The 57,671-nt window shown below is 67.5% G+C and carries 48 protein-coding genes and 1 riboswitch (1 of these 49 running past the window's edge); of the genes, 26 read left to right on the forward strand and 22 right to left on the reverse strand.

The window, feature by feature from the left end:
- The 4 genes from G432_RS16690 to metH form a co-directional block, all read left to right on the forward strand.
- On the forward strand, positions 1-284 hold the end of the coding sequence (locus G432_RS16690; protein ID WP_015459995.1) for an ArsR/SmtB family transcription factor. 679 nt of this gene lie to the left of the window's left edge; the window shows 284 of its 963 coding nt (coding positions 680-963); its start codon lies beyond the left edge, outside the window; it ends in the stop codon at positions 282-284.
- Positions 281-1,222 (forward strand): methylenetetrahydrofolate reductase, encoded by a 942-nt coding sequence (metF, locus tag G432_RS16695; RefSeq protein ID WP_015459996.1) that lies wholly within the window; start codon positions 281-283, stop codon positions 1,220-1,222. The genes G432_RS16690 and metF overlap by 4 nt, the downstream gene beginning before the upstream one ends.
- A 133-nt stretch (positions 1,223-1,355) precedes the next feature.
- A complete protein-coding gene (locus G432_RS16700; RefSeq protein ID WP_015459997.1) occupies positions 1,356-2,414 on the forward strand; it encodes a homocysteine S-methyltransferase family protein in 1,059 nt (352 codons plus the stop codon).
- A gap of 168 nt (positions 2,415-2,582) precedes the next feature.
- The gene (metH, locus tag G432_RS16705) at positions 2,583-5,162 is read left to right on the forward strand and encodes a methionine synthase (RefSeq protein WP_015459998.1); all 2,580 of its coding nucleotides are present in this window, start codon (positions 2,583-2,585) and stop codon (positions 5,160-5,162) included.
- Positions 5,163-5,174: 12 nt separating this feature from the next.
- Here the strand turns inward: metH and crcB are convergent, their stop codons facing one another.
- Together crcB and G432_RS16715 are read right to left on the reverse strand one after the other, a co-directional pair.
- On the reverse strand, positions 5,175-5,546 hold the full coding sequence (gene crcB, locus G432_RS16710) for a fluoride efflux transporter CrcB (protein ID WP_015459999.1): 372 nt from the start codon (positions 5,544-5,546) through the stop codon (positions 5,175-5,177).
- A 23-nt stretch (positions 5,547-5,569) separates the two neighbouring features.
- Positions 5,570-5,643: riboswitch (Fluoride riboswitch) on the reverse strand.
- Between the two features lie 39 nt (positions 5,644-5,682).
- Positions 5,683-6,579, reverse strand: coding sequence for a diacylglycerol kinase family protein (locus G432_RS16715; protein ID WP_015460000.1), 897 nt, complete (start codon positions 6,577-6,579; stop codon positions 5,683-5,685).
- A 126-nt stretch (positions 6,580-6,705) separates the two neighbouring features.
- Here G432_RS16715 and G432_RS16720 point away from each other — a divergent pair, with 126 nt between their 5' ends.
- A complete protein-coding gene (locus tag G432_RS16720; RefSeq protein ID WP_107394949.1) occupies positions 6,706-7,305 on the forward strand; it encodes a hypothetical protein in 600 nt (199 codons plus the stop codon).
- Between the two features lie 46 nt (positions 7,306-7,351).
- Here G432_RS16720 and G432_RS16725 read toward each other — a convergent pair whose 3' ends face one another.
- Both G432_RS16725 and G432_RS16730 read right to left on the reverse strand, forming a co-directional pair.
- Complete coding sequence (locus G432_RS16725; protein ID WP_015460002.1) at positions 7,352-8,251, reverse strand: SDR family oxidoreductase; 900 nt, start codon at positions 8,249-8,251, stop codon at positions 7,352-7,354.
- Positions 8,252-8,301: 50 nt separating this feature from the next.
- Positions 8,302-9,042, reverse strand: coding sequence for an SDR family oxidoreductase (locus G432_RS16730; RefSeq protein ID WP_015460003.1), 741 nt, complete (start codon positions 9,040-9,042; stop codon positions 8,302-8,304).
- Between the two features lie 126 nt (positions 9,043-9,168).
- Here G432_RS16730 and G432_RS16735 point away from each other — a divergent pair, with 126 nt between their 5' ends.
- A complete protein-coding gene (locus G432_RS16735) occupies positions 9,169-10,062 on the forward strand; it encodes a LysR family transcriptional regulator (RefSeq protein WP_015460004.1) in 894 nt (297 codons plus the stop codon).
- Between the two features lie 55 nt (positions 10,063-10,117).
- Positions 10,118-11,320, forward strand: coding sequence for an MFS transporter (locus G432_RS16740; RefSeq protein ID WP_015460005.1), 1,203 nt, complete (start codon positions 10,118-10,120; stop codon positions 11,318-11,320).
- An 11-nt stretch (positions 11,321-11,331) separates the two neighbouring features.
- Here the strand turns inward: G432_RS16740 and G432_RS16745 are convergent, their stop codons facing one another.
- The 3 genes from G432_RS16745 to G432_RS16755 form a co-directional block, all read right to left on the reverse strand.
- Positions 11,332-11,961, reverse strand: coding sequence for an NAD(P)H-dependent oxidoreductase (locus tag G432_RS16745; protein ID WP_015460006.1), 630 nt, complete (start codon positions 11,959-11,961; stop codon positions 11,332-11,334).
- Positions 11,962-12,045: 84 nt separating this feature from the next.
- A complete protein-coding gene (locus G432_RS16750; protein WP_015460007.1) occupies positions 12,046-13,263 on the reverse strand; it encodes an MFS transporter in 1,218 nt (405 codons plus the stop codon).
- An 8-nt stretch (positions 13,264-13,271) separates the two neighbouring features.
- The gene (locus G432_RS16755; protein ID WP_236626805.1) at positions 13,272-14,294 is read right to left on the reverse strand and encodes a LacI family DNA-binding transcriptional regulator; all 1,023 of its coding nucleotides are present in this window, start codon (positions 14,292-14,294) and stop codon (positions 13,272-13,274) included.
- A 389-nt stretch (positions 14,295-14,683) separates the two neighbouring features.
- Here G432_RS16755 and G432_RS16760 point away from each other — a divergent pair, with 389 nt between their 5' ends.
- From G432_RS16760 to G432_RS16795, 8 genes are all read left to right on the forward strand, one after another.
- Positions 14,684-17,152, forward strand: coding sequence for a TonB-dependent receptor (locus G432_RS16760; RefSeq protein ID WP_015460009.1), 2,469 nt, complete (start codon positions 14,684-14,686; stop codon positions 17,150-17,152).
- Positions 17,153-17,255: 103 nt separating this feature from the next.
- Positions 17,256-18,794 carry a tryptophan halogenase family protein gene (locus tag G432_RS16765; RefSeq protein ID WP_015460010.1) on the forward strand — a complete coding sequence of 513 codons (1,539 nt, stop codon included), beginning with the start codon at positions 17,256-17,258 and terminating at the stop codon, positions 18,792-18,794.
- Between the two features lie 15 nt (positions 18,795-18,809).
- Positions 18,810-21,071: a beta-glucosidase family protein gene (locus tag G432_RS16770; RefSeq protein WP_015460011.1), complete on the forward strand. Its 2,262-nt coding sequence runs from the start codon at positions 18,810-18,812 to the stop codon at positions 21,069-21,071.
- Between the two features lie 43 nt (positions 21,072-21,114).
- Positions 21,115-22,431, forward strand: a complete 1,317-nt coding sequence (locus G432_RS16775) for a sugar MFS transporter (protein ID WP_015460012.1) — start codon at positions 21,115-21,117, stop codon at positions 22,429-22,431.
- A 76-nt stretch (positions 22,432-22,507) separates the two neighbouring features.
- Complete coding sequence (locus tag G432_RS16780; protein WP_015460013.1) at positions 22,508-25,000, forward strand: glycoside hydrolase family 3 protein; 2,493 nt, start codon at positions 22,508-22,510, stop codon at positions 24,998-25,000.
- A gap of 7 nt (positions 25,001-25,007) precedes the next feature.
- Positions 25,008-26,462: a glucose-6-phosphate dehydrogenase gene (gene zwf / locus G432_RS16785; RefSeq protein ID WP_015460014.1), complete on the forward strand. Its 1,455-nt coding sequence runs from the start codon at positions 25,008-25,010 to the stop codon at positions 26,460-26,462.
- Positions 26,455-28,278 (forward strand): phosphogluconate dehydratase, encoded by a 1,824-nt coding sequence (edd, locus tag G432_RS16790; RefSeq protein WP_015460015.1) that lies wholly within the window; start codon positions 26,455-26,457, stop codon positions 28,276-28,278. The genes zwf and edd overlap by 8 nt, the downstream gene beginning before the upstream one ends.
- Before the next feature lie 2 nt (positions 28,279-28,280).
- Positions 28,281-29,249 (forward strand): glucokinase, encoded by a 969-nt coding sequence (locus tag G432_RS16795; RefSeq protein WP_041864970.1) that lies wholly within the window; start codon positions 28,281-28,283, stop codon positions 29,247-29,249.
- A 33-nt stretch (positions 29,250-29,282) separates the two neighbouring features.
- Here G432_RS16795 and G432_RS16800 read toward each other — a convergent pair whose 3' ends face one another.
- The 10 genes from G432_RS16800 to G432_RS16845 form a co-directional block, all read right to left on the reverse strand.
- Complete coding sequence (locus G432_RS16800) at positions 29,283-31,478, reverse strand: TonB-dependent receptor (RefSeq protein ID WP_015460017.1); 2,196 nt, start codon at positions 31,476-31,478, stop codon at positions 29,283-29,285.
- A 37-nt stretch (positions 31,479-31,515) separates the two neighbouring features.
- Positions 31,516-32,115, reverse strand: a complete 600-nt coding sequence (locus G432_RS16805) for a TetR/AcrR family transcriptional regulator (RefSeq protein ID WP_015460018.1) — start codon at positions 32,113-32,115, stop codon at positions 31,516-31,518.
- 145 nt (positions 32,116-32,260) lie between these two features.
- The gene (locus tag G432_RS16810) at positions 32,261-33,010 is read right to left on the reverse strand and encodes a tyrosine-protein phosphatase (RefSeq protein ID WP_015460019.1); all 750 of its coding nucleotides are present in this window, start codon (positions 33,008-33,010) and stop codon (positions 32,261-32,263) included.
- The gene (locus G432_RS16815; RefSeq protein ID WP_015460020.1) at positions 33,007-34,311 is read right to left on the reverse strand and encodes a phosphotransferase family protein; all 1,305 of its coding nucleotides are present in this window, start codon (positions 34,309-34,311) and stop codon (positions 33,007-33,009) included. The genes G432_RS16810 and G432_RS16815 overlap by 4 nt, the downstream gene beginning before the upstream one ends.
- Positions 34,308-35,255, reverse strand: coding sequence for a DUF7065 domain-containing protein (locus tag G432_RS16820; RefSeq protein WP_015460021.1), 948 nt, complete (start codon positions 35,253-35,255; stop codon positions 34,308-34,310). Before G432_RS16820 ends, G432_RS16815 begins: the two co-directional genes overlap by 4 nt.
- Before the next feature lie 251 nt (positions 35,256-35,506).
- Complete coding sequence (locus tag G432_RS16825) at positions 35,507-36,289, reverse strand: hypothetical protein (protein ID WP_041864971.1); 783 nt, start codon at positions 36,287-36,289, stop codon at positions 35,507-35,509.
- 64 nt (positions 36,290-36,353) lie between these two features.
- Positions 36,354-37,364, reverse strand: coding sequence for an aldo/keto reductase (locus G432_RS16830; protein ID WP_015460023.1), 1,011 nt, complete (start codon positions 37,362-37,364; stop codon positions 36,354-36,356).
- A gap of 16 nt (positions 37,365-37,380) precedes the next feature.
- A complete protein-coding gene (locus G432_RS16835; RefSeq protein ID WP_015460024.1) occupies positions 37,381-38,424 on the reverse strand; it encodes a DUF481 domain-containing protein in 1,044 nt (347 codons plus the stop codon).
- A gap of 39 nt (positions 38,425-38,463) precedes the next feature.
- A complete protein-coding gene (locus G432_RS16840; RefSeq protein WP_051128853.1) occupies positions 38,464-38,895 on the reverse strand; it encodes an RNA pyrophosphohydrolase in 432 nt (143 codons plus the stop codon).
- Between the two features lie 38 nt (positions 38,896-38,933).
- Positions 38,934-39,914, reverse strand: coding sequence for an alpha/beta hydrolase (locus G432_RS16845; RefSeq protein WP_015460026.1), 981 nt, complete (start codon positions 39,912-39,914; stop codon positions 38,934-38,936).
- Positions 39,915-40,382: 468 nt separating this feature from the next.
- On the opposite strand from G432_RS16845, the gene G432_RS16850 reads away from it, so the two are divergent.
- The 8 genes from G432_RS16850 (at position 40,383) to G432_RS16885 (ending at position 48,935) form a co-directional block, all read left to right on the forward strand.
- Positions 40,383-42,257 (forward strand): 2-oxoacid:acceptor oxidoreductase subunit alpha, encoded by a 1,875-nt coding sequence (locus tag G432_RS16850; RefSeq protein ID WP_015460027.1) that lies wholly within the window; start codon positions 40,383-40,385, stop codon positions 42,255-42,257.
- A complete protein-coding gene (locus tag G432_RS16855; protein ID WP_015460028.1) occupies positions 42,254-43,288 on the forward strand; it encodes a 2-oxoacid:ferredoxin oxidoreductase subunit beta in 1,035 nt (344 codons plus the stop codon). The genes G432_RS16850 and G432_RS16855 overlap by 4 nt, the downstream gene beginning before the upstream one ends.
- Positions 43,289-43,432: 144 nt before the next feature.
- Positions 43,433-44,092 (forward strand): hydrolase, encoded by a 660-nt coding sequence (locus G432_RS16860; RefSeq protein WP_015460029.1) that lies wholly within the window; start codon positions 43,433-43,435, stop codon positions 44,090-44,092.
- A 64-nt stretch (positions 44,093-44,156) separates the two neighbouring features.
- Positions 44,157-44,441, forward strand: coding sequence for a XapX domain-containing protein (locus G432_RS16865; protein WP_015460030.1), 285 nt, complete (start codon positions 44,157-44,159; stop codon positions 44,439-44,441).
- Positions 44,442-44,468: 27 nt separating this feature from the next.
- Positions 44,469-44,984, forward strand: a complete 516-nt coding sequence (locus tag G432_RS16870) for a hypothetical protein (protein ID WP_015460031.1) — start codon at positions 44,469-44,471, stop codon at positions 44,982-44,984.
- Positions 44,985-45,094: 110 nt separating this feature from the next.
- A complete protein-coding gene (locus G432_RS16875) occupies positions 45,095-46,942 on the forward strand; it encodes an amidohydrolase (protein ID WP_015460032.1) in 1,848 nt (615 codons plus the stop codon).
- The gene (locus G432_RS16880; RefSeq protein WP_015460033.1) at positions 46,942-47,361 is read left to right on the forward strand and encodes a DoxX family protein; all 420 of its coding nucleotides are present in this window, start codon (positions 46,942-46,944) and stop codon (positions 47,359-47,361) included. The genes G432_RS16875 and G432_RS16880 overlap by 1 nt, the downstream gene beginning before the upstream one ends.
- Entirely contained in the window at positions 47,358-48,935 is a 1,578-nt protein-coding gene (locus tag G432_RS16885) for an MFS transporter (RefSeq protein WP_015460034.1), read from the forward strand. Before G432_RS16880 ends, G432_RS16885 begins: the two co-directional genes overlap by 4 nt.
- A gap of 149 nt (positions 48,936-49,084) precedes the next feature.
- Here G432_RS16885 and G432_RS16890 read toward each other — a convergent pair whose 3' ends face one another.
- The 3 genes from G432_RS16890 to G432_RS16900 form a co-directional block, all read right to left on the reverse strand.
- The gene (locus G432_RS16890; RefSeq protein WP_015460035.1) at positions 49,085-51,007 is read right to left on the reverse strand and encodes a M61 family metallopeptidase; all 1,923 of its coding nucleotides are present in this window, start codon (positions 51,005-51,007) and stop codon (positions 49,085-49,087) included.
- A gap of 31 nt (positions 51,008-51,038) precedes the next feature.
- Positions 51,039-53,099: an amidohydrolase family protein gene (locus G432_RS16895; RefSeq protein WP_041865514.1), complete on the reverse strand. Its 2,061-nt coding sequence runs from the start codon at positions 53,097-53,099 to the stop codon at positions 51,039-51,041.
- A 78-nt stretch (positions 53,100-53,177) separates the two neighbouring features.
- Positions 53,178-53,810 (reverse strand): murein L,D-transpeptidase catalytic domain family protein, encoded by a 633-nt coding sequence (locus tag G432_RS16900; protein WP_015460037.1) that lies wholly within the window; start codon positions 53,808-53,810, stop codon positions 53,178-53,180.
- Between the two features lie 80 nt (positions 53,811-53,890).
- Between G432_RS16900 and G432_RS16905 the strand changes: the two genes are divergently transcribed.
- From G432_RS16905 to G432_RS16915, 3 genes are all read left to right on the forward strand, one after another.
- Positions 53,891-54,211, forward strand: coding sequence for a YnfA family protein (locus tag G432_RS16905; RefSeq protein ID WP_015460038.1), 321 nt, complete (start codon positions 53,891-53,893; stop codon positions 54,209-54,211).
- Positions 54,212-54,299: 88 nt separating this feature from the next.
- The gene (locus G432_RS16910; protein ID WP_015460039.1) at positions 54,300-55,313 is read left to right on the forward strand and encodes a L,D-transpeptidase; all 1,014 of its coding nucleotides are present in this window, start codon (positions 54,300-54,302) and stop codon (positions 55,311-55,313) included.
- Between the two features lie 65 nt (positions 55,314-55,378).
- Positions 55,379-55,873 carry a hypothetical protein gene (locus tag G432_RS16915; RefSeq protein WP_015460040.1) on the forward strand — a complete coding sequence of 165 codons (495 nt, stop codon included), beginning with the start codon at positions 55,379-55,381 and terminating at the stop codon, positions 55,871-55,873.
- Positions 55,874-55,912: 39 nt separating this feature from the next.
- Here the strand turns inward: G432_RS16915 and G432_RS16920 are convergent, their stop codons facing one another.
- Positions 55,913-57,034 carry an NADH:flavin oxidoreductase/NADH oxidase gene (locus tag G432_RS16920; RefSeq protein WP_015460041.1) on the reverse strand — a complete coding sequence of 374 codons (1,122 nt, stop codon included), beginning with the start codon at positions 57,032-57,034 and terminating at the stop codon, positions 55,913-55,915.
- A gap of 190 nt (positions 57,035-57,224) precedes the next feature.
- Positions 57,225-57,638 (reverse strand): nucleoside diphosphate kinase regulator, encoded by a 414-nt coding sequence (rnk, locus tag G432_RS16925; RefSeq protein WP_015460042.1) that lies wholly within the window; start codon positions 57,636-57,638, stop codon positions 57,225-57,227.
- Between the last annotated feature and the right edge of the window lie 33 nt (positions 57,639-57,671).

Genomic DNA, 57,671 nt, shown 5'->3' on the forward strand with positions numbered 1-57,671 from the left:
ATTATGCCCACCAGCCGGCATCCGCGATCGCCGAGGCGGCGCGGCTGCTGGCGGATGGCGGGCGGCTGCTGATCGTCGATTTCGACCGGCACGAGAAGGAGGAGCTGCGCACCCGCGACGCGCATGTCCGCCTGGGTTTCGACGACGAGCAGATGGCGGGCTGGTTCGCGGCTGCCGGGCTGGACGTCGAGGCGGTCGAGCGGCTCGACGGCGGCGAGCTGACGGTGAAATTGTGGCTGGGGCGGCGTCGCCCGGCCGACGCACGAGAGGATATTGCGGCATGAGCGTTTCGATCGCCCAGATGGAGGAGGCCCGCCGCGCGCTGGATGCGCCGCTGTTCGCCGACCTCGCCGGCGATTGCCAGGTGAGCTTCGAATTCTTCCCGCCCAAGACGGAGAAGATGGAGGAGACGCTGTGGAACGCGATCGAGACGCTGGCGCCGCTGGGGCCGCGCTTCGTTTCCGTCACCTATGGCGCGGGCGGATCGACGCGCGAGCGGACGCACGCCACCGTCGCCCGGATCGCGCGGGAAACGGCGATCCCGGCGGCCGCGCACCTCACCTGCGTCGATGCCAGCCGCGACGAGATACTCGATGTCGCCCGCGAATATTGGGCGGCCGGCGTGCGGCACATCGTGGCGCTGCGCGGCGATCCCCCGCGCGAGGGCGAGAAGTTCCAGGCGCATCCCGACGGTTTCGAGAATGCGGCCGCGCTGGTCGCGGGGCTGAAATCGGTCGCGCCGTTCGAGATATCGGTCGCGGCCTATCCCGAATGCCATCCCGATTCGGCGGACGTGGCGGCCGATCTCGACAACCTGAAGCGCAAGATCGATGCCGGCGCCAACCGCGCGATCAGCCAGTTCTTCTTTTCGGCCGATGCCTTCTTCCGCTTCCGGGACGCGGTGGAGGCCGCCGGCATCGATGCGGAGATCGTGCCGGGCATCCTGCCGGTGTCCAACGTCGCCCAGACGCGCAAGTTCGCCGGCATGTGCGGCGCCGCCATCCCCGCCTGGATGGACCGCCTGTTCGAGGGGCTGGACGACCGCCCGGCCGCCCGCCAGCTCGTCGCCGCCACGATCGCGGCCGAGATGTGCCGCAAGCTTTATGCGGGCGGCGTGCGGCATTTCCATTTCTACACGCTCAATCGCGCGGAGCTGAGCTACGCGATCTGCCATCTGCTCGGGCTCCGGCCCAATCCGGCGGCGGCGGAGAAGGCGGCGTGAACCTGCGGATTTCCCGTTCATGCTGAGGAGGGGCCGGGCTTGTCGAGGCTCGTTTCGGAACGTCCTTCGAGATGCCGTTTCGCCAGGCTCAATGGCTCCTCGGAATGAGCGGTTTGGAGTTGAGAATATGAACATGCTGACCCCATCCGAAGCCGCCCGCCGCTTCCGCGCGGAGGCCGCCGACCGCATCCTGCTGACGGACGGCGCATTCGGCACGATGATCCAGGGCTATCGCCTGACCGAGGAGGATTATCGCGGCGGGCTCGACCTCGGCTTCGACCAGAAGGGCAATAACGACATCCTGGCGATCACGCGGCCGCACGTGATCGCCGAGATCACCGAAGCCTATCTGGATGCCGGATCGGACATGGTTTCCACCAACACCTTCAACGCCAACCGGATCAGCCAGGCCGATTATGGCGCGGAGCATCTGGTGCGCGACATGAACCTCGCCGCCGCGCAGATCGCCCGCGACGCGGCGAAGGCGGCCGAGGCGAAGGATGGTCGCCCGCGCTTCGTGGCCGGTGCGCTGGGGCCGACCAACAAGACGCTGTCGCTGTCGCCCGACGTGAACGATCCCGGCTATCGCGCGATCGAGTTCGACGAGCTGAAGCAGGTCTATCGCGAGCAGATCGACGCGCTGCTGGACGGCGGCGTCGATTTCATCCTGATCGAGACGATTTTCGACACGCTGAACGCCAAGGCCGGCATCATGGCGGGGATCGAGGCGGCCGAGGCGCGGGGCGCGGAGGTTCCGCTGATGATCAGCTTCACCGTCACCGACATGTCCGGCCGCAACCTTTCCGGCCATTCGATCGAAAGCTTCTGGGCCAGCGTGCGCCATGCCCGGCCGCTCACCATCGGGCTGAACTGCTCGTTCGGCGCGCCGCAGCTCCGCCCGCATGTGTCGGCGCTTGCTGGCATCGCCGATACGCTGGTGATGGTCTATCCCAATGCCGGCCTGCCCAACGATCTGGGGCAGTATGACGAGGAGCCGGAGACCACCGGCGGCTTCATCCGCGATTGGGCGGAAAACGGGCTGATGAACGTCGTCGGCGGCTGCTGCGGCACCACCCCCGCCCATATCGCGGCGATGCGCCACGCGGTGCAGGGCGCGGCTCCCCGCGCGATCGCAAGTCCCCCGGTCCGCACCGTGCTGGCCGGGCTGGAGACGATGGTGATCGCTGCATAGCCTTGTCCACGCCGTCTGCTGAGCCTGGATCAGCACCCATTTTTCACCGGCGTCGCCTTCGCCCGTCGCGCGGTGGACCCTGAAACAGGTTCAGGGTGACGAAGAAGAGAGAAGATAGTGGCAACCGCACCAGACCTTCCCGACGACGCTCCCACGCCGGCCCGCGCCATGTTCGTCAATATCGGCGAGCGCACCAACGTCACCGGATCGGCGGCGTTCAAGAAGCTCGTCATGGCCGGCGACTATGTGAAGGCCGTGGAGGTCGCGCGCCAGCAGGTGGAGAACGGCGCGCAGATCATCGACGTCAACATGGACGAGGGGCTGCTGGATGCGGAGGTGGCGATGACCACCTTCCTCAAGCTGATCGCGGCCGAGCCAGACATCGCCCGCGTGCCGATCATGATCGACAGCTCCAAGTGGAGCGTGATCGAGGCCGGGCTGAAATGCGTATCCGGCAAGCCGATCGTCAATTCGATCAGCATGAAGGAGGGCGAGGCCCAGTTCCTGGAACATGCCCGCAAGGTGCGGGCCTATGGCGCGGCCGTCGTCGTCATGGCGTTCGACGAGGTGGGGCAGGCGGATACGAAGGACCGCAAGGTCGAAATCTGCGAGCGCGCCTACAAGCTGCTGGTGGGAGACGGCTTCCCGCCCGAGGACATCATCTTCGATCCCAACATCTTCGCGGTGGCGACGGGGATCGAGGAGCATAATAATTATGCCGTCGATTTCATCGAGGCGGCGCGCGAGATCAGGAAGCGCTGCCCGCACGCGCATATCTCCGGCGGCCTTTCCAACCTCAGCTTCTCCTTCCGCGGCAACGAGCCCGTGCGCCGGGCGATGCATTCCATCTTCCTCTACCACGCCATTCCGGCGGGGATGGACATGGGCATCGTCAATGCCGGCCAGCTCGACGTCTATGACACGATCGATCCCGAACTGCGCGAGGCGTGCGAGGATGTGATCCTCAACCGCAACCCGGATGCGACCGAGCGGCTCATCACCATCGCCGAACGCTTCAAGGGCAAGGATGCGGCGGCGGAGAAGGCGGCCGAGGAATGGCGCGGCTGGGATGTCGTCAAGCGGCTGGAACATGCGCTGGTCAAGGGCATCGACGCCTATGTCGTCGACGACACCGAAGAGGCGCGGCAGATGTTCGCCCGGCCGATCGAGGTGATCGAAGGCCCGCTGATGGACGGCATGAACGTGGTCGGCGACCTGTTCGGATCGGGCAAGATGTTCCTGCCGCAGGTGGTGAAGTCCGCCCGCGTGATGAAGAAGGCGGTGGCGCACCTGCTGCCCTTCATCGAGGCGGAGAAGGTGGCGGGCCAGCGTTCCAAGGGCCGCATCGTGATGGCGACGGTGAAGGGCGACGTCCACGATATCGGCAAGAACATCGTCGGCGTCGTGCTCCAGTGCAACGGCTATGAGGTGATCGATCTCGGCGTGATGGTGCCGTGGATGGATATATTGAAGGCCGCCAACGAGAATGACGCCGACATCATCGGCCTCTCCGGCCTCATCACCCCCTCGCTGGACGAGATGGTCACGGTGGCGAGCGAGATGCAGCGCGCCGGCATGGAGATGCCGCTGCTGATCGGTGGCGCCACCACCTCGAAGGTCCACACCGCGCTCCGCATCGCGCCGGCCTATCAGGGGCCGGTGGTGCATGTGCTGGATGCCAGCCGCGCGGTGGGCGTGGCCTCGACCCTCATGTCCGACACCCAGCGCGACGCCTTCGTGGAAAAGACGGCGGCGGATTACGAAGCCGTCCGCAAGGCGCGCGAGGGCAAGGGGCAGAGCGAGCTGATCCCGATCGCCGCCGCCCGCGCCAACGCCTTCCCCACCGATTTCGCGCAGAAGCCGGCGTCGCCGAGGCAGCCGGGGCGCCATGTCTTCGCCGATTGGCCGCTGGAGGATCTGCGCGACTATATCGACTGGACGCCCTTCTTCCGCGCGTGGGAGCTGGCCGGCAACTATCCGGCGATCCTGGAGGACAAGGTGGTCGGCGAAAGCGCGCGCAGCCTCTTCGCCGACGCGAACGCGATGCTGGACCAGATCATCGCGGAGAAATGGCTGACGGCGAAGGGCGTCGCCGCCCTGTGGCCGTGCCGGCGCGAAGGCGACGACGTCGTGATCGAAACCGAGGGCGGCGATGTGCGCATGCCCTTCCTCCGCCAGCAGATCGCCAAGCGCGAGGGCCGCGCGAACATGTGCCTGGCCGATTTCATCGATCCCGCCGGCGACTGGATCGGCGGCTTCGCGGTGACGGCGGGCATCGGCATCGACGCGCATCTCGTCCGCTTCAAGGCGGAGCATGACGATTATCGCGACATCCTGCTGAAGGCGCTGGCCGATCGCCTGGCGGAAGCCTTTGCCGAGCGGCTGCACGCCCATGTCCGCACCGTGCTCTGGGGCTATGCCGAGGGCGAGCAACTGACCAACGAGGCGCTGATCCGCGAACAATATCGCGGCATCCGCCCCGCGCCCGGCTATCCGGCCTGCCCGGATCACAGCCAGAAGCCGATCCTGTTCGATCTGCTTCAGGCCGGCGACGCGACCGGCATCACGCTGACCGAAAGCTTCGCGATGCTGCCGACGGCGGCGGTTTCCGGCTTCTATTTCGGCCATCCCGAAAGCCAGTATTTCGGGGTGGCGCGGGTGGGCCGCGATCAGCTTGAGGAATATGCGGTGCGGCGCGGCGTCGATCTGGAAACCGCGGAACGCTGGCTCAGGCCCAATCTGGATTGACCCGGCCCGCCTTCATCGCCGCGCGATCAGCAGGGCCGCGGCCATGAAGGCGAAGGACAGGATCAGGCTGGCGGCGACATAGCCCAGCGCCGCCGCCGGCCGCCCGCGTTCCCACAATGTCACCACGTCCAGCGAGAAGGTGGACCAGGTGGTGAAGCCGCCGAGCACGCCGGTGGCGAGGAACAGCCGCCATTCGGGATGGCCCCAGCTCCGCGCCGCGAACAGGCCGGCGACGGCGCCCATCAGCGTCGATCCCAGCACGTTGATCGTCAGCGTTCCCCAGGGAAAGCCCGGCCCCAGCAGGCGCAGCGATGCCAGCCCGACCAGATGGCGCAACGCCCCGCCCAGGCCTGATCCGATGAAGACGAGAAATACCGAACGCATGATTCCTCCTTGCCGCAGGGCGGCCGCAGGTAGGAATCATCAGCCCTCAATGGCGGTTCGGCGCGAGGCCCGGCAGGAATCCATTGCCGTTGCCGACGATATGGCGGGGGTGGGGCAGCGCGTCAATGGCAGCCCGTCACCCAGCCGGCGCGGCCACCTCGATCGCGCCCTTCGCCACGCGCGCCGTCACCGGCGTTTTCGCCAGCACCTCGCCGTCGATCGAGATGGAGAGCGGCGGATCGGTCGCCACGCGCAGCGCGCGGCCATGGAATTCGCGGGTGGTCTGCCGGCGCTGGGGCAGGCGGAGCAGGCTGGTGAGCCAGCTCCAGCCGAGATAGGGCAGCGCCTTGCCGACGACCGCCTGGACGACGATTTCGCCGCTGTCCACCTCCGCGTCGTCCACCAGTTCGGTGCCGCCATGGAAGCCGCCATTGGCGATGCGCACCTCCAGCGCGTCGATCGTCTCGGCCGTATCGCCTTCGCCCACCGTCAGCCGGAACGTCTTGAACCGGAACAGCACCAGCATCGCCCAGCTGAGGTAGCCGACACGGCCGGCCCAGGCCTTGAAGCCGTGGGGCACGCTTTCGGCGATCAGCGGCGAAAGCCCGATCGCGGCGCAGTTGGCGAAATAGTCCCCGTCGATCATGCCGAGGTCGATCCGCCGCCGCTGTCCGCCCGCGATCACGCCGATCGCGCCTTCCAGGTCGAGCGGGATGCCCAGCGTCCGCGCGAAGCTGTTGGCCGTGCCCAGCGGCAGCAGTGCGAACACGCAATCATGGCCGACGAAATGATCGACGGCGGAGGAGAGCGATCCGTCCCCGCCGCCCACGATCACCATCGGCGCGCCCGATCGCACCGCTTCGCGGATGGCGGGGGCGAACAGCTTGGGCTTGCGCACCGCATGGGCGGCGATGATCTCCACGCCCGCCGCCCTGAGGCCGGTGACGGCCCTGCGGAACAGCTTGCGTCCCTTGCGGGACTTCGCATTGACGATGAGGATGGCGGATCGGGGGAGCGGTCTGGTTTCGGTCACGAGGGACAGAACGCACGATCGCGGCCATCGGCGCAAGAGCGATGGATTTCCGTTCGCGGCGACGGCTGCTAAGAGGGCGCGCGAGGCAGGGCTTCCTGTCGAGTATGTCCACCGTGGAGACGAATGATGCGGAAGCTGCCTCTTGTCCTGGCCCCTCTGCTTTGCCTGGCGATCGCGGCGCAATCGGCCCCGGCCCAAACGGGCGAGGCGGGCGCCTTCGCGACCGAGGGGGCGATGCTGGTGCATGTGGAAAGCGGCACGCGCTTCCCCGATCGGATCGCCGGGTTCGAGCGGGTCGGCCAGGCGGCGTTCGACGGCAGCGGCGACTATGTCGGCGTCGCCTACAAGCGCACGCTGGCGGATGGCACGCCGATCTCGCTGAGGATCGCGATCGTCCACATCATCGGCATGACCGCGAAGGAGCATTTCATCATCGCCAAGCCGATGGCGCTCAACGGGCTGGCCGATGTGAAGGTTGTGTCCGAAGGCCCGTATGACCGGCCCGGCAAGGGGGTGGACGGCTATATCGGCATCTTCCGCGCGCAGCAGGGCGACAAGCGCGTCGGCGTCGGCCTGTGGACGGTCGAGCGGGGCTATTGGGACGTGCGCGGCCGCGTGGAATTCCCCTATGCGAAGCTGAAGGAGGCCCGCGCGGCGGCCGACCGGTTCGTCGAGGAATTCGTGAAGATCGGCCAGCCTTACAAGGTGCCGCCGAACGCGGAGTAAGCCGGCGCGGCCGGATGCGCCGCGCCGACCTCTCATTCTCCGCCGGTCAGGCGGCGATACGGGGCCGAAGCAGATCTTCCAGCCCGATGCGGCGCAGCAGCTCCGCGCGCACGCGATCCGCCATGGCGTTGACGACTTCCGCGCCGTCTTCGGAAGGATCGATGTGGACCCGGAAGGGGCGCTTGCCATGGGGCACGCCGACTATCCTCACGATGGCGCGCGCCACCTCCGCCGCATCGGCATCCGCGGGCTCCAGATCGGCCAATCCCTTCAGGGCGACGGCGGCTATGTCCGCGCCCGGCCCCTGATCATAGGCTGCGACCCGCGCGGCATCGGCGGGCTTGCCGGAATGGGCGAAATGGTTGGTGCCGCTGGTGAAGGCGCCGGGCACGATGATCGATGTTTCGATGCCCCAGCGGGCAAGCTCGCCGGCATAGGAAACCGCCACTGAATCCATGGCCGCCTTGGCGGCGAAATAGGGGGCGAGATAGGGCGGCGTGCCGCCCCGCGCGCTGCTGGACGAAACCCAGAGCAGCAGCCCCTTGCCCTGCGCGCGGAGATGGGGAAGCGCGGCCCGGTTCACGCGCTGGGTAGACAGCACGTTGACGTCGTAGAGTTCGGCGAACTGTTCCGGGGTGAAGGCTTCGGCCGGGCCGAAGGACATGTGGCCGGCATTGTGGATGACGGCATCGATCCGGCCCCGCTCCGCGATCAGGCGGTCGATGGCGGCGGCGACCGATGCATCGGACTGCACGTCCATTTCGATGGCGCGGATGTCCGCGCCATGTTCGCGAGCGAAATCCTCGACCGCGGCGACCTGCGGAGCGTTGCGGCCCTGGGTGGCGCGCATGCCGGCATAGACGCTGTGGCCGGCGAGCGCGAGCTGGCGCGCGGCGAGGGCGCCGAAGCCGCTCGATGCGCCGGTGATGATGATGACCTGCTTCATCGTTATGATCCTTTTCGAAAGGAAACAGCGGATCGCTTTGCCGGCGGCCGCTAGATCATGCCGCCATTGGCGCGGAGCACCTGGCCGTTGATCCAGCCTCCGTCCGGCCCCACGAGGAAGGACACGGCGGCTGCGATATCCTCGGGCGTGCCGAGCCGTTCGAGCGGGTTCATCTTTGCCATGCGATCGATCAGCTCCGGCGACTTGCCGTCGAGGAACAGGGCGGTCGCGGTGGGGCCGGGGGCGATCGCGTTGACCGTGATGGAACGGCCCCGCATCTCCTTCGACATGATCGCGGTCAGCGTCTCCGCCGCCGCCTTGGTGGCGGCATAGACGCCGTAATTTTCCAGCCGCAGGCCGACGACGCTCGTCGAGAAGTTGATGATGCGGCCGCCGTCCCGCAGGCGGTTGCCGGCTTCGCGCAGCGTGTTGAAGGTGCCGCGCAGGTTGATCGCGATCTGGCTGTCGAACAGCGCGTCGTCGCTTTCGGCGATCGGCGCCAGCTTCATGATGCCGGCATTGTTGACGAGGATGTCGACCCCGCCGAATGCGGCCTCCGCGCTGTCGAACAGGCGGGCGACCGCGCCGGCGTCGCTTACGTCCGCCTGGGCGGTGATGGCGCGGCCGCTACCCGCCTCGATCGTGCGGACGAGGTCTTCGGCCGCCGCGGCGCTGCCGGCATAGTTGACGATGACGATGTGGCCGTCGGCGGCGAGGCGCCGGGCGATTGCGGCGCCGATGCCGCGCGACGCGCCGGTGACGATCGCAACCTTGCCTGTCTGCTGGTTCATCTCTTCCTCCATCGTGCGCCCAGGGACCGGGCGGGGTTGACGAAGGCAATTTGCCGCATGACGGATGGAAGATAATCGGCCTATATTCGGCATCACTGTTCCGATTTAACAAACAATAAGGCGGCCATGGACCGGATCGATGCGATGGGCCTGTTCGTGCGGGTGGTGGAGCGGAGGAGCTTCACGGCCGCCGCCCATGACACCGGCGTGCCGCGATCGACCGTGACGCAGGTGATCAAGCAGATGGAGGAGCGGCTTGGCGTGCGGCTGCTCCAGCGGACCACCCGCTCCGTCAGCCCTACTTTGGACGGCGAGGCCTATGCCCGCCGCTGCGTGGCGATTCTCGCCGATATCGAAAATGCCGAAGGCGCCTTCGGTGCGGCGAAGCCCCGGGGCCTGCTGCGGGTGGAGGTGCAGGGCACGCTGGCGCGCCACTTCCTGCTGCCGGGCCTGCCGGCCTTCCTCGCCGAATATCCCGATATCGAGCTTGTCATCAGCGAGGGCGAGCGCTGGGTGGACATGGTGCGCGAAGGGGTGGATTGCGTGCTGCGCTACGGCCATCTGCCCGACAGCGAGATGGTGCGCCGCCGCGTGACGATGATCGAGCGGCTGACCTGCGCGGCGCCCGCCTATCTCGAGCGACATGGCGTGCCTCGCAGCCCGGACGACCTTGCCGGCCATCGCATGATCGGCCTTCGATCGATCACCACCGGCCACCTCGCGCCGCTGGAATTCGCCGACGGCAAGGGCGGCTATCGATCGATCATGCTGCCCGCGCCCGTCTCCGTCACGGGCACCGAAAGCTATATCGTGGTGGCGCGGCTGGGGCTGGGGCTGTTCCAGGTGCCGCTGTTCCATGCCGAGCGGGATCTCCGCCAGGGCTCGCTCGTCCCGATCCTGGTCGAAACGCCGCCGCCATCGGTGCCGGTGTCGTTGCTTTATCCGCCCAACCGGCAATTGTCGCCGCGCGTGCGGGTCTTTCTCGACTGGGCGGCCCGCCAATTCGCCGCCGTGGGTTGATGGAGCCGGGTGGTAGCGTTATCTGCATGCCATCTTGCAGTGCAGCATGGACATCATGGCCGACACCACCAACTCCGCTCCCCCGGCGGTTCACCCCGGGCTCGTCATGCTCGCGCTTGCGATGGGCGGCTTCGCGATCGGCACCACCGAGTTTGCGGCGATGAGCCTCGTGCCCTATTTCGCGCCGGCGCTGGGCATCGATGCGCCGACGGCGGGCCATGTGATCAGCGCCTATGCGCTCGGCGTCGTGGTCGGCGCGCCGATCGTGGCGGTGCTGGCCGCGCGCATGCCGCGCCGCACCCTGCTGATCCTGCTGATGGCGATGTTCGCGCTGGGCAACGGCCTGAGCGCGCTGGCTCCCACCTATGGCTGGATGCTGCTGTTCCGTTTCCTGAGCGGGTTGCCGCATGGCGCCTATTTCGGCGTGGCGGCCCTTGTCGCCGCCGGCCTCGTCCCGCCCAACCGGCGGGCGCAGGCGGTGGCGCGCGTGATGGCCGGCCTCACCATCGCCACGGTGATCGGCGTGCCGGCGGCCAACGGGCTGGGCCAGCTTATCGGCTGGCGCTGGGGCTTCGCCATCGTCGCGGTGCTGGCGCTGATCACCGCATTGCTGGTGTGGAAGTTCGCGCCGCATGACCGCCCGGCCGCCGGCGCGAGCCCCTTGCGCGAGCTGGGGGCGCTCGGCCGCCGGCAGGTCTGGCTCACGCTGGGCACGGGCGCGATCGGCTTTGGCGGCCTCTTCGCCGTCTACACCTATGTCGCCTCCACCATGCTGGAGGTGACGCATGTATCGGGCGAGATGGTGCCGCTGGTGCTCGGCATATTCGGCGTCGGCCTCACCATCGGCAATCTCGGCGCCGCCTGGCTGGCCGATCGCGCCCTGATGCCGACGGCGGCGGGCATGCTGCTGTGGAGCGCGGTGACGCTGGCGCTGTTCCCGTTGACGGCGGGCAATATCTGGTCGCTTTCCGCCAATATCTTCCTGATCGGCCTGGGCGGCGGCGTGGGCGTGGTGCTGCAGACGCGGCTGATGGATGTGGCGGGGGATGCGCAGACGCTTGCCGCCGCCTTGCACCACAGCGCCTTCAACTTCGCCAATGCGCTGGGGCCGTGGCTGGGCGGCCTGGCGATCGCCGCCGGCTATGGCTGGACTTCGACCGGGCCGGTGGGCAGCCTGCTCGCACTCGGCGGGCTGGCGATCCTCGGCATCGCCGTGTGGGACGAGAAAGCGAGCCGCCGCCGCGCGCTCGCCTGCTGATCTGCCGGAACCTAGCCGTTGCGCGGCAGCAGGCTGGCGAGTTTCCGCGCCGTCTGCTCCACCTCGAACAGATGTTCCTCCACCACGCGCGGCTGGATGCCTTCCACGATCGATGCGAAATGGACGTGATCGGTGGATTCCAGCGAGAATCCGTGCCGGAGATAATCGTCGAACAGGTTGCGCAACGAGAGCGCGGCGCCTTGCTCGTCCAGCCAGGCGCGCGTCGTGCCCGATGAGGTGAAGCTGAGCAGCCGGCGTCCGCTCAGCAGGGGATTGGGCATCTGCATGCGCAGCGCCCCGAAGGGGAAGCCCGCGCCCAGCACCCGTTCGACATAGCCCTTCAGCATCGCCGGCGGCATGCCATACCAGAGCGGATAGACGAGGATGAAGGCCGCCGCGCCCTGGATCAGCTCCAGTTCGGCCGCGACATCGGCGGACAGGGTGAAATCGGCGGCGGTCGGCCGCTCGGACGCCTTCAGCACCGGATCGAAATGCATCCGGTAGAGATCGCGGACCACCACCTCATGGCCGAGCGACCGTATCGTTCGCTCATATCGCTCGGCCACCGCGGCGTTGAAGCTGTGCTCGTCGGGGTGGCAGAGGATCAGGACATGCTTGGGGCGGCTCGACGACATGCTCATGGCGGTCTCCCGGCTGTCTGGGCCGTCCTTGTAGCGCGAAGCGGGGCAGCGAGGGAGTCCCCCGGAAAATCCGATAGCTATACCCTAGCGCAGCGTCCGATTGGCGATGAGGATGATGGCGCTTCCCGCCAGCGCGCAGAGGAGGAAGGCGAACAGGCCGTCATAGCCGCCGCCCATCCTGTCCAGGATCGTCAGCGCGATCATCGGGCCGATCATCGCGGGCAGCGTGTTGGCCACGTTCATCACGCCGAGGTCGCGGCCGCGATGCCGGTCCGAAGGCAGGATCTGGGCGACGAGCGCGATATCCACGGTCATGAACGCGCCGAGCCCGGCGGTGGTCAGCGTGTAGCCGATCAGCGCCGCCGTCCAGCTGCTGCCGAGGATGAGGATGCCCAGCCCCGTCGCCATCAGGGCGATGGCGGCGAGCAGGAACGGCTTGCGCCGGTCGGCGCGGTCCGAACCGTGGCCGAAGGCGATCGACAGCAGCGCCGTGGCGATCGTCGACAGCGTCATGATCCCGGCAAAGCCGATCTCGGCAGTCGGCGGCGCGTGGGGGGAGGGGTGGCGCAGCAGCTCCTGCAGGTAGAAGAGGAAATAGCTGTGCAGCACATTGCCCGATAGCTGGACCAGCAGCTTCGCCGCCCACAGGCTATAGAACGTTGCCGACAGGCGCGGCCTCGCCTGTTTGTCGTCCGCGCCTGCCGGCGGGGTCGGCACATCGGCCAGCGTGCGGGGCCATGCCAGCAGCAGGGGCAGGATCAACAGCGCGGTAAGCCCGATCAGCGCCAGCACCCGGCTGTTATTGCCGGTGAAGGCGGGCAGGCCGATCAAGGCGGTGCCGAGCAGCCCCGCCGGCCAGGCAAGGCTGGCGAAGGCCGAAACCCGGCCCTTCAGCCGGTCCGGCACCTTATCCGCGAACAACGCTGTCATTGGCCCGAACAGCGTGTTGAAGCCGGCCTGGAAGAAGGCCACCGCCAATATGAGGGCGATCATGTCCCGCGCGGCCAGCACCAGTCCGTAGCCGATCCAGCTTGCCGCCAGCCCGATCCACAGCCAGGGCAGCCGCGTGCCGAAGCGCGCCCGCGTGCGATCGCTCGCCATGCCGGCCAGGATGTTGGCGACGGTCGCCATCAGCACGCCGGCGGCCAGCGTTTCGCTCAGCAGCGCGACCTTGCCGGCGCCGCCGATCTCCGCCGCGCGCAGCGGCACGATCAGCGTCAGCAAGGGCAGGAAGGCGATATAGGCCCCCCCATTGGCAAGCGGATAGAGCCAGAGGAAGCGCCGGAGCGGCGGCGAGGCCATCGGCCGGGTCAACGGCGTGGCGGCACGGTGGAGCCGCGCACGACCAGCTCGAACGGCAGGGTGCAGGGCGGGGAGGGGGGCATGTCCAGCCCATGGCCTTCGATCAGCAGCGCGGCGGCGCGTTCGGCCATGGCGGCGGTGGGATGGCGGATGGCGGTGAGCGGCGGCAGGCTGAAGGCGATCGGCGGGGTATCGTCGAAGCTGATCAGCGAAAGGTCCGCCGGCACATCCAGCCCCATATCCTTGGCGCGATGCAGGACGGCCAGCGCCTGTTCGTCGCTGCTGGCGATGATCGCGGTGGGCGGTTCGCGCAGGGCGAACAGCGCGTCGGCCGATGCGATCCCGGATTCGAAGCTGAACTCGCCCTGCCGCACCCATTCCGGCGCAATCGCCGCGCCGGCATCGGCCATCGCGGCGCGAAAGCCTTCGAGCCGTTCCGTGCTGACCGCATATTCCGCCGATCCGGTGAGGAAGCCGATGCGCCGGTGGCCGAGGTCGAGCAGGTGGCGCGTCGCCATGACGGCCGCCTGCCGTTCGTCCATCCGCACGCGGAAGCCGCGTTCGTCGTCCTCGCCGGGGCTGAGGCGGGCATAGGGGACCTTGCGATGCTCGAGCTGGTCGATGATGCTCCGGTCCTGCGAATGGGGCGGGGTGAGGATCACGCCGTCCGGGCGCAGCGAGGAGATGATGGCATCGATCTTCTGGTGCAGCTTCGCCGAATGGCCGTCCAGCAGTTCCAGCAGCAGGTGATATCCGTCGCGCTCGCAGCGCGGGATCGCGCCCAGCAGCATCTGCGCCACCCAGTCGCTGCCGCGGCCCGCGCGCCATTTTTCCAGCGTCGGCTTGCGATCGTTGAAGGCGACGAGGAGGTAGGATTTCGATCCGCCCATGCGGCGCGCGGCCATGTTGGGCACATAGCCCAGCTTGTCGATCGCGGCGCGCACCCGTTCGCGCATAGCATCGGTGACGTTGGGTCCGTTGTTGACAACGCGGGACACCGTTTGAAGCGAAACGCCGGCCTCTTTCGCCACATGCTTTATCGTTACTGCGCCCATCTCCGCCGACCCGTTTCCCACTGGTTCGCTTGTTTCCCCAAGCTATCAGCCAGCGCGCGCCGCGCCGCAACGGGAATCTGGGGTGGCGATTTGATATTGTGAACGTTCTCAATATCTGCTTAAAGGGGAGTCGCAGAGACCGGTTGAGCCCGGCAATTTAGGGGATGTCCTATGAGCAGTTCCGCATGAGCGCAGTTATGCGCGTGACTGGATCCAACTAAAGATCATCGAAATTCGCTCGCGATCCCAACGGGGTGGCGGGTGATATTGTCGTATAATCGATAAATCCCGAAATCGCTGGACGATTTCGGGCGTGTTGACGTATGTCGCGGCCTGATAATAAGGCCCGGCCAGGGAGACCGAGCATGAAGAATAGGGGCATTTTGGCGGCCAGCACCGCCTTCGCCGTAGCGATTTCGTGGACGCAGGGCGCCTTCGCGCAGACCTCGCCCGCGGGGGGTGATGCCGCCCAGACGGCCGGCGAATATCGTGGCGTTGATGACATCGTTGTCACGGCCACGCGTCGCGAAACCAACCTGCAGAGCACGCCGATCGCCGTCTCGGCCTTCAGCCAGGGCGCGCTCGACAAGCAGCAGGTCAAGGATGTCACGGATCTGGCGCGTTTCGTGCCCAGCCTCCAGTTCAACCAGCAGGGCGACCAGTCGGCCGTGCTGCTCACGCTTCGCGGCATCGGCAATGACAGCGCTTTCACGGAAGTCGCCGACCCGGAAGTCGCCATCTATGTCGACGGCATCTATTCGCCGCGCGCGCAGGGCGCCTCGGTGCTCATGTACGACATGGAGCGCGTTGAAGTGCTGCGCGGCCCGCAGGGCACGCTGTTCGGCCGCAACGCCACCGTCGGTGCGCTCAGCCTGATCTCGGCCAAGCCGAAGCTCGGCGAATTCGGCGGCAATGTCGAAGTCGTCGCGGGCAACTATGATCGCCTCGGCGTTCGCGGCGCGATCAACATCCCCGTCACCGACACGCTGGCCTTCCGCGTCGCCTTCGTGACCGATCGTCACGATGGCTATGCCGATTTCCAGCAGGCGCCGGACGTTCCGGGGATCAACAAGTCGGCCTTCGTGTCGACCGGCAAGAAATATTATGCCGCGGATCAGCAGTCCGGCCGCGTGTCGATGCTGTGGGAACCCAGCGATCGCTTCAGCTGGAACCTCTCCGCTGAAGGCTTCCTCGACAATGGCGCCCCGGTCGTCGGCCTGCTCCAGACCGCGCGCCCCGGCACCAAGCGCTGGTCGACGCTGAGCGATACCGCGCCCGACACCGATCGCTACTCGGTCGCCGTGCGCAGCACGATGAACTATGACGTCACCGATGGCATCCAGGTCAGCTACATCGCCGGCTGGTCGCGCATCGGCGGTTCCACCCAGGTCGATTCCGATGCCGGCGCGCTGCCGCCGACCGGCCAGGTCGATGCCGACGGCAACGACCTGTATCTGGGCGCCTTCAACGAGAACCGCACCGTCTGGTCGCGCTATGACTTCCAGAGCCACGAGCTCCAGCTGAAGTCGACCGGCGAGCAGGCCGTCGACTGGATCCTCGGCGCTTACTACAGCCACGAGAAGAACAAGATCCGCTTCGATATCGACCAGCGGAACGGCTATCGCGACGGGACCTTCTCCTGGGCGGGCAGCTTCATCCAGGCCAACCGCCAGATCGACTCCCGCGCCGTCTTCGGCCAGGCCGTGTGGCATGCCACCGATTGGCTGCGCGTCACCGGCGGCCTGCGCTACACGTCCGACAAGAAGCAGGACAAGGGCGGCCGCAACGTGATGTATTCGGGCGATGGTTGCTCGGATGCGGACAAGGCCCCCGGCGGCGCCTGCCAGGGCGGCATCTTCGGCGCCTATCCGGATGCGACCGCCGATGAGCTCGTCAACCTGCTGCCCGGCTACTCGATCTCGAACAACGACGTGAAGGGCAAGTGGGACAAGATGACCTACCTCGCCCGCGTCGATGCGGATCTGGCCGACGACATCCTGGGCTATGCGAGCATCAGCTCGGGCTTTAAGTCGGGCAACATCCAGGACAATGCCGGCCTCACCAAGCCGGAGACGCTGACCAACTATGAAGTCGGCCTGAAGACCCGCCTGTTCGATCGTCGCGTGACGCTGAACCTCGCGGCCTATTACAGCGATTTCAAGGGCTATCAGGTCAACCAGGCCGTCACCTTCCGCGACGACGAAGGCAATGTCATCCGGAGCCAGATGGTCACGCAGAACGCCAAGGGCGCCAAGGCCTATGGTCTCGAAGCGGAACTGGTCGCCAACGTCACGGATCAGGATCGCCTGCAATTCTCCGGTACCATCCAGAAGACCAAGCTGGAGGATCTGGAGAGCGTGGACGGCCGCCTCTACGACGGCGGCAAGCCTTCCTCGGTCGTTCAGCTGAAGGGCAACGAGCTGGCCCACGCGCCGCGTTTCTCGGCCACGGCAAGCTACGAGCATGACTTCGAGCTGGCCAGCGGCGCGACGATCACGCCTCGCGTCAGCACCCACTATGAGACGAAGAGCTGGCTCAGCTACTTCAACGGCGACGGCAACCCCTTCATCACCGAGAATACGGATAACATTCCGAACCGCGGTGGCTGGGGCACGAGCTGGGATCGCCAGAAGGCCTATATCCGCACCGATGCGTCGATCCGCTTCACTGCCGCGGACGACAAATATTCGGTCGAGGCTTTCATCCAGAACATCGAAAACGGGAAGATCCGCACCAGCGCAGGCGCCTTCGGCGCACCGCGTTACGACCCGGTCTTCCTCTCCAACCTCCAGCCGCCGCGCACGTGGGGCGTGCGGGCGCGGACCAAGTTCTAAGGTCTCTCCCCGGGCCGCGCGTCCCCTCGCGCGGCCCAACCCTTCGCGGTCATTGCAATCTTCGGAAGGCAATGACCGCCTCCTTTTTGAAGGACGGTGCGGTATGGCGAAGCGGATCATCATCGTGGGCGGCGGCACCGCCGGCTGGTTGACGGCTGCTTATCTCATCCGCTCGCTCGGCCGGTCCGGCTGGTCGATCACCCTGGTCGAAAGCCCGGATATCGGCATCATCGGCGTGGGCGAGGGCACCTTCCCCACGATCCGCGAAACCCTGTCGGCCATCGGCGTCGACGAACGGGAATTTCTGCGCGAGGCGGACGGAAGCTTCAAGCAGGGGGTGCGCTTTTCCGGCTGGACCGGCGGTCCGACGCCCGGCAACGATACCGACGATTATTTCCACCCCTTCAACCTGCCTTATGGCGGCGACGAAGGGCTGCTTCCCTACTGGATCAAGGCGGCGGGCGAGGCCAGGCGGCCTTCCTATGCCGATGCCGTGACGGTGCAGGGGCATGTGATCCGCGCCGGCTGCGCGCCCAAGCGCGCCAGCGATCCGGGCTTCGACGGCCCGATGAACTATGCCTATCATTTCGATGCGGCGCGCTTCGCCGATTATCTCCGCAAGGTGGCCACGGCCAACGGCGTCGAGCGGATCGAAGCGACCATCAACGAGGTGCGGCAGGCCGAGGACGGCCGTATTGCCGCCGTGGTTCCCGGGGATGGCCGCGAGGCCATCGAGGGCGATTTCTTCATCGATTGCTCCGGCTTCCGCGCGCTGCTGATCGGCAAGGCGCTGGGTTCGCCCTTCCGGCATGTCGGCGACGTGCTGTTCAACGATCGCGCGCTGGCGATGCAGGTGCCGCACGGCGATGCCGATACCCCGATCCGCCCCTATACGCTGGCGACCGCGCACGAGGCGGGCTGGACGTGGGATATCGGCCTCGGCGCGCGCCGGGGCATCGGCTATGTCTATTCCAGCCGCCACAGCGACGACGAGGCGGCCGAGCGCGTGCTGCGCGCTTATGTCGGCAAGGCGGCGGACGGCCTTTCGCCCCGCCAGCTTCGTTTCGAAAGCGGCTATCGCTCGGTCCAGTGGATCGGCAATTGCGCGGCGGTCGGCCTTTCGGCCGGCTTTTTCGAGCCGCTGGAATCGACCGGCATCATGCTGATCGAGGTGGCGGCGCGGATGATCTCCGATTTCCTCGGCTCCCCGGCGATCGACGAGGCTGCAATGGCGGCCGCCGCGCGCCAGTATAACCGCCTCATGCTCGCCCGCTTCGATGCGATCGTCGAGTTCCTGAAGCTCCATTATTGCATCAGCGGCCGCCGCGACACCGCCTATTGGCGCGACAATAGCGACGCGGCGAGCATTCCCGAGGGGCTGCGCGACAAGCTGGCGCAATGGCGCCACCGCCCGCCCTCGCGCTTCGATTTCGTCGTCGATCACGAAACCTTCCTGCCGGCGAGTTGGCAATTCATCCTCTACGGCATGGGATTCCGCACCGATCCGGCGGCGGTCTCCTCCAGCCATCGCGACGATGAGCAGGCCGGCGCTGCTTTCGTCCGCGTTTTCCAGGCCGCCCGCCAGGCGGTGGCCGAACTTCCGCCCCATCGTGCGCTGCTCGAACAGTTGCGGGCTGCGTAAGCGTCAAGGACTGATATGAAGAAGCTGATCCTCTCCGTCCTCCTCGCAACCAGTGCGGTGCCGGTCGCGGCGCTGCCGGCCATGGCCGCTCCCGCGGCGCAGCCCTGGGCGGATCGCAGCCTGGATGCCGCCGCGCGGGCCGACCTCCTCGTCAAGGCGATGACGTTCGACGAGAAGATCCAGATGGTGCACGGCTATTTCCCGCCGCTCGCCAAGCCGGCGAAGAAGATGGGGATGATCCCGTCCGCCGGCCATATCCCCGGTATCCCGCGCCTGGGCATCCCCACGCTGCGCGAAAGCGATGCGAGCCTTGGCGTCGCCAACCAGATCGAGCAGCGCAAGGGCGATACGGCGACGGCGCTTCCCGCCGGCCTCGCCACGGCGGCGACGTTCAGCCCGGAACTGGCCCGCGCCGGCGGCGTCATGATCGGCGCGGAGGCGCGCGCCAAGACGTTCAACATCCTGCTGGCCGGCGGCGTCAACCTGACGCGCGATCCCTGGAACGGCCGCAACTTCGAATATCTGGGCGAAGACCCGCTGCTGGCCGGCGTGCTGGGCGGCGAGGCGATCGCCGGCGTGGAGAGCAATCACATCGTCTCCACCGTGAAGCATTATGTGCTGAATTCGCAGGAGACCGGCCGCCACGTCCTCGACGCGCGGATCGGCGAGCAGGCGCTGCGCGAGAGCGATCTCCTTGCCTTCCAGATCGCGATCGAGCGCGGCCGGCCCGGTTCGGTGATGTGCGCCTACAACAAGATCAACGGCCATTATGCGTGCGAGCAGGATGCGCTGCTGAACGGCGTGCTGAAGGGCGACTGGAAATATCCGGGCTGGGTGATGTCCGATTGGGGCGCCGTCCATTCGACCGAGAAGGCCGCGCTTTCGGGGCTGGATCAGCAGTCCGGCCAGGAACTCGACAAGGCGATCTATTTCGACAAGCCGCTGCGCGCGGCGATCAAGGCCGGCCGGGTGCCACAGGCGCGGCTGGACGATATGGTGCGCCGCATCCTGACGGGCGTGATCGCCAGCGGGCTGATGGACGATCCGGTGCCCACCACGCCGCAGCCCATACCGCTCGACGATCATGCCGATGTTGCGCAGGCGGTGGCCGAAAAGGGCATCGTCCTCCTCAAGAATGAAGGCGATCTGCTGCCGCTGGCGCGCACCGCGCGCAAGGTGGTGCTGATCGGCGCGCATGCCGATGTCGGCGTGCTTTCCGGCGGCGGCTCCTCGCAGGTGCGGTCTACCGGCGGCGCGCCGGTGGAAATCCCGCTGACCGAGGGCGAGGCCGCGTCTTTTGCCCGCGTCACCTGGCACGCCTCGTCGCCGCTGAAGGCGATCAAGGCGGCTCTGCCGGGCGCGGACGTCCGCTATGTCGACGGGAAGGACCCCGCCGCCGCCGCGGCCGCCGCGCGCGATGCCGATCTCGCCATCGTCTTCGCCTGGCAATGGCAGACCGAGGCGCAGGATACCGAGACGATCGCGCTGCCGGACGATCAGGACGCCCTGATCGATGCGGTTGCCGCCGCCAACGGCAAGACGCTGGTGGTGCTGGAAACCGGCGGGCCGGTGCTGATGCCGTGGATCGGCAAGGTGCCGGCGGTGCTGCAGGCCTGGTATCCCGGCCAGCGCGGCGGCGAGGCGATCGCCAATATCCTGACGGGCGTCGTGAACCCGTCGGGCCGCCTGCCGATCACCTTCCCGGCGAGCGCCAACCAGGCGCCCCGGCCCGAGCCGGTGGGCCTTGCCCAGCTGAAGGCGATGCAGGCGGCGAAGGCGGCGGGCGCCACCTCCAACCATGGCGTATCCGTGGGCGTGGAGTCTTTCCCGGTCGATTATCAGGAAGGCGCGGACGTCGGCTATCGCTGGTATGAGAAGACCGGCCAGAAGCCGCTTTTCCCGTTCGGCCACGGCCTCAGCTATACCCGCTTCACCTATAGCAAGCCCGAGGCGACCGGCGGCGCCGCGCCGACGGTGAGCATCGACGTTACCAACAGCGGCGCGCGGGCCGGCGACGATGTCGTTCAGGTCTATGTGCAGGGCGGGGCGGATGCGCCGACCTGGCGGCTGGCCGGCTTCGCCCGCGTCTCGATCGATCCGGGCCGGACGCAGCGGGTGACGATCCCGCTGGAACGCCGCACCTTCGCGCGTTTCGATACCGCGCAGCGCGGCTGGGTGGTGGATGGCGGCCCGCGCCGCTTCGCCATCGGCCGCACCGCGATCGATCATGTCGCGGAAGGGACGATCACGCTCGCCGCGGACCGGATGCAGCCGTGACGGTTCCGGTCATCGGCCGCCATATCGCAGGGGGGAAATAAACATGGCGCTTTCCGTGGCGTCCACGGGCCAGGCGGCTGATACGACCGGATCGGTCGCCAGCCTCCGTTGGTTCGTCTTCGCGCTTTTCTTCATCTTCGGCGGCATCACCAGCCTCAACGATGTGCTGATCCCGAAGCTGAAGGAGCTTTTCACGCTCAGCTATCACGAGGCGATGCTCGTCCAGTCCGCCTTCTTCGCGGCCTATTTCATCGTCTCGCTGCCGGCAGCGATGATCGTGCAGCGCATGGGCTATATGCGCACCGCCTCGATCGGCCTGCTGACGATGATGGCGGGCTGCCTGCTGTTCGTGCCGGCATCGGGGGCGGGCCAGTTCGGCCTGTTCCTGGGCGCGCTGTTCGTGCTGGGCGCGGGCATCACCATCGTCCAGGTCGTCGCCAATCCGCTGATCTCGATGCTCGGCGCGCCGCGCACGGCGCACAGCCGGCTCACCTTCGCGCAGGCGTTTAACTCGCTGGGCACCACCATCTTCCCGCCGGTGGGGTCGATCCTCATCCTGGGCTCGCTCGCCACCGTCGATCCGTCCACGCTTTCCGGCGGCGCGCTGGCGGCGTTCCGGGCGGAGGAGACCCGCACCATCGTGCACACCTATCTCGGCCTCGCCGCCGCCTTGCTGGTGATCGCCGGCGTGGTGTGGATGGGCCGCAACCGGCTGCGCGAGCATCAGGCGCAGGACAATATCCTGCAGGCGTTCGGCCTGCTGAAGCGCCCGCGCTTCGCCTTCGGCACGCTCGGCATCTTCCTCTATGTCGGGGCGGAGGTCGCGATCGGATCGCTGATCGTCAACTATCTCGTCCAGTCGGACGTGATGGGGCTGGGCGCGGAGGATGCCGGCAAGCACCTGATCTTCTACTGGGGCGGCGCGCTGGTCGGCCGCTTCATCGGCGCCGCGCTGATGCGCTTCATCGCGCCTGCCCGGATGCTGATGGCGGTCACCTTCGGCGCGATCCTGCTGATCCTGATCTCGGCCAACACAACCGGGATCGTCTCGGGCTGGTCGCTGCTTGCCATCGGGCTGATGAACGCCATCATGTTCCCGACGATCTTCAGCCTCGCGAGCGAGGGGCTGGGCGAACGCGCGGCCGAAGGATCGGGCATCATCTGCATGGCCATCGTCGGCGGCGCGATCGTGCCGCTCCTCACCGGCAAGGCGGCGGACGTCACCAGCCTGCGCTTCGCCCTGATCGTGCCGGCCGTCTGCTACGCGCTAATCGCGGCCTTCGCTTATTATTGCCGGCGCAATCCCACCGAGCTTGGGCTCGCCGAGCCTGGCGATGCCCTGCCGCCGGTGGAGGCCTGATGCCGGCCGCACCTTTCTATTCTTCCATCCGGGCGGTCGCTGGGCCGCCTGCTTCAGCCTGATCCGGGACAAGAAGATGACACGCTATCTGACTGCCGTCTCCCTCGCCGCCGTCGCTCTGGTCGGGGCATGGCCGGCGACCGCCGAAAACCTCTCGTCGGTCGCCCGGCCGGAAATCTGGCCCGAGGTGAAGGCGCAGCCCTCGCGCGATCCGGCCGTTGAGGCGCGGATCGACAAGCTGATGGCGGCGATGAGCCTGGAGGACAAGGTCGGCCAGCTCATCCAGGTCGATATCGGCAGCATCACCCCGGCCGATGTCCGCACGTGGAAGATCGGATCGGTTCTGAACGGCGGCAATTCCGGCCCCTATGGCGACGAATACGCCTCGCCCGCCAAGTGGATGCAGCTTGCGGACGAATATTATGACGCCTCGATGGAGCGCAGCGACGGCCGCCCGCGCATCCCGATCATCTGGGGCACGGATTCGGTCCACGGCAACAACAACATCGTCGGCGCCACGCTCTTCCCGCACAATATCGGGCTGGGCGCCGCCAACGATCCCGATCTGATCCGCGAAATCGGCGCCGCCACCGCGCTGGAGACGGCGGCGGCCGGCCTCGACTGGACCTTCGCGCCCACGCTCGCCGTGGTGCAGGACGATCGCTGGGGCCGCACCTACGAAAGCTATTCGGAAGAACCGGCCATTCCCCAGACCTATGCCGGCGCCATGATCGAAGGCGTGCAGGGCAAGGTGAACACGCCGGATTTCCTTTCGCCCCGCCATGTCATCGCCACGACCAAGCATTTCCTGGGCGACGGCGGCACCGGCGGCCGCGACCAGGGCGATACCCGCGTGACCGAGGAGGTGCTGCGCGACGTCCATCTCGGCGGCTACCCGCAGGCGATCGAGGCGGGCACCCAATCGGTGATGGCCAGCTTCTCGAGCTGGAATGGCGAGAAGATGAGCGGCAACAAGAGCCTGCTCACCGGCGTGCTCAAGGATCGCATGCACTTTGACGGCTTCGTCGTCGGCGACTGGAACAGCCACGGCCAGGTCGATGGCTGCACCAACGAAAGCTGCGCCAAGGCGATCAATGCCGGCCTTGACATGTTCATGTATTCGGGGCCGGACTGGAAGAAGCTCTATGCCAACACGCTCGCCCAGGTGAAATCGGGCGAGATCCCGATGGCGCGGCTGGACGATGCCGTGCGCCGCATCCTGCGCGTGAAGATCCGCGCCGGCCTGTTCGAGCGGGGCCGCCCGTCCTCGCGGCCGATGGCCGGCAAGTTCGAATATATCGCAGCCCCGGCCCATCGCGCGCTGGCGCGCCGGGCGGTGCGCGAATCCATGGTGCTGCTGAAGAATGAAGGCGTGCTGCCGCTGAAGCCCAGCGCCAACATCCTCGTCGCCGGGGCGGGCGCCGATACGATCAGCCAGGCGGCCGGCGGCTGGTCGATCACCTGGCAGGGGATCGACGTGCCCAATTCGGCCTTCCCCAACGGCCAGTCGATCTGGAGCGGCATCGCCGATGCGGTTAAGGCCGGCGGCGGCACCGCCACCTTCTCGCCCGAAGGCCGCTTCACCGCCAAGCCCGATGCGGCGATCGTCGTGTTCGGCGAACAGCCTTATGCCGAGTTCCGCGGCGACCGCGCCGATCTGGAATATAGCGCCGAGGACAAGTCCGATCTGGAGATGCTGCGCCGCCTGAAGGCGCAGGGCATCCCGGTGGTCGCCGTGTTCCTTTCCGGCCGGCCGCTCTGGGTGAATGCGGAGATCAACGCTTCGGACGCCTTCGTCGCGGCCTTCCTGCCGGGTGCCGAAGGCGCCGGCGTGGCCGACATGCTGTTCCGCAAGCCGGATGGCTCGATCGCCTATGACTGGCGCGGCAGGCTCAGCTTCTCCTGGCCGAAGCTGCCCAACCAGTTCGTCCTCAACCGTCGCGATCCGGGCTATGACCCGCTCTTCCCGATCGGCTACGGCCTCACCTATGCGCAGCCGGCCCATGTCGGCAAGCTGGACGAAACCCGGCCCAAGGGCATGGAAACCGGCCCGGCCACCCGTTTCTGGAGCAAGGGGCGCCTGCCGGACGGCTGGTCCTTCTGGGCGGGCGGCGCAAAGCTTGCCGGTGCGGTCGGCAAGGGCGGCGCGCTCGCCGTCACCGGCGTCGACCATCGCGCGCAGGAGGATTCGCGCCGCCTCGTTTGGAGCGGCACGGCCGAGGCGCGGCTGGAGGCGCCCAAGCCGCTCGATTATTCGCGCGAGACCAATGGCGAGATCAGCCTGATCGTCGAATATCGGCTGGACAAGGCCGGGCAGGGGCCGGTGACGATCGGCATGGGCACCGAAGGCCGCCGCCAGGCGATGCCCGTCACCCGCACCATCGCCGCCAAGCCGGGCGAATGGACCACGCTCGCCATCCCGCTCGGCTGCTTCCGCCGCGACGGGCTCGATATGTCGCAGGTGCGCGTGCCCTTCATCCTCTCGGGCGGGGCCGGCCTCGATCTGTCGATCTCCGATATCCGGCTCGATTATGTCTCGACCCCGATGACGGTTTGTGGAGACCGGTAAGCCTCCCATGCCGTCGCTTGCGAAGACCCTCATCCTGTTCGGCGCGACGGGCGATCTCGCGCGCCGCATGCTGCTGCCGTCGCTTTACGGCCTGCATGCGGATGGCCTGATCGCCCCGGATTTCCGCATCGTCGGCACGGCGCGGAGCGGGGAGGACGATGCCTCCTTCCGCGCCATGGCCGAAGCGGCGCTGGAACGGCACGTCCTGCCGGAAAACCGCAGCGTGGACAGCATCGCCGCCTTCCTGGACCGGCTGAGCTATGTCGAGCTTGATGCCTCGCGGCCGGAAAGCTTCGGCCGGCTGGCCGATGCGCTGGGGCCGCGCGCGGGCGATGGGATCGCCATCTTCCTGTCGACCGCGCCGCAATTGTTCGAACCCACGATCGCCGGCCTCGCCGCCGCTGGTCTGGCCGGTGACAACGTTCGCATCGGGCTGGAAAAGCCGCTGGGCTTCGATCTCGCGTCCAGCCGGGCGATCAACGATGCGGTCGCCGCCGCCTTCCCGGAGGACCGGACGTTCCGCATCGATCATTATCTGGGCAAGGAAACCGTCCAGAACCTGATCGCGCTGCGCTTCGCCAACAGCCTGTTCGAGCCGCTGTGGAACGCCGCCGGCATCGATCATGTCCAGATCACCGTCTCGGAAACCGTCGGCCTCGAAGGGCGCGTCGATTTCTACGACGGCACCGGCGCGCTGCGCGATATGGTGCAGAACCACATGCTCCAGCTCCTCGCGCTGGTGGCCATGGAGGCGCCGGCCCGCTTCGATGCCGCCGCCGTGCGCGACGAGAAGGTGAAGGTGCTGAAATCGCTGCGCCCGATCGACGCGGCCAGCATCGGCAGCCACAGCGTGATCGGCCAGTATCGCGCCGGTGCGGTCGGCGGCGCGATCGTGCCGGGCTATGCGGACGAGCTTGGCCGCGCGTCCGATACCGAAACCTTCGTCGCCCTGAAGGCGCATATCGATAACTGGCGCTGGAAGGGCGTGCCCTTCTATCTGCGCACCGGCAAGCGGCTGCCCGCCCGCCAGTCGGAGATCATCGTCCAGTTCCGCGGCGTGCCGCATTCGATCTTCGAGGGCCGCCGGCTTACGGCCAACAAGCTCGTCATCCGTCTCCAGCCGGACGAGAATATCCGCCTCCTCGTGATGGCGAAGGAACCGGGCCTCGATCGCGACGGCATCCTGGTGCGGGAAGTGCCGCTCGACATCTCCGTGCCCAATGCCTTTGCCGGCGTCCGGCGGCGCATCGCCTATGAACGGCTGCTGCTCGATCTGGTCGAGGGCGATCCCACCCTGTTCGTCCGGCGGGACGAGGTGGAGGCGCAGTGGCGCTGGATCGACGGCATCCGCGCCGGCTGGAAGGCCACCGGCATGATCCCCGGCGGTTACGCGGCCGGCACCTGGGGGCCGACCGCCGCGATCGCGCTCACCGAACGCGATGGAGTAAGCTGGCATGACTGATCTTCACCCGATTATATCGTCAGTTACGTCTCGGGTGGTTGAGCGGTCGGCGGCGGGGCGCCGGGCGTATCTGGAGCTGATCGAGCGGGAGCGGGATGGCGGGGTGGATCGTCCGCGTCTGTCGTGCGGCAACCTGGCGCACGGTTTCGCGGCGTCGGGGGCGGACAAGCCTGCGATCCGGGCGGGCGGGACGATGAACGTCGGGATCGTCACTGCCTATAACGACATGCTTTCGGCCCATCAGCCTTATGGCGGCTATCCGGAGCGGATGAAGCTCTGGGCGCGCGAGGCGGGGATCACCGCGCAGGTGGCGGGCGGGGTGCCGGCGATGTGCGACGGGGTGACGCAAGGGCAGCGCGGCATGGAGCTGTCGCTGTTCAGCCGCGACGTGATCGCCCTGTCGACGGCGGTGGCGCTGAGCCACGGCATGTTCGAGGGCGCGGCCCTGCTCGGCATCTGCGACAAGATCGTGCCGGGCCTGCTGATCGGCGCGCTGCGCTTCGGCCATCTGCCGATGGTGCTGGTGCCGGCCGGGCCGATGCCCTCGGGGCTGGCCAACAAGGAGAAGCAGCGCGTCCGCCAGCTTTATGCCGAAGGCAAGGTCGGCCGGGCGGAGCTGCTGGAGGCGGAGGCCGCCTCCTATCACGATGCCGGCACCTGCACCTTCTACGGCACGGCCAATTCCAACCAGATGATGATGGAGGTGATGGGCCTGCACGTGCCGGGCGCGGCCTTCATCAATCCGGGCACCAAGCTGCGGCAGGAAGTGACGCGCGCCGCCGTCCACCGGCTGGCGGCAATCGGCTGGGGTGGCGAGGATTACCGCCCGATCGGCCGCGTGATCGACGAGAAGGCGATCGTCAACGCCGCGGTCGGCCTGCTGGCGACGGGCGGATCGACCAACCACGCCATCCACCTGCCGGCGATCGCGCGGGCGGCGGGCATCGTCATCGACTGGGAGGATCTCGACCGGCTGTCCTCGGCGGTGCCGCTGATCGCGCGCGTCTATCCCAACGGATCGGGCGACGTGAACCATTTCCAGGCGGCCGGCGGCATGGCCTATGTGATTTCCACCCTGCTCGATGCGGGCCTGCTCCACGGCGATATCCTCACCATCTGGCAGGGGGGGCTGCGCGCCTATGCGGCCGATCCGGTGCTGGCGGGCGACAGCCTCGCCTGGCAGCCGGCGCCGGCCGAGCCCCTGGACCCGCAGATGCTGCGGCCGGTGGCCGATCCGTTCCAGCCGGATGGCGGGATGCGGCTGCTCCAGGGCAATCTCGGCCGGGCGACGATGAAGACGAGCGCGGTCGATCCGTCCCGCTGGACGATCGAGGCGCCGGCGCGGGTGTTCCACGACCAGGACGATGTGAACCGGGCGTTCAAGGCGGGCGAGCTGGACCGCGACGTGGTGGTGGTGGTGCGCTTCCAGGGCCCGCGCGCCAACGGCATGCCGGAACTGCACAAGCTGACGCCGCCTTTGGGCGTGCTGCAGGACAAGGGGTTCAAGGTGGCGCTGGTGACGGACGGGCGGATGTCGGGGGCGTCGGGCAAGGTGCCGGCCGCGATCCACATCACGCCGGAAGCGCTTGGCGGCGGCCCGCTGGCGCGGCTGCGCGACGGCGATGTCGTCCGCGTCTGCGCTGCCACCGGCGCGCTGCAGGCGCTGGTCGACGAGGCCGAATGGGCATCCCGCCCCGAAGCCGCCCCGCCCCGTGCCCAGCCAGGCACCGGCCGCGAACTCTTCGCCTTCATGCGCCACTCCGCCGACGGCGCCGAACAAGGCGCCTCCGCCATGCTTCACGAGGCCGGACTTTAAACATGCGTATCGTTGCTGTTGACGTTGGGGGCACCCACGCGCGTTTCGCCATCGCGCACCTTCGGGATGACGGGCGCCCCGTGCTGGAGGAAGTGCGCAAGTATAAGACGGCCAACCATGCCAGCCTGGCGGATGCCTGGGCCGCCTTCGGCCGCGACAGCGGCGGCGATCTGCCCCGGGCCGCCTGCATCGCCATCGCCGGGCCGGTGGATGGGGAACTGATCCGCTTCACCAACAATGGCTGGACGCTCCAGCCCGCCACGCTGGGCCGCGATCTCGGGCTGGACGGCGATCCGCTGCTGATCAACGATTTCGCCGCCATGGCCGCCGCCGTCGCCGTGCTGGAGGATGAGGAGCTCGTCCATATCGGCGGGCCGGAAGGGCCGATGCCGGAAAATGGCGTCACCACCGTGATCGGGCCGGGCACGGGGCTGGGCGTGGCGCAGCTTCTGCGCTGGCAGGGCCGGCGGATCGTGCTGGCGACGGAGGGCGGCCATCTCGATTTCGCGGCGCTCGACGATTTCGAGGAGAAGTTGCTCCGTCGCCTCCGCCAGCGCCATCGCCGCGTTTCCACCGAGCGCGTCGTCTCCGGCCCCGGCCTGGGCGAGATCCACGAGACCCTGGCCTTCGTCGGCGCCCATTCGATCGTGCCGGGCGACGATGCGACGCTATGGGCGGCCGCCATCGAAGGCACGGACAAGCTGGCCGCGCAGGCGCTCGATCATTTCATCATGGCCTTCGGATCGGTCGCGGGCGATCTCGCGCTTGCCCATGGCGCCAATGCCGTGGTGGTCACCGGCGGCCTCGCCAACCGCATCCGCGATCGGCTGGCCGGGCCGCTGTTCAATGATCGCTTCCGGGCGAAGGGGCGGTTCGCGCAGCGCATGGCCGAATTCCCGATCCGCCTTGCCGTCCACCCCGATCCCGGCCTGCTAGGCGCCGCCGCCGCCTATCAGGAGGCGAACCGGTAGGTATCGCCGGCGGCGGGCGCCGCAGCGCCCGGCTCAGAAATGCAGCCGGGCTTCCACGCCCGCCGTCAGCGGCTCGCCATAGGCCTTCATGTTGGTGGACCAGGGGAAGCTGCCGACGGCATCGATCACATAGGCCTTGTCGGTCAGGTTCCGGCCCCACAGCGCCAGATCGACATTGGCGGAGCCGAGCGGCAGCCGCTTCACCTCCAGCCGCGCGTTCAGCAGGCCATAGGCGCCGATGCGCGCGCCCGGCCGCTCGATATAGGGCGCGGTGGTGACGACCTTGTCCTGCCAGGCATAGTTCAGGATCAGGTGCAGCGGCGCATCGCCGCCGATATAGGCCAGCCGCTGGTCCGCCGTGATGCTGAAGCTGTTCTTCGGCGCGTTGGGGAATTTGAACAGGTCGGTCACGTCCGCGCCGGTCTGCGGATCGATCACCTCCGTATATTTGGCGTTGAGATAGGCATAGCTCAGGTCCAGCCGCAGGCTTTCCATGGGCAGCAGGCTGATATCGGCTTCCATGCCGTAGATGCGCGCGCGACCGGCATTGAAGCTGGCGACGAACTGCGGCGCGCCCAGCACCGCCAGATCGATCAATATGTCCTTGTAGCGGGAATAGAAGAAGGCGCTGTTGAGCTGCAGGCGCCTGTCCCAGCCCTGCCATTTGATCCCGGCTTCGTAGGAGGTCAGGTTTTCCTCGTCGAACCCGCGCTCGAAATCCGCCTTCGTCGCGGCCCCGGTGCCGAAGCCGCCCGCGCGATAGCCGGTGACGATCTTGGCATAGAGGTTGAGGTCGTCGATCGGCTGCCAGGAGATGTTGGCCGAAGGGTTGAACTTGGAGAAATGCCGGTCGCCCTGGCCGATGAAGGCGAAGGGCGGCAACCCCGTATCGGGATCGGGGAGCGTGAAATCCACATTGTCCTTGGTCGCGCGGCGCTGATCCCAGGAATATCGGCCGCCCACCGTCAGCTTCAGCCGGTCGTCAAACGCCCAGGTCGCATTGGCGAACAGCGCCTGCGCCCTGTTCCTGGCGTAGATGTAGCGGTTGCTGATGACGAAGGCGCCGGCGTCATAATCCTCGGTCTGGTCCGCCTGCTCGGAGAAGACGTAGCCGCCGAGGATATATTCCAGCCGGTCGCCGAACGCCGTGCCCAGCAGCTGCAGCTCCTGGCTGAATTGGTGGTGGTCGGTATCCTGCCGGTTGGTGCGGAACAGGGTCGCCACCGGATTGCCGGAGAAATCGGCATAGACGCTGGCGTTGAAATCGCGATAGCCGGTGATCGATTTCACCGTCAGCCCATCCGATGGCTTCCATGTCAGCGTGAAGGCAAGGCCGTCGGTGCGCAGCCGGCTCTGTTCCACCGGTGCCGCGAGCGTCGCCCGCTTCACCCGCTTGGTCGCCACCGGGATGAAGCTGTCATAATAAAAGGGCGGGCCTGCCGCCACGTCCTCGGCCTGATAGTAAAAGGGCGTGTTATGCTCCAGCGAATGGTCGTAGGCGAAGAAGGCGTCCACATTGTCCGACAGGTCGGCCGCCGCCACGAAGCGCACGCCCCAGCGATCATTCTCGCCGAAATCGCGGCCCGCGCCCACATTCTTCACCAGCCCGTCCCGTTCTGCGTAGAGCGCGGTTATGCTGGTGGCGATGCCGCCGAATTCGGGCAGGTCGATCCGCCCCAGCGCCCGGATATAATCCTTGGTGCCGTAACCGAATTCGGCCGTGGCCTTCAGCTCGCCGCTAGGCCGGCGGGTGACGATGTTGATCGCGCCGCCGGTGGTGTTGCGGCCGTATAGCGTGCCCTGCGGCCCGCGCAGCACCTCGACCCGCTCGGCATCGCCGAAGTCGAAGGCGAGGCCGGTGGAGCGCGCGATATAGACGCCGTCGACATAGACGCCCACCGCCGGGTCCTGCGTCACCTGCGCATCGTTGTTGCCGATGCCGCGGATGAACAGGCGGGTGGAAAAGGGCGTCGTCGGATGCTGGCTCAGGCGCAGCGCCGGCACGGTGAAGCCGATATCGGTGAAGCGATCGACATTGAGGTCGGTCAGCCGTTCCGATCCCATCGATACGATGGAGATCGGCACCTCCTGCAGATTCTCCTCCCGCTTCTGCGCGGTGACGACGATATCGGCGAGGCCGCCTAGCGGCGGCGTTTCTTCCTGCGCCTGGGCGATGGCGCAGAATGAGGATGAACAGCCCAGCAAAGCCGCGATAACCCGGATCTTCATTTTCCCCTCCCTTTTGCCCGGAGGGTCTGGCGCCCCCTCAGGCTGCGATCGATTTCAATATTTCGGCCAGCATCGCTTTCTGGTCGTCCGGCCCCAGCTCGCCGCCATTGGCCAGCGCCGCCACGGCGATGCCGGATACGGCGGCCGAGAGCCGCTGATAGGTGAGCGCAGGGTCCAGATCGGCACGGATCTCCCCCTTTTCCTGGCAGGCGCGGACATCGGCGACGCCGCGCTCGGCAAGCTCGCGGCCATGCTCGGCCAGATAGGCCTGCATGTCGGGATCGTTGTGTGCATAGACGTAGAGCGACAGGCGCACGCGCCATTCGTCCGCGCGCTGCTCGTCCGTGGGTAGCACGGCATAGAGGCGCCGGCTGAGCGTGGCGAAGGGATCGTCCGCCTGAGGATCGCCCGGCCGGGGCCGCTCGCGTTCCGCCCGCTCGCCGGAGATCCAGCGCAGCGCGCCGAACATGAGCGAGGCTTTGTCCGGGAAATAATGCTGCACATTGCCCTTGGATCGCCCGCTGAGTGCCGCGACGTTGCGCTGGGACAGGGTTTCCAGCCCGTGGCTGGCGATCCAGCGGACGGCGGCCGCCGCGATGATCCGGCGCTGTTCGTCATGGTCGACAATCTTGGGCATCCGGCACCTCCCCGATTCGACGGGCGGGCTGCGCCGTCGATCCGCTCCTAAACGGCTGATCGGGGGTGATGAAAGACGCCATGTGATTTTTATCATCCATTCGGACGATAAAGTCAATATTCCAATCCAGATGGACGAAAAAGATTCAGGCGGGCGGTAACAGGCGCTTCCGCAGCCGATCGATCGCGGCGCCGTCCAGGCCGCTGCGTTCGAAAAAGGCGGGCAGGGGGGCGATGGCGTCGAACGCGGCCTCCAGATAGGCGGGGTCCGCCGCCAGCATGGCATCGACGATCGGGCCGGCCGGCATGTCGAAGGTGGCAAGCCGGGTGCTCATGTCCCACACGCGCTGGCGGGCCGCCCCGCTCAGCATCGCATTGGTGATGGCATAGTCCGCATGGATGGCGGCGCTGTCCGCCCCGATCGCCGCCAGCAGCAGCGCGGAGACGATTCCCGTCCGGTCCTTACCGGCGGTGCAGAATAGCACGGCTGGCAGCGCATCCTCCCCCGCCAGCAAATGGAGGATGCCGGCGATATCCCGCCCATATGCCTGGACCAGATGGCGATAGGCATTGCCGATCCGTTGCGCGGCGGCGGCATTGTCGATGGCGCCGGCGCCGATCCCGGCGCCCTGGCCGGGATGAAGCGGGATGGAGACCAGCCGCATCGCGGCCGGGGGCCGGACCGGCATCGCCTCGATCTCCATGGGGCCGCGCAGGTCGATGAGGGTGCGGATGCCGATCCGCTCCATCGCTGCCCAGGCATGGCCGTCGAGGCTGGCCAGCTCGCCCGATCGATAGAGCAGGCCGGGCGCGATCAGCCCTTCGCCCAGCGGCCGGAAATTGGGGGCGTGGGCCCGGATGGCGGCGAGAAGCGTGTCGGCCTCCGGCTGCGTCACAGTTTCACGCGCCCGCCATGGAGCGGCCCCAGCATGTCCTTCATCAGCGTCTCGCGCCACAGCGCCTCGGCGAGGAATTCCTGCAGCGTCGTGGCGATGTCGCCCTCGGCGATCCGGTCGGCATAGAGCGCGCGCAGCTCATCGCGGTCGCCGCGCGGGCCGGCCGTATCGTCGGCAAGCGCCGCGCGCAGATAGCCGATCAGGCCGATCGCCCCGTCCAGCCGATATTGCACATAGGGATCGTCGATCGCCGGCCGCACGATCGTGCCCAGCACGTCGCGCAGATAATCGAATTCGAAGCCGATCGCTGGGCGTGGCCCGGATGCGGGCGGCGTCTCGTCCAGCGTCAGCCCCTCGGCGCGGGCGATCAGCCGGATCAGCGATATCTGGGACAGGCGGAAATATCCGTTGGTCAGGCCGAAATCCATGCCGGTATGGCGGCTTTCCAGCGCCAGCGCGATCGGCACGCTGAACCGCGCCATCACCAGGATGGTGGCATAGAGCAGCTCGTCCATCGTCCAGTCCCGGCCCGATGCCGCGCGATAGAGCGACAGCAGCCGCTCCGCGCTCGCCATCGGCTGCACCAGCGATCGGGCCAGCACGCAACCCAGATCCTCCAGCGGATGGCCGAGATGCGTCATCTCCCAGTCGACCAGCCCGGTCACGCGCTCAGCATCGAACAGGAAGTTGCCGGGGCCGGCATCGCCCTGCACCAGCACGGCCGGGCGGTCGTCCGCCGGCAGGCGGTGGCGCAGCCAGCGGAAGGCGAACAGGGTCAGCGGATCGGGATCGGCGACATTGGCGTCGAGCAACTCCTCCCACATGTCCAGTTCCCGGCGGATCGCCTCGCCGATCGTCAGGCCCGGCGGCAGGTGATCCAGCGCGAGGGAGGCGATGTCCACCGCATGGCATTCCACCAGCGCCTCGGCGAAGGATCGTTCGATGCGGTCGCGATGGGCCTCGTCGGCGATCCCCGCCCAGCGCGCCTCGCCCGGCAGGCAGTGCATCGCCATCGCGGTCGCGCCTTCGTGCCAGCCGATCGTGCGCGGCGCGCGGGCGCGCCCGTCCAGCCGGGTCAGCAGCTCATGCTCGCGGCGCAGGTCGAAGGGGGTGCGCGGGGCCGATCCCAGGTCGATCTTCAGGAAGGCGGCGCCGGGCGCGCCATCCAGGTCCACCCGGCAGCTCGTGCGAAAGGCGCCGCCGCTCACCCGCTGGATCGCGGTGATGCCGCTGCCGGTCGTCGCCTCGATCCACGCGCGCAGGCTGGCGTCGAGGGCTTCGTCATCGACGATGCCGGTCACGCCGCGGCTCCCCGTTCGCGGGCGAAGGCGCGATATCCGTCCGGGTGCCAGGTATCCTGCAGCTCGCCATAGGCCGTGGCCTCGCCGAAATTCCATTCGGCGAAGCTGGACCAGTTGAACATGCCGGGCTGCACCTGCACCGCCATGCGGGTGATCGCGCGGCCGCGCGCCTCCAGCCGGCGGCCCCGCCGGTCCGTGGCTTCGATGACGCAGCTTTCAGGTGAAAGATCGTCGCCGCGCGTGATCCGGGCGCTGCCTTCGGCCAACAGCGAATGCGCGCCGTCGCGGATCAGATAGCCCGAAAGCAGGGAGAAGCTCTCTGGATCGGCGCCGGCATGCGTCACCATCAGGAAGGCGTCGTCCGCCGATGCGGTGGCGTGGAAATAGCCGATATGCATACCGGTCACGTCGTCGCGGCGCGGCCCCCAGCTCCGGTCGCGCACGCAATGGCAATCCACCGCCAGCGCCTCGCCGCCGGCGCGCACCCAGCCCGCATAGCGGCCCGGCTGATCGATATGGCCCTTGAAGATGCTCTCCTCGGTGGTCGATGCGCTGGTGGCCTCCACGGCCGCCGTGGCTTCGAAGCGGACGTCGAAGGCCAGGCCCGGATGATCGTATCGGATGCGATAGGCGCGGCCGCCCTCGATCACGTCGATGGTCACGCCCTGCGGCATAGCGATCCGGCCGCCCTCGGCCATCGCATCCCAGCCGTCGAAGCGCCGGCTCCAGAGATAGTCGTGGTGCAGCATCGTCCAGGGCAGGGAGCCGCGATCGTCCCAGGCGAACACGCCGCCGCCGCATATCCCAAGGTTCGGGCGGAACCAGGGATAGATGTAAACCGATAGCCGTCGTTCGGGCACGTAGAAGGCGAACCACCAGGATTCGAACCAGCTATCATCCGTGCCCGACGGGTGGAGCCTGTCCTCTTCGCCCAGAATCGCCACCGCATCCTCCTTTTATCGTCCGTATGGACTAAAAAACATGAGGCGCGAAGGCAAGGGCCAACTTGGCGCGGGCCCGCCCGGCCCGGCGGGATCGCCCACGGCCACGCATTATACGGCTTCGGAGGGGATTTAACGGTAATTAACTGTCAATCCGTCCTGATCATATTATTGTGCGGACTCGAGCAAGAATACCCGCAGGGTCGCATCGGGAGGTCGTCGGGTCGGCGGCCTCCCTTTCCCTTTCCGGCCGATCAGTTCGCGCCGCGCTCGGTAAAATCGATCCTGATCCGCACCCAGGCGCCCACCATCGGCCGCCCGCCGATCCGTGGCGGCAGCACGCGGAATTGCCAGGCCGCCTGGCGGATCGCGCGGGCCAGACCCGAGCCCGGCGGCGCATCGGCGATCTCGCGGCAATCCTCGACGCGATAATTGGGCGCCGTCCGGCAGGCGATCAGGCCCGTGCCCACGCGCGGCGCGTTGGCGGGCAGATAATAATTGAGCTCCGCATTGGTCGGCGGGCGATACCATTCGGCATTGTAGAGCCGCTCGCCATTGGGGCCGGAACCCGGCCCGTCGGAGCTGCTGTCCTGCCCGGCACCGCTGCCGGCCGTGCTGGCATCGGCGGTGGCGCGGCCCTCGGCGTGCGACGGCAGCTTGGATATGTCCGACGCCGCGAACTCCTCGGGCGTCAGGATCAGCATCTTGAGCGGGCCGAGCGCCTGGGCCGGCGGCGGCTGGGTGGGCGTCGGCACGGGCACCGCCCTGGGCGCCCGCGATCGTTGCGATGCCGCCTCGGCCGATCTCTTCTTCTCGGCCGCCTTTGACGGCGTGGAGGAGGTGGATGTATCCGGCAGCAATTCCACCGTCAGCGGCTTCGTGGGCTCGGTCGGCTCCGACGGCGGCATGGCCGCGATGCGGATCAGCATCACAACCAGCAGCACATTGGCCGCGATCGCCACGAAAAGGGCGCCGGCCCGGCGGTGGAGCGGTGCCTCGTTTCGATAGGATGAAGGCTGATAGGACGCCGGGGGCATTGGCCGTTCGCCTACAGGAGCCGGATGCCAGCCGCAATCGGGCCTGTCGCCGTGACCGCGCGCCTCAGGCGTCCTCGAGTTCCTCGGGCAGCAGCTCGGTATCCACCTGCGCCTGCATCGCCGGCGGATAGCGGCGGCCGGCGACCGCGCCGGGGGCGAAGATGGCATCCACCGCCGCCAGCGCGGCGGGATCGATGGCGATGCAGGCAGTGGCCACATCCTCCTCCAGATGGGCGATGCTGCGGGTGCCGGGAATGGGCACGATATTCTCGCCGCGCGCCAGCACCCAGCCGATCGCAAGCTGGGCGGATGTGCATCCGGCCGCCTGCGCCACGGCGCGGAACCGATCGAACAACGCCAGATTGTGCGAAAGCTGCGGTTCCAGGAAGCGGGGCATCACCGCCCGGATGTCGCTGCCTGAATAGCGATCGTCGCGGACCGCCCCTGCCAGGAAGCCGCGCGCGACCGGCGAGAAGGCGACGAAGCCGATCCCCAGTTCGCGGCACGCATCCAGCACCGCCACTTCGGGGTTGCGCACCCAGGGCGAATATTCGGTCTGGATCGCGGCGATCGGATGGACGGCATGCGCCCGGTGGATGGTGGCGGCGGACATTTCCGAAAGGCCGATCGCACCGATCTTGCCGGCTTCCTTCGCGCGGACCAGGGCGCCGACCGAATCCTCGATCGGCACGTTCCGGTCCAGCCGGTGGAGATAATAAAGGTCGATATGGTCGGTGCCGAGCCGGGCCAGCGCCCCATCCAGCGTGGATGCGACCGCTTCCGGCCGCCCGTCCAGCCCGCGCTTGCCGTCATGGACGCCCAGCCCGCACTTGCTGGCCAGCGTGAATTCGCGTCGGCGATGCATCACCGCCTTGCCGATCAGCCGTTCGTTCGCCCCGTCGCCATAGATGGCGGCGGTGTCGAGGAAGGTCACGCCCAGGTCCAGCGCCCGGTTCAGCAGCCGCGCCGCATCCTCCTCCGCCGGAAACGGCTCGTAGCCGTGGCTCAGGTTCATGCAGCCCAGGCCGATGGCGGAAACGGTGAAGGGGCCGATGCGGCGGGTAGGAAGCGTCATGGGCGGGGGTCCATCCTCAGAAGCTGTAGACCAATGTGGCGCGGGTCAGCGTGTCCACGGGATCGCGGCCCGCCGGCGCATCGCGTTCATATTGCACGTTATAGGATATCCGCGTCTTCAGCGGGCCGAACAGCTTGGTGTCCAGCGCCAGCGTGGTGCTGGCGTTGGTGTTGCCCGCTTCCATGAACAGGGCCGCATCCTGCGTCAGGCTGGCGGTCGGCGCGATCTGCCAGCGCAGCGCCACGGATGCGCGGCCCGCCACGGTCGTCTTGTCGGGCTCCTCGATATAGTTGCTGTATCGCACCGCCGGGCCGCCTTCCAGGTCCACCTTCAGCTTGGGGCCGGTGAACAGCGTGTAGCCGATCCCGCCGCCCAGCGTGTAGCGGCTGTCATAGCCGAGGAACCGGTCATGCTCATATTGGGCAAGGCCATAGGCGTAGAGCCTGTCATCGAACTTGAAGTTCGGCTGGTAGGCGGCGATCACGCGTTCGGTGGTGGTGACGTTGTTGGTTTCCTGCACGTCGGCGCGCGCGTTGAAGCGATGGCGCACCTGCAGCCCCTCGCGCTCGCCCTTGGCGGCGAGGTAGAGGCCCAGCGATCGGGTGTTGCCGGTGGACCGGGCGGCGCCGATCTCCACCTCGCCCCCCCAATTATCGAAGAAGCTGGCGGATTTGATCCGTTCCTGCCGCTGCCGTTCGGCCAGCGCCTTCTTGTCGGCCTGATCCTTGTCGAAACCGTCCTTCAGCCCTTCGGCCTGGCGCGCGCCCCACGGGGCGGCCTGCTTGGCGAGCTTCGTCACCGTCGCCACCGCCTGGGCGTCGCCGCTGGCGATCGCCGCGTCCAGCATGGCGCGCACCGCGGGCGGAAGCTCGGTCGGGCGGGCGACGTCGATCCGGGGCAGGGGCAGGGGCCGCTGGGGCGCCGGCGGGATATCCAGGATCGGCGCCAGCGGCTCGGGCACCGGCTCCATGGGATCGGCGGCCATCACGGGCGGATGGGGCGCGATCAGCGGTGGCTGGCCGGCCTGGGCAAGCAATACAAAAGCGAGAACAGGGGTCATCGCGGTCCTTCCATCGGGCCGTGAAGCGTCACGATAATGTCAAAGGTGGTCGGCGAATTCTTCTAGCACATCTTCATAGAGACGGCGCTTGAACGGCACGATGATGCGCGGCAGCTCGGCCGGTTCCGCCCACCGCCAGCCGCGAAATTCGGGTTCGGCGGTTTCCAGGTTCACGTCGGCGTCGGTGCCGAGGAAGCGCGCGAGGAACCAGTGCTGGCGCTGGCCACGATATTTGCCCTTCCACACCTTGCCCACCAGATCCTCCGGCAGGTCGTAGAACAGGGTGCGCCGGGCGCGGGCGATCACCTGCACCAGATCGGGGCGGATGCCGGTTTCCTCCTCCAGCTCGCGCAGCATGCCGGCCTCGGGGTCCTCGCCCTCCTCCAGCCCGCCCTGCGGCATCTGCCAGGCCTCGGCGGCATTATCGATCCTGAGCGCCACGAACACCTTATTGTCCCCGTTCAGCAGCATCACCGCCGCCGCATCGCGATAGGGGAGGTCGTTTTCCTTCACGCCGCTTTCTCCAGCATCGCGCGCCCTGCTTCCGCCTCGGCGACGATCGCCGCCAGCGCCGCGAGGCAGCCGGCGAGGTCGTCTTGCGAGGAAGGGATGGCCCTGCGCATGTTCATGAACCCGTGGATATTGCCCCTGGCCTCGCGATAGACGGTCGGCACGCCCGCCTGCACCAGCGCCGCCGCATAAGCCCGGCCGGAATCGCGCAGCGGATCGAGCCCCGCCGTCACCACCAGCGTCGGCGGCGTGCCGGCATGGTTCGCCTTGATCGGGGAGGCGCGCCAGTGCGCCAGATCGGCGCCATAGCTTTCGTGGAACCAGGTCAGCAGCGCGGAATCCAGATAATAGCCGTCGCTGAAGTCGCGGTAGGAATAATATCGGCCGCCAGGGTCCGCCGCCGGATAGATCGGCCACTGTGCCAGCACCGGCACGGCGGCGGGCGCGTCGCGCAGCGCCAGCGTGGTCACGATCGTTAGCGTGCCGCCGGCGCTGTCGCCGGCCAGCACCAGCCCGGTGGCGATCCGGCCGGTTTCGGGCGGGTTGGCGGCGATCCAGCGGGCGGCCGCCTCGGCATCGTCGGGGGCGGCGGGCCAGGGGTGCTCGGGCGCTAGCCGGTAATCCACCGCGATCACCGGCATGTCGAGCGCGCGGGCGATCTCCGCGCACAGCGGATCATGGCTGTCCAGGCTTCCCAGCACGAAGCCGCCGCCGTGGAAGAAGATCATCAGCGGTCCCGGCGCGCGCGTCGCGCGCGCGTCATACAGGCGGGCGGGGATATCCGCGCCATGCGGGCCGGGGATGACGAAATCCCGCTTCACCGCCAATTCGCCCACGGGCAGGTCGATCAGGTCGCGCCCCGTTTTCATCAGCTCGCGCGCGTCGGCCGGCGTCATCTCGTGCAGCCTGGGGATGGGGGCGGTGGCGATATAGTCCAGCATCGCCCGCACGTCGGGCCGCACCGGCGGCCGCTCGGGCACGCGGTCCGCTTTCGCCGGGCGACGGGCGGGGGGAACGGATGGCCCTGTCATGCGCGCGCTATCTCCTTCGGCTGGCTGGTTTCGCCCGGTTTAGCGGCGGCGGCGGCCCCGGTCGAGCCGGTCGGCGCCTTTGCCGCGCCCGCCCTGGACCGGCCCGCCTGAACCCCGGATGAGCCATGTTGATGGCTTTATCGCAGGATTCCGTCTTCTTTTGCTACTTTACCGGCTCCGTTCCCGCGTTCAGCGTGCGTCTTAAGAGCATAAGGGGCCATGGCAACCGGCGCTGGCAAGCGGGTGCGACGGGGACTATGGTGAAAGACAGGAGAGAGGTGGCGTCGCCCCGCATCGGGGCTATGATGGCGCCTGCGTGCCGCTGCGACATGCGTGGCGGCCTTGGATATTTTCGCGTCGAAGGCCCGGATGACCGGGAACGAGGAAGGCAACGACAAATATCGAGGTGACCTGGGCATGGCGACTGCCGTTCACGAACTTACCCCCAAGGAAGCAAACGCCCATCCGCCGGCCGAAGCGATCGTGGTTCGCTTTGCGGGGGACAGCGGCGACGGGATGCAGCTGACGGGCGGTCAGTTCACCTTGTCGACCGCGCTGGCGGGGAACGATCTCGCGACGTTCCCGGATTTCCCGGCGGAGATACGGGCGCCGCAGGGCACGTTGTTCGGGGTGTCGGCCTTCCAGATCAATTTCGGATCGACGGCAATCGAGACGGCGGGCGACGCGCCGGACGTGCTGATCGCGATGAACCCGGCTGCGCTCAAGAGCAATGTCGGCGCGCTCAAGCCCGGCGGCCTGATCATCGCCGACGAGGGCGAGTTCGGCGTCCGCAACCTCACCAAGGCCGGTTACGAGGCATCGCCGCTGGAAGACGGCAGCCTCGCCCGCTGGCAGGTGCTCAGCTTCAACATCTCGCAGCTCACCCTCGATGCCGTGAAGCCCTTCGGCCTCGGCAACAAGGAGGCGCTGCGCTGCAAGAACATGTGGACGCTGGGCCTCGCGCTCTGGATGTTCGATCGCGATCGCGAGCCGCTGATCCAGTGGCTGAAGGAGAAGTTCGCCAAGGCGCCGACGCTGGCGGAGGCGAACATCGCCGCGCTCAATGCCGGCCACGCCTTTGGCGAGACGGCGGAGATTTCCGGCCCGCTCAAGCAGCACCATATCGCCGCGGCTCCGGCCGAACCCGGCCTCTACCGCACGATCACCGGCGCGGAATCGATCTCGCTGGGCCTCGTCGCGGGCGCGCAGCTCGCGGGCGTGAAGATGTTCTTCGGCGGCTATCCGATCACGCCGGCCTCCGCGATCCTGCACCATCTGTCGCGGTTGAAGGAATATGAGGTCACGACCTTCCAGGCGGAGGACGAGATCGCGGCCATCGCGGCGGCGATCGGCGCATCCTATGCCGGCCAGCTCGGCGTCACCTCCTCCTCCGGCCCCGGCATCGCGCTGAAGGGCGAGGCGATGGGCCTGGCGGTGATGACGGAGCTGCCGCTGGTCATCGTCAACTCGCAGCGCGGCGGCCCTTCCACCGGGCTTCCCACCAAGACGGAGCAGTCCGATCTCTATCAGGCGGTCTATGGCCGCAACGGCGATGCGCCGCTGCCGGTGATCGCCGCGCGCTCGCCCGCCGACGCCTTCGATTGCGCGATCGAGGCGGTGCGCATCGCCACCCAGTTCATGACGCCGGTGATCCTGCTGACCGACGGCTATATCGCCAATGCGGCGGAGCCGTGGAAGGTGCCGGACATGAGCGGCTACGCGCCCTTCCCGGTGCAGTATCTGGAAAGCGTGCCCGAAGGCGGCTTCAAGCCCTATGGCCGGGACGAAAAGCTCGCCCGCCCGTGGGTGAAGCCCGGCACGCCCGGCCTGATCCACCGCATCGGCGGGATCGAGAAGGCGGTCGACACCGGCCATATCGATTATGCCCCCGCCAACCACCAGGCGATGACGGACCTGCGCAGGGCCAAGGTGGACGGCGTCGCCGATCATATTCCCGAACAGGAGGTCACGCTGGGCGAGGCGAAGGGCCGGCTGGTGCTGGTCGGCTGGGGTTCCACCTTCGGGCCGATCCATCAGGCGGTGCGGCGCCAGCGGGCCAAGGGCCGGGACGTCCACCACGTCCATATCCGCCATATCTGGCCGCTGCCGCGCAACCTGGGCGATCTGCTCAAGGGATATGACAAGATCATCGTGCCGGAGATGAACACCGGCCAGCTCAAGACGGTGCTGCGCGACCAGTATCTGGTCGATGCCCGCCCGCTCAATAAGGTATCCGGCCAGCCCTTCCGCATCGCCGAGATCGAAGCCGCCATCGAGGAGGCGCTCGCATGAACGAGATGACCAGCATCCCCACCAGCCCCAAGGATTGGGAAACCGATCAGGAAGTGCGCTGGTGCCCCGGCTGCGGCGACTATGCGATCCTGAAGGCGGTGCAGCGGACCATGCCGGAACTGGGCGTGCGGCCGGAAAATACCGTGTTCGTGTCCGGCATCGGCTGCTCGTCGCGTTTTCCTTATTATATGGAGACCTACGGCTTCCACACCATCCACGGCCGCGCGCCGGCGGTGGCGACGGGCGTGAAGCTGGCGAACCCGGAACTCGACGTGTGGATCATCACCGGCGACGGCGATGCGCTGTCGATCGGCGGCAATCACACGATGCACCTGCTGCGGCGCAATCTCGACTGCCAGGTCCTGCTGTTCAACAACGAGATATATGGCCTCACCAAGGGCCAATATTCGCCGACCAGCCGGGTGGGCACGCGATCGCCCTCGACGCCGTTCGGATCGGTGGACCGGCCGGCCAGCCCCTGCAGCTTCGCGTTGGGATCGGGCGCGCGCTTCGTGGCGCGGGGCATCGATACCCACAAGAACCTGCCCGTCGTGCTCAAGGCCGCGCATGCCCACAGGGGCGCGAGCTTCGTGGAAATCTACCAGAACTGCATCGTCTATAATGACGGCGTGTTCGATCCCTTCACCGAGAAGAAGGCCGCGCCCGAAAGCCAGATCTGGGTGGAACATGGCGAACCCGTGCTGTTCGCCGGCGGCGCGAAGGGGCTGGCGATGGACGGCGAGGCGCTGCGCCTGCGCATCGTGGATGTCGTGGACGGGGACTGGAAGGGCGCGGGCGTGATCGTCCACGATCAGACCAATCACGGCCTGGCCCAGATGCTGATCGATTTCGCGCCGGGCGAAGGCGGCCCGGTGGTGCTGGGCGTGATCTACAATCACCCGCGCCCCACCTTCGAACGGGCGGTGGTGGAGCAGAACGCCGCCGCCGCCGCCGGCAAGGCGCGCGATCTCCAGAAGCTGATCTCCAAGGGCCAGACCTGGCAGGTGGAAAAGCAGCCCCATACAATGTGATCGGACGCGCGGGGCGGCGGGCGCGCGGCACGCTCGTCCGCCGCCGCCGCGCTGCTTGCGCGATGTCGATTCCATACAAGAAGCATCGTTGCGCACATGGCATGATCGCCGGGCCTAAATCCTCATCCGCCAAGGATTTGCCTCATGCCGATCACCGCCACGCCCACCCCGGGGAAGACCTTGCTCTCCCCGGGCGATCACACGTTGATCCTGATCGATCACCAGTCGCAGATGGCCTTCGCCACCCATTCGATCGACGCGACGACGCTGCGCACCAACACTGCGCTGGTCGCCCATGCGGCCGCCGGCTTCAAGGTTTCCACGATCCTCACCACCGTCGCCGAGAAGAGCTTTTCCGGCCCGATCTTCGATGAGATCAAGGAGGCGCTGCCCGATGTGGAGGTGACGGATCGCACCTCGATGAACACGTGGGAGGATGCGAACGTCATCAAGCGGGTCAATGCGATCGGCAAGGACCGGCTGGTGTTCGGCGGGCTGTGGACCTCGGTCTGCATCGTCGGCCCGACCCTGTCGGCGATCGACCAGGGTTATGAGGTCTATGTGATCTCCGACGCCTGCGGCGACGTTTCCGACGAAGCGCACGAACGCGCGATGGAACGGATGATCCAGGCCGGCGTGCGGCCGATGACGTCGCTGCAATATCTGCTCGAGCTGCAGCGCGATTGGGCGCGGACCGGAACCTACGACATGACCACCGGCATCGCCCGCAAATATGGCGGCGCCTACGGCCTCGGCATCATCTACGCCAAGACGATGTTCGGCGCTTCCGAAGGCGGGCACTGAAACCGGGGCGGGGCGGCCTTTCCCGTGCCGGAAGGCCGCCCGGTCCATATCGGGGGTCGCGCCCATGAAACCCTATCTGATCTCGCTCGCCGTCGGCCTTGTCGTGGGCATATTATACGGTGCGCTCAACGTGCGATCGCCCGCGCCGCCGGTCATCGCCCTGATCGGGCTGTTCGGCATGCTCCTAGGCGAGCAGGTCGTGCCCATCGCCAAACGGCTGATCGCGGGCCGCCCGGTCGCCTCCTATGTGCGGACGAGCTGTGCCGAACAGGTGCTGGGGACGATGCCGGGCGGCGGGGACGATGAGGCGCGCGATCCCCCGCATGATCCCCCGCACGGGGCCGCCTGAACGAACCGCATATCAGGGAAGGATCGGATGATGACCTATCTTCAGGCGATCACGATTTTCCACACCGCCATCAGCTTCGTCGCCATCGCGGCCGGCTTCGTCGCGGTCGCCGGCCTCTTTCGCGGCGGCGCCTATCGCGCATGGACCAGCCTGTTCCTGGTCACGGCCATCGCCACCAGCGTCACGGGCTTCTTCTTCCCGTTCAACGGCGTCACGCCCGCGATAGTCACCGGCGTGGTGGCGCTCATCATCCTGGCCTTCGTCCTCCTCGCCTATCGCCGCTTCCGCCTCGTCGGCGCATGGCGCTGGATCTACGCCGCCGGCATGGTCGCCAGCCTCTACCTGCTGGTGTTCGTCGGCGTGGTGCAGGCGTTTCTCAAGGTGCCGTCGCTCCACAGCCTCGCGCCCACGGGGGCGGAACGTCCCTTCCAGCTCACCCAGCTCGCCGTGCTCCTGCTCTTCGTCCTGATCGGGCTGATGGCGGCGATCCGCTATCGGCCGGTGCCGGTTGCCGTGCCGGTGCGGCGGGAGCCTTCGAGGTGAGCGATCTCGACCGCCGCACGACGCTGGCGGGCGGCGCCGCCGCGCTTCTCGCATCATCGCTTCACGGTGCGCCCCTGGCCGCCCGTTCCCGCGCTTCCGGGAGGAAAACCATGTCCGACCTTATCGTCACCAATGCGAAGATCACCACCCTGGATCGCGCCAACCCGCAGGCGGATACCGTGCTGATCCGGGACGGGCGCTTCGCCGCCGTGGGCAGTGCCGCGGATGTGCGCGCGGCGGCGGCACCGGACGCGGCGGTGATCGATGCCGGCGGGCGCCGGGCGATACCCGGCCTGATCGACAGCCACATGCACATCATCCGTGGCGGGCTGAATTACAATTTGGAGCTGCGCTGGGACGGCGTGCCGAGCCTGGCCGAGGCGATGCGGATGCTGAAGCGGCAGGTGGACAATACGCCCGCTCCCCAATGGGTGCGCGTGGTCGGCGGCTTCACCGAGCATCAGTTCGCCGAAAAGCGGCTGCCGACGATCGAGGAGCTGAACGCCATCGCCCCCGATACGCCGGTGTTCATCCTCCACCTTTACGATCGCGCGCTGCTCAACGCGGCGGCGCTCAGGGTGGTGGGCTATACCAGGGATACGCCCAACCCGCCGGGGGGCGAGATCGTGCGCGACGCCGCCGGCAACCCGACGGGGCTGCTGCTAGCCCAGCCCAATGCGACGATCCTCTACGCGACGCTTGCCAAGGGGCCTAAGCTGCCGCCCGAATATCAGGTCAACTCCACCCGCCATTTCATGCGCGAGATGAACCGGCTGGGGGTGACCGGCGTGATCGACGCGGGCGGCGGATACCAGAATTACCCGGAAGATTATGCGATCATCGAGAAGCTGCATGCGGACGGCGAGCTGACGCTGCGCATCAGCTACAACCTCTTCACCCAGAAGCCGAAGGAGGAACTGGCCGATTTCGCGGGCTGGGCGAAAACGGTGAAGCCGGGGCAGGGGGACGACAGCTATCGCCATAACGGCGCCGGCGAGATGCTGGTCTATTCGGCCGCGGATTTCGAGGATTTCCGCGTCGCCCGGCCGGATATGCCGCCCAATATGGAAGGCGACCTGGAGCCCGTCATCCGCCTGCTGGTCGAAAATCGCTGGCCGTGGCGGCTCCACGCCACTTACGATGAAACGATCAGCCGCGCGCTCGATGTGTTCGAGAAGGTCCATCGCGACATTCCGTTCGATGGCCTCCACTGGTTCTTCGACCATGCCGAGACGATCAGCGACCGTAATATCGATCGCATCGCGGCGCTTGGCGGCGGCATCGCCGTGCAGCACCGCATGGCCTATCAGGGCGAATATTTCGTCGAGCGCTACGGCGCCAGGGCGGCGGAGCGGACGCCGCCGATCAGGCGGATGATGGCGGCGGGCCTGCCGGTGGGCGGCGGCACCGATGCGACGCGGGTGGCGAGCTACAATCCGTGGGTCTCGCTTTCCTGGCTGGTGACGTCGAAGACGGTGGGCGGGCTCCGGCTCTATCCGCCCGCCAACCGGCTGGACCGCGAAACCGCGCTCCGGCTGTGGACGGAAGCGAATAGCTGGTTCTCCAACGAGCAGGGCAAAAAGGGGCAGGTGAAGGCCGGTCAGCTCGCCGATCTCGTGCTGCTGAGCGATGATTATTTCAGCGTGCCGGAGGACGGGATCGCCCATATCGAATCCGTCCTGACATTGCTGGGGGGCGAGGTGGTGCACGGCGCCGGCGAATATCGCGATCTCGCGCCACCCCTGCCGAAGCCGATGCCGGACTGGTCGCCGGTCGCCACCTTCGGCGGCTATTATCGCCGTCCCGAACAGGCGGCGAAGCTGGCGTCGGCCTGCGGTTGCGCCAGCACCTGCAATGTCCATGGCCACGATCATGCCGCTGCCCTCGCCGCCGATATCCCCACAGCGGATGTCCAGACCTTCTGGGGCACGCTCGGCTGCGGTTGCTGGGCGGTCTGATGGCGGCGCCAGCTCCCATCGCCGGGCTGCTCGCCAGCCGCTGGTTCACCACGCTCGCCTGCACGCTGCTCACCTTGCCTTACTGGATGAGCGGCATCGCCAAGCTGTTCGATCTGCCAGGCGCGCTGGGCGAAGCGCGCCATTTCGGGCTGGAGCCGGCCGGGCTGGTCGTCGCGGCCACCATCCTCGTCCAGGTCGGCGCGTCCCTGCTGCTGGTCGCCGGGCGCTGGGTGTGGCTCGCGGCCGGCGCGCTCGGCGTGTTCACGGTCATCGCCACCCTGATCGGCCATCCCTTCTGGACGGTCGCCGATCCCGTCGCCCGCTTCCACGATCGCAACAGCTTTTTAGAACATATCGGCCTGGTCGGCGGGTTCATGCTGGCCGCGATCCTCGCCGAACGCGGGCGCGCGGCGCGATGAGCGGGCAGGCCAGGGAGGAAGGCGGCCGCCCGCTCGGCTATCCCATGTTCCGGGCGCTGTGGATCGCCACGGTCGTTTCCAATGTCGGCACGTGGATGCACGATGTCGGCGCCGGCTGGCTGATGACGTCGCTGTCGGCGGAGCCGTTGATGGTCGCCCTCGTCCAGGCCGCGACGACGCTGCCGATGTTCCTCTTCGCGCTGCCGGGCGGGGCGCTCGCCGATATCGTCGATCGCCGCCGCCTGCTGATCGGCGCCCAGCTATGGATGCTGATCGCGGCCGGGCTGCTCGCGGTGATCACCTTCGCGGGGCTCACCACGCCCGCCCTGCTGCTCGCCTTCACCTTCGCGCTCGCGACCGGGGCGGCGCTCAGCGCGCCTGCTTTCCAGGCGATCGTGCCCGAACTGGTGCCGCGCCCCGCGCTTGCCGATGCCGTCGCGCTCAACAGCCTGGGGGTGAACATCGCCCGCGCCATCGGCCCGGCGCTGGGCGGGGTCATCATCGCCATGGCCGGGCCGCCGGCGGTGTTCGCGCTCAATGCCGTGTCGGTGCTGGGCGTGCTGGGGGTGCTGTTCGCATGGAAACGGGAAGCCCAGGCCGCGACGCTGCCGGCCGAACGTTTCTTCGGCGCGCTCCGGGCGGGCGGGCGCTATGCCCGCCAGTCGCCGGAGTTGCAGACGGTGCTGGTCCGCTGCCTGGGTTTCTTTCCCTTCGCCAGCGCGCTCTGGGCCTTCCTGCCGATCATCGCCCGGCGCGAGCTGGGGCTTGGCCCGACCGGCTATGGCGGCCTGCTGGGCTTCATGGGCGCGGGCGCGATCGCGGGCGCGCTGCTGCTGCCGCGCCTGCGCCGGCTGATCCCATCCAACCAGCTGACGGTGCTGGCGGCGATCCTGTTCGCCGTCGCCATGCTCGGGCTGGCGAAGACGGGCAGCTTCGTGGTCGGTTGCCTGGTGATGGCAATCGCCGGTCTCGCCTGGATCGCCATGCTCTCCGCGCTCAATGTCGCGGCGCAGATGGCGGTGCCGGCCTGGGTGAAGGCCCGTGCGCTCGCCGTCTATCTCGTCGTCTTCCAGGGGGCGATGGCGGCAGGCAGCACCTTCTGGGGCTGGCTGGCGGGGCGCATCGGCATTCCGCTCGCGCTGGTCATCGCCGCTGCCGGGCTGGTGGTGGCGCTGCTGCTGGCGCTGCGCTGGCGGATCGGAGGCGAGAGCCGCGATCTCGCGCCCTCCTCGCACTGGCCGGCGCCAATCGTCGCCGAGGACCCCGCGCCCGATCGCGGGCCGGTGATGGTGACGGTGGAATATCGGATCGATCCGGCGCGCAAGGCTGAATTCGTGCGGGCCATGCAGGAGATGCGCCGCATTCGCCGGCGGGACGGGGCGCTCAACTGGTGCCTGAACGAGGATGCGGCCCAGTCCGGCACCATGCTCGAAAGCTTCGTCCTCGAAAGCTGGCTGGAACATCTCCGCCAGCATGAACGGGTGACGCAGGCGGACCGGCTCGATCAGGCGGCCGTCAACCAGTTCCACATCGGCGCAGACCCGCCGCTCGTCCGCCACCTGCTGGCGCCATGAGGCGGAAAGGCGCCGCCCACGGGTGAAAGGCCATGGCGCGGCGACAGGGCCTGAAAGAAGCCTGCTTTCCGTAAAGGGCGTGGGCGGGGCCGTCCATCAGACGCCCCGCCCGCCGCCGCAGCCTTCCCCGAGGGAAGGGCTGACGACGCTTACTTCCGCGCGGTCAGCAGCAGGTCCAGCGTGCCGGTGCCGCTGCCCGTCTTTTCCAGCTTCGGATAGCGCAGGCCGCCATTCCATTCGATGGCGATGTCGCGGAAACGGTCGCCGGACTGGACGAGCAGGCGGATCGGTTCCTTGCCGCCCTTGGCCGCGCGGATCGCTTCTTTCAGGCGGTCGTCGGAATAGGCCATGCCGTCCACCGCCAGGATCTTGCTGCCGATGGCGAGGCCGGCGTTGAAGGCGGGGCCGTCCCAGATCACCTGGGTGATCTCGCCGCCCTTGCTGGTCAGCCCGATCGAATAGCTGAGGTCGATCGCCTTCGACGTGCGTTCCTGGTCCTTGATGAAGGGCGTCGGCTCGTCGACATAGGTGAGGCGATAGCCGCCGTTGACAAAGCCGTTGAGCGGCGCGCCCTTGGCCTTCTCGCCCAGCCGGGTCGTCAGGAAGGCATCCCAGTCATAGGGCACGATCGAATTCAGCGTCGCCACCACGTCCTTGAACTCGAACGTGTCGATGCCCCAGTCGCCATCCTTCTGGCCGAAGAAGGCGCGGGCGAAATCGTCCATCGACTTGCGGCCGCCCGATTGCGCGCGCAGCAGGCTGTCCACCTCCAGCCACACCAGCATGCCTTCGTTGTAATAATCCTCGGATCGCTGGAAGCTCACCCAGCCCTTGGGCGAACGCGCGGTGATGACCGGATCGTTGGTGGTGTCCTGCAGCGCCCGCCAGTCGCGGCCGCGGCGGATATCCAGGTTGGCGGCGATGGCGGCCAGCGCGTCCAGCGTCTCCTGCTTGGTGAACAGGCCCGAACGCGCGCCCAGCACATAGCCCCAGAACTGCGTCTGCCCTTCATAGACCCACAGCAGGTCGTCGTTCATCGGCGTGTTGAAATCGGGCGTCCAGTTGCCGGCAGGCCGGCGGAACTTGCCGTTCCAGCTATGGGTGAATTCATGGGGCAGCAGGTTGCGGCGGCCGGGGCCCTTGTTCCATTCCGTGAAATATTCCGGGTTCACGCCGTTTTCGGAGCTGCGATGATGCTCCAGGCCGATGCCGCCCATCTTGTCGGTCAGCGCCAGCAGGAATTCGTAATTGTCATAATGCTGGGCGCCGAACAACTTTACCGCCTGATCCACCAGCTTACGGTGCGCCTCGATCTGCTCGGGCTTGGCTTCCAGGAATTTGGCCTCGTCCGCGACGATGTTCAGCCGCACGCGCGGCGAAAGCCGTTCCTGGCGGAAATATTTGCCGGCGAAGACCGGGGAGTCGACCAGCGTTTCATAATCCGTCGTCTCGTAGCGATAGGTCGATCCCGTCGCGGTGGAAGGCAGGCCGGATGCGGCCTTCCAGCCATCGGGATAGGTCACGGTCGCCGAAATCGGGATGCGGCGGGTGAAATAGCCGGCGGGGTAGAGCGAAACCTGTTCCCACTGGATGTTCATCATCGCCGGGGTGATGGTGATGCGGCCCTGGGGCTTGTCCGTGGCGCCCAGGAACTCGAAGCTCACGTCCAGCTGGCTCGTGCCCTGGGGCACGTCGATGTGGAAGGCGTAGACGTCCAGATTGTCGCGCCGCCAGGGCAGCACCTTGCCGCCGGCCATGATCTTCAGGCCGGCCAGCTTCTCGATCTCGCCGCGCGGGCCGTGCTTGCCGGGCAGCCATTTCGGGAAAAGCAGCGTCATCGGCCCGGCTTCCGCCACGGGGATCGCCTGCTTCACGCGCAATATGGCGCGATCGATATCGGTCGCGTCCACGTTCAGCACCATCGTGCCCGGATAGGCCACGTCCTTGGGCGCGGGGATGGTGTCGGTCAGGTAAGCCGGCTCGGGCGCGCTCCGCTCGATCGCGGCGGCGGGGGCAACAAGGGCGGTGGTCGCCGCCAGCACCAGCGGCAGCATCTTCAGCTTGGAATACATGTCTTGGCTAAGTCCCGATATTATCGATGGATCAGCGATCGGCCACGGGCGTCGCGGCCGCCGGCGTCACCTTGGGGGCAGGGGCGAAAGGCTTGATGCCGAACTTGGGATAGACCTCGCTCGGATAGTAGAACACGCCATCCTTCACCACCATGCCGATGGTCTTGATCGCCTTCAGGTCTTTGATCGGATCGCCGGGGATCAGGAAGAAATCGGCCAGCTTGCCCTTTTCGATCGATCCCAGCCGCTGGTCCTGCCCAAGATAGTGGGCCATGTCCCAGGTGGCGCGCCTGACGATCTGGGCCGGCGTCATGCCCGCGCGCTGGAACAGCTCCAACTCGCGATGATAGGTGAAGGCGCCGCCCGTGTCGGTGCCGGGGATCAGCATCACGCCGCGATCGTTCAATATCCTCACGGTGGCGATGATCTTCTCGAACGCCGCGCGATAGGCCTTGTCGTCGCCCGGCGCGGAGGTATCGACCCACGCCTTGCGCGCGCTGCGCTGGTAGCCGATCGGCATGTGATCGATATAGTCGACGGCGCCCGGCGGCACCTGGCCGTCGCGGTTGAGCGTCAATTGCTCGTGGATGCCCAGCGTCACGTCGATCGGCAGCTTCTTGCTGGTGATCAGGCCGATGGTGTGCTGCACCGGCGCGCTGTTGAGATCGAGCGTCTCCAGCCGCTTCAGCGCCGTCAGCCGCAGCAGCGATCGCGTATCCTCGCCCGGCTTCAGCACCCAGCCCAGCATGAACTGGTTGATGTGGGTCATCTCGTCATAGCCGGCTTCCATCATCGCATCGGCGGTGGAGAAAGCTGGGACATGCCCGGCGACGCGCAGGCCCAGACGATGCGCCTCGGCCACGACGGCGGGCACCCAATCCGGGTTCATGCTGTTATAGACCTTGATCTGCCAGTAACCGCGCGCGGCATACCAGCGCACCGCATCCACGGCCTGCGCCTCATTCTCCACGACGATGCCGTTATTGGCGCTGAACTTGGTGCGCCCTTCCAGGAAGCCGCTGCGCACTACGCGCGGGCCGGCGATCACGCCGCCTTCGATCCGGTCGATCAGCTTGTCCAGCACGGCATTGTCGTTGCCCATGTCGCGGACGGAGGTGATGCCGGCGATCAGGTTCAGCAGCGCATCGTCCTGGCCGATATGGGCATGCATTTCGTACATGCCGGCCACCAGCGTGCCGCCGGCGCCATCGATCGTCACCTCGCCGGGAGTGGCGGGGCTATCGGCCGGCTCGACGGCGGCGATCTCGCGCCCGTTCACCACCACGGCCACCGGCGCGGTCAGGGTCAGCGTCTTGGGATCGTAGAGGCGGACATTGGTGATGCGCACCGGCGCGCCATAATGGTGCGCCACCTCCTTCTGCATCGCGACATAGCGATCTGTGGACCATTTGGCGGCCAGCCCGCGCAGGCGCTTCTCCTCGCCTTCATATCCTTCGCGGATGATGATGAATTCGGGCGTGACATAGCCGAACATGCCGCCGTCGCCGTCGATCAGCACGGTATCGGGGTTGAGGTCGATCCCGCCCACCTCATAAGCGGTGACGGCGACGGTGCCCGCCGTGCCGGCGATCTGCAGCGCCTCGCCCTTCTCCAGCCGCAGCGTGCCGCCCGGCAGCGCCGGCATGGCATGATCCGCATCCTTCAGCAGCGCGCGGGCATAGAGGCCGAGCGCCCAGGGGCTCGCGCCCTGCGCCACATAGATGCCGGGCTCCTTCAGCGTCGCCTTGCCGGTGCCGGTGGAATCGGTCCAGGTCGCGCGGTTGCCGTTCAGTGCGAAGCTCTCGCTCACCTTGCTGCCGAAGGTGGTGGTGCCGTTCACCGTCCAGGCGACGGGAAGGCCGGCGGCGTTGGTGCGCACGGTTTCGGCCATGGTCGGCCCGCGGCCATTATTCTTATAATCGAAATCGATCTTCGTGGTGTCGCCATCGGTATCGGCATTGAGGTGGCCGACATTGCGGCCGCCGAAGATCACGGTGAACCGCTCCGTCGCGGCCGACGCCGCCGATGGAGCCAGGATGGAGGGGGCGAAAGCGGCGGAAAGGCACAGGGCCATGCGGATGGATCGTTTCATGGGCCGTTGATAGACCATGAAGAGCGCCGGAAATAAAGGGCTGGGGGCCTTTAAAAGTCCGCGCGTTACCGATACTTCTCACGCGCCCGCATAGAGCAGCCGCCCCCGGCCGAGCGCCGCCAGCACCGCATCGATATCGGCGGGCGATACCACGAAACAGCCGTTGCTGCGGCCCAGCTTGCCCTGCCGCGCCAGCACATCGGGGCCGACATAGGGGGCGGAATGGAGCACGATCGCCCGATCCATCGCATTGTCGTTGGTGGGATCGAGCCCGATCAGCCGGCGCGACAGGCCGTGATCGCCCTGATAGGCCTCCCCGATCAGATAGGCCCCGCGCGAACTGGCCTCCGAGCCCTCCATGTTGGAAAACATCCTGAGCCGCCCTTCGAAGGCCGGATCGGAACCCTTGCCATGCGCCACCAGGAAGGATCGGCTGGTGCCGGCGAGCAGGTTGACGATGTGGAAGCGCGGCACGTTCGACGGCTGGCCGTAATCGACCACGCCGATCACGTCGCGAGACCATATCCGCCGTTCGTGCCGGGCCAGCGCCGCCATCACCTCGGCGCGCAGCTCCAGCCGGATGTTCCTGCCGATGCTCCACAGGCCCGGCACGTTCTGGGCGAGCGCGCGGGAAGGCGCAGCCGCCAGCGCCGCGAGGCCGCAGGCGGCGCCCAGCACTTCGCGGCGCGAAAGCGGCAAGGCGGCATCCATGGCGCCATCCTAGCGCGAATTCGCCCGTCCCGGAATTCCGGCCGTTGCGCGACCCGCCCCGCGATGGCAGGTCGGTCGCCATGGCCTTCCTGATCTATATCGGCGCCGCGCTGGCGGAAATCGGTGGCTGCTTCGCCTTCTGGGCCTGGCTGCGTATGGATCGCCCCGCCTGGTGGCTCGTCCCCGGCATCGCCTCGCTCTGCCTGTTCGCCTGGCTGCTTACGCTGGTGGAGGCCGATCATGCCGGCCGCGCCTATGCGGCCTATGGCGGCATCTACATCGTCTCGGCGATCGGCTGGATGTGGCTGGTGGAAGGCGCGCGGCCGGATCGGTGGGATCTGCTCGGCGGGCTGGTCTGCCTCGCCGGCGCGGCGGTGATTCTGGGTGGCCCGCGCGCCTGATCCGGCCCTTGGGAAACCGGCTAAGCAGTAGCGTCCGGGCCGGATATTTGCCATGCTCGGGGCCGGGCAGGCAACGGAACGGACGGTAATGATCCAGATCGATCGGCGCGGCGCATTCTCATGGTTGGCGGGCGGGACGGTGATGCTCGGCACGCTGCCGGGCGTCGCGCGTGCCATGCAGGCTGCCCTGTCGGGTAGCAGCGTGGAGGAGGCCGTCGCCAAGCTGCGCCCCGGCCAGTTCATCTGGGCGCCCGATGTCGCGCCCGACGGCCCGGTGATGATCATCGTCAGCCTCGAAAAACAGCGCGCCTACGTCTATCGCAACGGCGTGCTGATCGGCGTTTCCACCGTATCGACCGGTAAGAAGGGGCATGAAACGCCCACCGGCGTGTTCACCGTCCTTCAGAAGGCGAAGGACCATAAGTCCAACCTCTACAACAATGCGCCGATGCCCTTCATGCAGCGGCTGACCTGGGACGGCATCGCCATGCACGCCGGCAGCCTGCCGGGCTATCCCGCCTCGCACGGCTGCATCCGCCTGCCCATGGCCTTCGCCCGCCAGCTCTACGGCGTCACCTCGCTCGGCCTCACCGTCGTCATCACCCGGAACGGGGAGGTGCCGCGCGTGGCCCCCACGCCCGATGCCCTGCGCGCCGATGGCGGGACGGTGGCGACGGATGGCGACAGCGGCAAATGGGAGCCCAATCTCGCCCCCACCGGCCCGATCTCGATCGTCATCAGCGCCAAGGACCTCAAGCTCATCGTGCTGCGCGACGGCGTGGAGATCGGCCGCACCCCGATCACCATCGACGGGCCTGTCGCCGAGACGACGGCCTATACGCTCCGCGCGATCGAGGGCGATCAGTATCACTGGCTGCAATTGCCGCTGCCGGGGCAGACGGTGTCGCCCAATCAGGAGCTGCTGCCCGAGGAGCGCAAGCGCCTGCACGTTCCCGAAGGCTTCCGCGCCCGCCTCGCCGCCATCCTCGCGCCCGGCACTACCGTCGTCCTCACGCCGGACAGCCTGAAATCGAGCGGATCGGGCAAGAAGCTCACCGTCATCAAGGGCGAGGACATCAAGGACCCGGGCGACCGTTATTGAAGCGTCGGTCCCCCGGGAAGCGGCGGGGCGGCCTGCATGTCCATTCAAATCATTGGGGGAATTTCATGAACAGGATCCTGTCGACATGCGCCTTCGCGCTGGCCGGGCTGGCGCTGGCGCCTGCGGCCCAGGCGTCGGTCTATTCCGACGATCTCGACCGTTGCGTGGTCAGGCAGACCTCCACGGAGGACAAGGCGGCGATGATCCGCTGGATATTCTCGGCGCTGTCGGGGAATCCCTCGCTGAAATCGATGGTGAACGTCACCGATCGGGAACTGGCCGAAAGCGATGTGAAGATGGCCGCGACGGTGGAGCGTCTGCTGCTCGCCGATTGCCGGAAGGAAGCGGTGCAGGCGGTGAAATATGATGGCCCTCACGCCATCGAGACCAGCTTCGGGCTGCTGGGCCAGATCGCCATGCGGGAATTGATGGCGGAGGAAAATACGGCCCGGCAAGTAGGCAAGTTCGCCGAGCATCTCGACGAGGATAAATGGGCCGCCTTCAATGCGGAGGCCGGCATTCCAAAGGCTTCCGCCGCCGCGCCGGCAAAATCCAGATAAAGACGGGCGACGAAGCGAGGGGGCCGGAACGGCCGGCCCTCAATTCTCCGCGCTGCCGGCGATATCGAAGAGGGACCGATATTGCCGGGGCTGGGATCGCAGATACTGGTGGGGAGCATGCACCCGCGCGCCCAGTTGGGCGGCCGCATGCCACGGCCAGCGGGGATCGTAGAGGATCGTCCGCGCAAGCGCGATGAGATCGGCGTCGCCCGTGCCGACGATCGCCTCGGCCTGCTCGGGATCGGTGATCAGCCCCACCGCCACGACCGGCATGGAAACCGCCTGCTTGACCGCACGGGCCAGCGGCACCTGATAGCTCGGCCCCACCGGGATCTGCTGGCGCGGGTCCAGCCCGCCGCTCGATACGTGGATGGCGGCGCAGCCGCGCGCTTCCAGCGCCTGGGCGAAGGCGATGGTCTGCTCCGCATCCCAGCCGCCAGCCACCCAATCGGTGCCCGATACCCGCATCGTCACCGGCCGGTCGGCGGGGAAGGCCTGCCGCACGGCATCGAACACCTCAAGCGGGAAGCGCATCCGGTTTTCCAGGCTGCCGCCATATTCGTCCTCCCGCCGGTTGGACAGCGGCGAGAGGAACTGGTGGAGCAGATAGCCGTGCGCGCCATGGATCTGGATCGCATCGATGCCGATGCGGGTCGCCCGGCGCGCGGCATCGGCGAAGGCGTCGCGCACCCGTGCCAGACCAGCTTTGTCCAGCGCCAGCGGGGCATTTTCGTCGTCGGCGAAGGGATAAGGCGACGGCGCCACCGTCTGCCAGCCATTGGCGTTGCCGGGCGCGATCTGCCCACCGCCTAGCCAGGGCAGGTCGGTCGATGCCTTGCGCCCGGCATGGGCGAGCTGGATGGCGATCGGCATGTCGGAATGGCGGCGGACGCTCGCCAGCGTCTCCGCCATCGCCTGCTCGGTCGCGTCGTCCCACAGCCCGACGTCGGCATAGCTGATCCGGCCTTCGGGCAGCACCGCCGTCGCCTCGATCGTCAGCAGCGCCGCGCCCGAAAGGGCGAGATGGCCGAGGTGGATCAGGTGCCAGTCCGTCATGCGGCCGTCGACCGCCGAATATTGGCACATCGGTGCGATGACGATGCGGTTGGCCAGTTTCAGCCCGCCAATGTCGATCGGCTCGAAAAGTCTGGGCGCGTTCATGTGTTGCTTCCCTGCCGCGATTCCACGGAAATGGTAGCAGCCTCGCGGGAATGTCGCGAATGCTGGATTTCCGGTCCTCCTCCCGCACCCGGCGCGGGGTCGTGGCCGCCATCATCATCCGCCCGAGCCTGTTCGCCTGGCCCGCCGGCCGGGCGGAAGCCGCGCCGCATCCAGCCGCGGCGGCCCCGTGTCACGGCGCTGGCCGCTCTATGCGCACGATCTTCAGCCGCCGTTCGCGGCCGTCGCGGTCCGGCCACAGGATGGAGCTGCCGGCCCGCATGCCGATCAGCCCGGCGCCGACATGGGTGAGGATCGATATCTTGCCGGCCTCGATATCGGCTTCCTGCGGATAGACCAACTCCACCGTCCGGCTCGCGCCGCTGCCCTCGTCGATGAAGCTGATGCGCGAATGCATGGCCGCGGTGTCGGGCGGCAAGCTGGCCGCGTCGCATATCTCGGCGCGGTCCAGCTCCGCCATCAGCAGGCGGGCCAGCTCCGGCTGGCTATGCTCGGCGCGCATCGCGATGCCGGCGATGGCGTCATATTCGCTGTCGATGATGTGCAGGGGCGGCCGGGTGGACGGCGGTATATCGGTCTTGGTCACGGGCGGAGCCTTTTCGGGAATGGGAACGGGACG

The organism is Sphingomonas sp. MM-1, from assembly GCF_000347675.2.
Lineage (GTDB): Bacteria > Pseudomonadota > Alphaproteobacteria > Sphingomonadales > Sphingomonadaceae > Sphingomonas_E > Sphingomonas_E fennica.

Coding starts and splice junctions, on each gene's coding strand:
- G432_RS16740 (WP_015460005.1), top strand. CDS start 10,118: ATGGCCGACACCACCAACTCCGCTCCCCCGGCGGTTCACCCCGGGCTC.
- edd (WP_015460015.1), top strand. CDS start 26,455: ATGACTGATCTTCACCCGATTATATCGTCAGTTACGTCTCGGGTGGTT.
- G432_RS16890 (WP_015460035.1), bottom strand. CDS start 51,007: ATGTATTCCAAGCTGAAGATGCTGCCGCTGGTGCTGGCGGCGACCACC.
- G432_RS16880 (WP_015460033.1), top strand. CDS start 46,942: ATGGCGGCGCCAGCTCCCATCGCCGGGCTGCTCGCCAGCCGCTGGTTC.
- G432_RS16840 (WP_051128853.1), bottom strand. CDS start 38,895: ATGCTGCTGAACGGGGACAATAAGGTGTTCGTGGCGCTCAGGATCGAT.
- G432_RS16775 (WP_015460012.1), top strand. CDS start 21,115: ATGGCGCTTTCCGTGGCGTCCACGGGCCAGGCGGCTGATACGACCGGA.
- G432_RS16885 (WP_015460034.1), top strand. CDS start 47,358: ATGAGCGGGCAGGCCAGGGAGGAAGGCGGCCGCCCGCTCGGCTATCCC.
- G432_RS16800 (WP_015460017.1), bottom strand. CDS start 31,478: ATGAAGATCCGGGTTATCGCGGCTTTGCTGGGCTGTTCATCCTCATTC.
- metF (WP_015459996.1), top strand. CDS start 281: ATGAGCGTTTCGATCGCCCAGATGGAGGAGGCCCGCCGCGCGCTGGAT.
- G432_RS16900 (WP_015460037.1), bottom strand. CDS start 53,810: ATGGATGCCGCCTTGCCGCTTTCGCGCCGCGAAGTGCTGGGCGCCGCC.
- G432_RS16700 (WP_015459997.1), top strand. CDS start 1,356: ATGCTGACCCCATCCGAAGCCGCCCGCCGCTTCCGCGCGGAGGCCGCC.
- zwf (WP_015460014.1), top strand. CDS start 25,008: ATGCCGTCGCTTGCGAAGACCCTCATCCTGTTCGGCGCGACGGGCGAT.
- G432_RS16745 (WP_015460006.1), bottom strand. CDS start 11,961: ATGAGCATGTCGTCGAGCCGCCCCAAGCATGTCCTGATCCTCTGCCAC.
- G432_RS16805 (WP_015460018.1), bottom strand. CDS start 32,115: ATGCCCAAGATTGTCGACCATGACGAACAGCGCCGGATCATCGCGGCG.
- G432_RS16875 (WP_015460032.1), top strand. CDS start 45,095: ATGTCCGACCTTATCGTCACCAATGCGAAGATCACCACCCTGGATCGC.
- G432_RS16730 (WP_015460003.1), bottom strand. CDS start 9,042: ATGAACCAGCAGACAGGCAAGGTTGCGATCGTCACCGGCGCGTCGCGC.
- G432_RS16910 (WP_015460039.1), top strand. CDS start 54,300: ATGATCCAGATCGATCGGCGCGGCGCATTCTCATGGTTGGCGGGCGGG.
- G432_RS16870 (WP_015460031.1), top strand. CDS start 44,469: ATGATGACCTATCTTCAGGCGATCACGATTTTCCACACCGCCATCAGC.
- G432_RS16735 (WP_015460004.1), top strand. CDS start 9,169: ATGGACCGGATCGATGCGATGGGCCTGTTCGTGCGGGTGGTGGAGCGG.
- G432_RS16760 (WP_015460009.1), top strand. CDS start 14,684: ATGAAGAATAGGGGCATTTTGGCGGCCAGCACCGCCTTCGCCGTAGCG.
- G432_RS16835 (WP_015460024.1), bottom strand. CDS start 38,424: ATGACCCCTGTTCTCGCTTTTGTATTGCTTGCCCAGGCCGGCCAGCCA.
- G432_RS16905 (WP_015460038.1), top strand. CDS start 53,891: ATGGCCTTCCTGATCTATATCGGCGCCGCGCTGGCGGAAATCGGTGGC.
- G432_RS16830 (WP_015460023.1), bottom strand. CDS start 37,364: ATGACGCTTCCTACCCGCCGCATCGGCCCCTTCACCGTTTCCGCCATC.
- G432_RS16780 (WP_015460013.1), top strand. CDS start 22,508: ATGACACGCTATCTGACTGCCGTCTCCCTCGCCGCCGTCGCTCTGGTC.
- G432_RS16860 (WP_015460029.1), top strand. CDS start 43,433: ATGCCGATCACCGCCACGCCCACCCCGGGGAAGACCTTGCTCTCCCCG.
- G432_RS16765 (WP_015460010.1), top strand. CDS start 17,256: ATGGCGAAGCGGATCATCATCGTGGGCGGCGGCACCGCCGGCTGGTTG.
- G432_RS16920 (WP_015460041.1), bottom strand. CDS start 57,034: ATGAACGCGCCCAGACTTTTCGAGCCGATCGACATTGGCGGGCTGAAA.
- metH (WP_015459998.1), top strand. CDS start 2,583: ATGTTCGTCAATATCGGCGAGCGCACCAACGTCACCGGATCGGCGGCG.
- G432_RS16855 (WP_015460028.1), top strand. CDS start 42,254: ATGAACGAGATGACCAGCATCCCCACCAGCCCCAAGGATTGGGAAACC.
- G432_RS16915 (WP_015460040.1), top strand. CDS start 55,379: ATGAACAGGATCCTGTCGACATGCGCCTTCGCGCTGGCCGGGCTGGCG.
- G432_RS16850 (WP_015460027.1), top strand. CDS start 40,383: ATGGCGACTGCCGTTCACGAACTTACCCCCAAGGAAGCAAACGCCCAT.
- G432_RS16750 (WP_015460007.1), bottom strand. CDS start 13,263: ATGGCCTCGCCGCCGCTCCGGCGCTTCCTCTGGCTCTATCCGCTTGCC.
- G432_RS16895 (WP_041865514.1), bottom strand. CDS start 53,099: ATGAAACGATCCATCCGCATGGCCCTGTGCCTTTCCGCCGCTTTCGCC.
- G432_RS16795 (WP_041864970.1), top strand. CDS start 28,281: ATGCGTATCGTTGCTGTTGACGTTGGGGGCACCCACGCGCGTTTCGCC.
- G432_RS16725 (WP_015460002.1), bottom strand. CDS start 8,251: ATGAAGCAGGTCATCATCATCACCGGCGCATCGAGCGGCTTCGGCGCC.
- G432_RS16865 (WP_015460030.1), top strand. CDS start 44,157: ATGAAACCCTATCTGATCTCGCTCGCCGTCGGCCTTGTCGTGGGCATA.
- G432_RS16770 (WP_015460011.1), top strand. CDS start 18,810: ATGAAGAAGCTGATCCTCTCCGTCCTCCTCGCAACCAGTGCGGTGCCG.
- G432_RS16825 (WP_041864971.1), bottom strand. CDS start 36,289: ATGCCCCCGGCGTCCTATCAGCCTTCATCCTATCGAAACGAGGCACCG.
- crcB (WP_015459999.1), bottom strand. CDS start 5,546: ATGCGTTCGGTATTTCTCGTCTTCATCGGATCAGGCCTGGGCGGGGCG.
- G432_RS16720 (WP_107394949.1), top strand. CDS start 6,706: ATGCGGAAGCTGCCTCTTGTCCTGGCCCCTCTGCTTTGCCTGGCGATC.